The organism is Williamsia soli, from assembly GCF_017377795.1.
Lineage (GTDB): Bacteria > Actinomycetota > Actinomycetes > Mycobacteriales > Mycobacteriaceae > Williamsia > Williamsia soli.
Map to the genome: position 1 here is coordinate 228,008 of NZ_JAFRDR010000007.1, position 56,999 is coordinate 285,006.

The 56,999-nt window shown below is 65.0% G+C and carries 53 protein-coding genes and 1 tRNA gene (2 of these 54 running past the window's edge); 35 read left to right on the top strand and 19 right to left on the bottom strand.

Annotated features, from left to right (window positions below):
- Positions 1-137: the final stretch of a L,D-transpeptidase gene (locus J3S28_RS19390; RefSeq protein ID WP_237341792.1), read on the top strand. It extends 1,177 nt beyond the left edge of the window; 137 of the gene's 1,314 nt are visible here — the last part of the coding sequence; the start codon falls outside the window, past its left edge; its stop codon occupies positions 135-137.
- A 121-nt stretch (positions 138-258) separates the two neighbouring features.
- On the opposite strand, the gene J3S28_RS19395 is transcribed toward J3S28_RS19390, so the two are convergent.
- Both J3S28_RS19395 and J3S28_RS19400 read right to left on the bottom strand, forming a co-directional pair.
- Entirely contained in the window at positions 259-1,875 is a 1,617-nt protein-coding gene (locus J3S28_RS19395) for a DUF6777 domain-containing protein (protein WP_207842366.1), read from the bottom strand.
- A 177-nt stretch (positions 1,876-2,052) separates the two neighbouring features.
- Positions 2,053-2,820 (bottom strand): SDR family NAD(P)-dependent oxidoreductase, encoded by a 768-nt coding sequence (locus tag J3S28_RS19400; RefSeq protein ID WP_207842367.1) that lies wholly within the window; start codon positions 2,818-2,820, stop codon positions 2,053-2,055.
- 43 nt (positions 2,821-2,863) lie between these two features.
- Here J3S28_RS19400 and J3S28_RS19405 point away from each other — a divergent pair, with 43 nt between their 5' ends.
- Positions 2,864-4,021, top strand: coding sequence for an ROK family protein (locus J3S28_RS19405; protein WP_207842368.1), 1,158 nt, complete (start codon positions 2,864-2,866; stop codon positions 4,019-4,021).
- 37 nt (positions 4,022-4,058) lie between these two features.
- Entirely contained in the window at positions 4,059-4,886 is an 828-nt protein-coding gene (locus J3S28_RS19410) for a transglutaminase-like domain-containing protein (protein WP_207842369.1), read from the top strand.
- A gap of 4 nt (positions 4,887-4,890) precedes the next feature.
- On the opposite strand, the gene J3S28_RS19415 is transcribed toward J3S28_RS19410, so the two are convergent.
- From J3S28_RS19415 to J3S28_RS19435, 5 genes are all read right to left on the bottom strand, one after another.
- Positions 4,891-5,403, bottom strand: coding sequence for a hypothetical protein (locus J3S28_RS19415; RefSeq protein ID WP_207842370.1), 513 nt, complete (start codon positions 5,401-5,403; stop codon positions 4,891-4,893).
- A gap of 94 nt (positions 5,404-5,497) precedes the next feature.
- A complete protein-coding gene (gene otsB / locus J3S28_RS19420; protein WP_207842371.1) occupies positions 5,498-8,056 on the bottom strand; it encodes a trehalose-phosphatase in 2,559 nt (852 codons plus the stop codon).
- A gap of 125 nt (positions 8,057-8,181) precedes the next feature.
- Positions 8,182-9,663, bottom strand: a complete 1,482-nt coding sequence (locus tag J3S28_RS19425) for an alpha,alpha-trehalose-phosphate synthase (UDP-forming) (RefSeq protein ID WP_207842372.1) — start codon at positions 9,661-9,663, stop codon at positions 8,182-8,184.
- A gap of 3 nt (positions 9,664-9,666) precedes the next feature.
- Positions 9,667-9,837: a hypothetical protein gene (locus J3S28_RS19430; protein ID WP_207842373.1), complete on the bottom strand. Its 171-nt coding sequence runs from the start codon at positions 9,835-9,837 to the stop codon at positions 9,667-9,669.
- Positions 9,838-9,862: 25 nt separating this feature from the next.
- Positions 9,863-11,374: a threonine/serine exporter family protein gene (locus tag J3S28_RS19435; protein WP_207842374.1), complete on the bottom strand. Its 1,512-nt coding sequence runs from the start codon at positions 11,372-11,374 to the stop codon at positions 9,863-9,865.
- A gap of 7 nt (positions 11,375-11,381) precedes the next feature.
- Between J3S28_RS19435 and J3S28_RS19440 the strand changes: the two genes are divergently transcribed.
- Positions 11,382-11,453: transfer RNA gene (locus J3S28_RS19440), tRNA-Thr, on the top strand.
- A gap of 162 nt (positions 11,454-11,615) precedes the next feature.
- A complete protein-coding gene (locus J3S28_RS19445) occupies positions 11,616-12,854 on the top strand; it encodes a glutaminase (RefSeq protein ID WP_207842375.1) in 1,239 nt (412 codons plus the stop codon).
- Positions 12,855-12,872: 18 nt separating this feature from the next.
- Here J3S28_RS19445 and J3S28_RS19450 read toward each other — a convergent pair whose 3' ends face one another.
- Complete coding sequence (locus J3S28_RS19450; RefSeq protein WP_207842376.1) at positions 12,873-13,364, bottom strand: hypothetical protein; 492 nt, start codon at positions 13,362-13,364, stop codon at positions 12,873-12,875.
- An 87-nt stretch (positions 13,365-13,451) separates the two neighbouring features.
- Between J3S28_RS19450 and J3S28_RS19455 the strand changes: the two genes are divergently transcribed.
- The 4 genes from J3S28_RS19455 (at position 13,452) to J3S28_RS19470 (ending at position 17,244) form a co-directional block, all read left to right on the top strand.
- The gene (locus J3S28_RS19455; RefSeq protein ID WP_207842377.1) at positions 13,452-13,838 is read left to right on the top strand and encodes a RidA family protein; all 387 of its coding nucleotides are present in this window, start codon (positions 13,452-13,454) and stop codon (positions 13,836-13,838) included.
- Entirely contained in the window at positions 13,838-15,019 is a 1,182-nt protein-coding gene (locus J3S28_RS19460) for a winged helix DNA-binding domain-containing protein (RefSeq protein WP_207842378.1), read from the top strand. The genes J3S28_RS19455 and J3S28_RS19460 overlap by 1 nt, the downstream gene beginning before the upstream one ends.
- Positions 15,020-15,088: 69 nt before the next feature.
- Positions 15,089-15,787 carry a response regulator transcription factor gene (locus J3S28_RS19465; protein ID WP_207842379.1) on the top strand — a complete coding sequence of 233 codons (699 nt, stop codon included), beginning with the start codon at positions 15,089-15,091 and terminating at the stop codon, positions 15,785-15,787.
- Complete coding sequence (locus tag J3S28_RS19470) at positions 15,784-17,244, top strand: sensor histidine kinase (RefSeq protein ID WP_207842380.1); 1,461 nt, start codon at positions 15,784-15,786, stop codon at positions 17,242-17,244. Before J3S28_RS19465 ends, J3S28_RS19470 begins: the two co-directional genes overlap by 4 nt.
- Here J3S28_RS19470 and J3S28_RS19475 read toward each other — a convergent pair.
- On the bottom strand, positions 17,234-17,659 hold the full coding sequence (locus J3S28_RS19475) for an HIT family protein (protein WP_207842381.1): 426 nt from the start codon (positions 17,657-17,659) through the stop codon (positions 17,234-17,236). The two genes, J3S28_RS19470 and J3S28_RS19475, sit on opposite strands and share 11 nt — an antisense overlap.
- Positions 17,660-17,825: 166 nt before the next feature.
- On the opposite strand from J3S28_RS19475, the gene J3S28_RS19480 reads away from it, so the two are divergent.
- From J3S28_RS19480 to purD, 6 genes are all read left to right on the top strand, one after another.
- The gene (locus tag J3S28_RS19480) at positions 17,826-21,143 is read left to right on the top strand and encodes an NACHT domain-containing protein (RefSeq protein WP_207842382.1); all 3,318 of its coding nucleotides are present in this window, start codon (positions 17,826-17,828) and stop codon (positions 21,141-21,143) included.
- Between the two features lie 176 nt (positions 21,144-21,319).
- Entirely contained in the window at positions 21,320-22,594 is a 1,275-nt protein-coding gene (locus J3S28_RS19485; protein ID WP_207842383.1) for a bifunctional glycosyltransferase family 2/GtrA family protein, read from the top strand.
- Positions 22,591-24,723, top strand: a complete 2,133-nt coding sequence (locus tag J3S28_RS19490; RefSeq protein ID WP_207842384.1) for a glycosyltransferase family 39 protein — start codon at positions 22,591-22,593, stop codon at positions 24,721-24,723. Before J3S28_RS19485 ends, J3S28_RS19490 begins: the two co-directional genes overlap by 4 nt.
- 106 nt (positions 24,724-24,829) lie before the next feature.
- Positions 24,830-25,150, top strand: a complete 321-nt coding sequence (locus J3S28_RS19495) for a nuclear transport factor 2 family protein (protein WP_207842385.1) — start codon at positions 24,830-24,832, stop codon at positions 25,148-25,150.
- On the top strand, positions 25,147-26,469 hold the full coding sequence (locus tag J3S28_RS19500; protein ID WP_307797266.1) for a low temperature requirement protein A: 1,323 nt from the start codon (positions 25,147-25,149) through the stop codon (positions 26,467-26,469). Before J3S28_RS19495 ends, J3S28_RS19500 begins: the two co-directional genes overlap by 4 nt.
- A gap of 10 nt (positions 26,470-26,479) precedes the next feature.
- Positions 26,480-27,730, top strand: coding sequence for a phosphoribosylamine--glycine ligase (gene purD, locus J3S28_RS19505; protein ID WP_207842386.1), 1,251 nt, complete (start codon positions 26,480-26,482; stop codon positions 27,728-27,730).
- Between the two features lie 12 nt (positions 27,731-27,742).
- Here the strand turns inward: purD and J3S28_RS19510 are convergent, their stop codons facing one another.
- Positions 27,743-28,699: an alpha/beta hydrolase gene (locus tag J3S28_RS19510; RefSeq protein ID WP_237341793.1), complete on the bottom strand. Its 957-nt coding sequence runs from the start codon at positions 28,697-28,699 to the stop codon at positions 27,743-27,745.
- Positions 28,700-28,796: 97 nt separating this feature from the next.
- On the opposite strand from J3S28_RS19510, the gene J3S28_RS19515 reads away from it, so the two are divergent.
- The 6 genes from J3S28_RS19515 (at position 28,797) to J3S28_RS19540 (ending at position 33,728) form a co-directional block, all read left to right on the top strand.
- Positions 28,797-29,948, top strand: a complete 1,152-nt coding sequence (locus tag J3S28_RS19515) for a pyridoxal phosphate-dependent aminotransferase (protein WP_207842387.1) — start codon at positions 28,797-28,799, stop codon at positions 29,946-29,948.
- Between the two features lie 97 nt (positions 29,949-30,045).
- Positions 30,046-30,645 (top strand): TetR/AcrR family transcriptional regulator, encoded by a 600-nt coding sequence (locus J3S28_RS19520; protein WP_207842388.1) that lies wholly within the window; start codon positions 30,046-30,048, stop codon positions 30,643-30,645.
- A 73-nt stretch (positions 30,646-30,718) separates the two neighbouring features.
- On the top strand, positions 30,719-32,146 hold the full coding sequence (gene purB / locus J3S28_RS19525; RefSeq protein ID WP_207842477.1) for an adenylosuccinate lyase: 1,428 nt from the start codon (positions 30,719-30,721) through the stop codon (positions 32,144-32,146).
- 294 nt (positions 32,147-32,440) lie between these two features.
- Positions 32,441-32,788: an ArsR/SmtB family transcription factor gene (locus tag J3S28_RS19530; RefSeq protein ID WP_207842389.1), complete on the top strand. Its 348-nt coding sequence runs from the start codon at positions 32,441-32,443 to the stop codon at positions 32,786-32,788.
- Entirely contained in the window at positions 32,785-33,237 is a 453-nt protein-coding gene (locus tag J3S28_RS19535; RefSeq protein ID WP_207842390.1) for an SRPBCC family protein, read from the top strand. The genes J3S28_RS19530 and J3S28_RS19535 overlap by 4 nt, the downstream gene beginning before the upstream one ends.
- On the top strand, positions 33,234-33,728 hold the full coding sequence (locus J3S28_RS19540; protein ID WP_237341795.1) for a pyridoxamine 5'-phosphate oxidase family protein: 495 nt from the start codon (positions 33,234-33,236) through the stop codon (positions 33,726-33,728). The genes J3S28_RS19535 and J3S28_RS19540 overlap by 4 nt, the downstream gene beginning before the upstream one ends.
- Here J3S28_RS19540 and J3S28_RS19545 read toward each other — a convergent pair.
- Positions 33,725-34,039, bottom strand: a complete 315-nt coding sequence (locus tag J3S28_RS19545; RefSeq protein ID WP_307797267.1) for an Rdx family protein — start codon at positions 34,037-34,039, stop codon at positions 33,725-33,727. The genes J3S28_RS19540 and J3S28_RS19545 overlap by 4 nt on opposite strands.
- Before the next feature lie 86 nt (positions 34,040-34,125).
- Here J3S28_RS19545 and J3S28_RS19550 point away from each other — a divergent pair, with 86 nt between their 5' ends.
- Both J3S28_RS19550 and J3S28_RS19555 read left to right on the top strand, forming a co-directional pair.
- On the top strand, positions 34,126-35,019 hold the full coding sequence (locus J3S28_RS19550; protein WP_207842391.1) for a phosphoribosylaminoimidazolesuccinocarboxamide synthase: 894 nt from the start codon (positions 34,126-34,128) through the stop codon (positions 35,017-35,019).
- The gene (locus J3S28_RS19555) at positions 35,016-37,130 is read left to right on the top strand and encodes a S9 family peptidase (protein WP_207842392.1); all 2,115 of its coding nucleotides are present in this window, start codon (positions 35,016-35,018) and stop codon (positions 37,128-37,130) included. The genes J3S28_RS19550 and J3S28_RS19555 overlap by 4 nt, the downstream gene beginning before the upstream one ends.
- Positions 37,131-37,202: 72 nt before the next feature.
- Here J3S28_RS19555 and J3S28_RS19560 read toward each other — a convergent pair whose 3' ends face one another.
- Positions 37,203-38,663, bottom strand: a complete 1,461-nt coding sequence (locus tag J3S28_RS19560; RefSeq protein ID WP_207842393.1) for a DHA2 family efflux MFS transporter permease subunit — start codon at positions 38,661-38,663, stop codon at positions 37,203-37,205.
- Positions 38,664-38,695: 32 nt separating this feature from the next.
- Positions 38,696-39,211 (bottom strand): MarR family winged helix-turn-helix transcriptional regulator, encoded by a 516-nt coding sequence (locus J3S28_RS19565; protein WP_307797268.1) that lies wholly within the window; start codon positions 39,209-39,211, stop codon positions 38,696-38,698.
- Positions 39,212-39,311: 100 nt separating this feature from the next.
- Here J3S28_RS19565 and J3S28_RS19570 point away from each other — a divergent pair, with 100 nt between their 5' ends.
- The 5 genes from J3S28_RS19570 (at position 39,312) to J3S28_RS19590 (ending at position 42,927) form a co-directional block, all read left to right on the top strand.
- A complete protein-coding gene (locus J3S28_RS19570) occupies positions 39,312-39,797 on the top strand; it encodes a glutathione peroxidase (RefSeq protein WP_207842394.1) in 486 nt (161 codons plus the stop codon).
- Positions 39,798-39,903: 106 nt separating this feature from the next.
- Positions 39,904-40,623, top strand: coding sequence for a DUF2334 domain-containing protein (locus J3S28_RS19575; RefSeq protein WP_207842395.1), 720 nt, complete (start codon positions 39,904-39,906; stop codon positions 40,621-40,623).
- 96 nt (positions 40,624-40,719) lie between these two features.
- Entirely contained in the window at positions 40,720-40,968 is a 249-nt protein-coding gene (gene purS / locus J3S28_RS19580) for a phosphoribosylformylglycinamidine synthase subunit PurS (protein WP_084834577.1), read from the top strand.
- Positions 40,965-41,648, top strand: a complete 684-nt coding sequence (gene purQ, locus J3S28_RS19585) for a phosphoribosylformylglycinamidine synthase subunit PurQ (RefSeq protein ID WP_207842396.1) — start codon at positions 40,965-40,967, stop codon at positions 41,646-41,648. The genes purS and purQ overlap by 4 nt, the downstream gene beginning before the upstream one ends.
- Positions 41,649-41,655: 7 nt before the next feature.
- Positions 41,656-42,927 carry a M18 family aminopeptidase gene (locus J3S28_RS19590; RefSeq protein ID WP_207842397.1) on the top strand — a complete coding sequence of 424 codons (1,272 nt, stop codon included), beginning with the start codon at positions 41,656-41,658 and terminating at the stop codon, positions 42,925-42,927.
- A gap of 73 nt (positions 42,928-43,000) precedes the next feature.
- Here the strand turns inward: J3S28_RS19590 and J3S28_RS19595 are convergent, their stop codons facing one another.
- Genes J3S28_RS19595 through J3S28_RS19605 form a run of 3 tightly spaced genes read right to left on the bottom strand, consistent with a single transcriptional unit; the run spans position 43,001 to position 46,170 of the window.
- The gene (locus J3S28_RS19595) at positions 43,001-44,278 is read right to left on the bottom strand and encodes a VOC family protein (RefSeq protein ID WP_207842398.1); all 1,278 of its coding nucleotides are present in this window, start codon (positions 44,276-44,278) and stop codon (positions 43,001-43,003) included.
- A complete protein-coding gene (locus J3S28_RS19600) occupies positions 44,275-44,856 on the bottom strand; it encodes an RNA polymerase sigma factor (RefSeq protein ID WP_207842399.1) in 582 nt (193 codons plus the stop codon). The genes J3S28_RS19595 and J3S28_RS19600 overlap by 4 nt, the downstream gene beginning before the upstream one ends.
- A gap of 27 nt (positions 44,857-44,883) precedes the next feature.
- Positions 44,884-46,170 carry an outer membrane protein assembly factor BamB family protein gene (locus J3S28_RS19605; RefSeq protein WP_207842400.1) on the bottom strand — a complete coding sequence of 429 codons (1,287 nt, stop codon included), beginning with the start codon at positions 46,168-46,170 and terminating at the stop codon, positions 44,884-44,886.
- Positions 46,171-46,262: 92 nt separating this feature from the next.
- Here J3S28_RS19605 and J3S28_RS19610 point away from each other — a divergent pair, with 92 nt between their 5' ends.
- Together J3S28_RS19610 and J3S28_RS19615 are read left to right on the top strand one after the other, a co-directional pair.
- Positions 46,263-47,282, top strand: coding sequence for an esterase/lipase family protein (locus J3S28_RS19610; protein ID WP_307797270.1), 1,020 nt, complete (start codon positions 46,263-46,265; stop codon positions 47,280-47,282).
- Entirely contained in the window at positions 47,249-48,190 is a 942-nt protein-coding gene (locus tag J3S28_RS19615) for an esterase/lipase family protein (RefSeq protein WP_207842401.1), read from the top strand. The genes J3S28_RS19610 and J3S28_RS19615 overlap by 34 nt, the downstream gene beginning before the upstream one ends.
- A 3-nt stretch (positions 48,191-48,193) precedes the next feature.
- On the opposite strand, the gene J3S28_RS19620 is transcribed toward J3S28_RS19615, so the two are convergent.
- Complete coding sequence (locus J3S28_RS19620) at positions 48,194-49,120, bottom strand: AraC family transcriptional regulator (protein WP_207842402.1); 927 nt, start codon at positions 49,118-49,120, stop codon at positions 48,194-48,196.
- A gap of 72 nt (positions 49,121-49,192) precedes the next feature.
- Between J3S28_RS19620 and J3S28_RS19625 the strand changes: the two genes are divergently transcribed.
- Positions 49,193-50,032: an NAD(P)H-binding protein gene (locus tag J3S28_RS19625; RefSeq protein ID WP_207842403.1), complete on the top strand. Its 840-nt coding sequence runs from the start codon at positions 49,193-49,195 to the stop codon at positions 50,030-50,032.
- Complete coding sequence (locus J3S28_RS19630) at positions 50,029-50,505, top strand: anthrone oxygenase family protein (RefSeq protein ID WP_207842404.1); 477 nt, start codon at positions 50,029-50,031, stop codon at positions 50,503-50,505. The genes J3S28_RS19625 and J3S28_RS19630 overlap by 4 nt, the downstream gene beginning before the upstream one ends.
- Before the next feature lie 187 nt (positions 50,506-50,692).
- Here J3S28_RS19630 and J3S28_RS19635 read toward each other — a convergent pair whose 3' ends face one another.
- A complete protein-coding gene (locus J3S28_RS19635) occupies positions 50,693-51,547 on the bottom strand; it encodes an alpha/beta fold hydrolase (protein ID WP_207842405.1) in 855 nt (284 codons plus the stop codon).
- Positions 51,548-51,607: 60 nt separating this feature from the next.
- Between J3S28_RS19635 and J3S28_RS19640 the strand changes: the two genes are divergently transcribed.
- Entirely contained in the window at positions 51,608-52,216 is a 609-nt protein-coding gene (locus tag J3S28_RS19640; protein ID WP_207842406.1) for a TetR/AcrR family transcriptional regulator, read from the top strand.
- A 293-nt stretch (positions 52,217-52,509) separates the two neighbouring features.
- Positions 52,510-55,044 carry an ATP-dependent Clp protease ATP-binding subunit gene (locus J3S28_RS19645; RefSeq protein WP_207842407.1) on the top strand — a complete coding sequence of 845 codons (2,535 nt, stop codon included), beginning with the start codon at positions 52,510-52,512 and terminating at the stop codon, positions 55,042-55,044.
- Between the two features lie 67 nt (positions 55,045-55,111).
- Here the strand turns inward: J3S28_RS19645 and kstR are convergent, their stop codons facing one another.
- Complete coding sequence (kstR, locus tag J3S28_RS19650; RefSeq protein ID WP_207842408.1) at positions 55,112-55,765, bottom strand: cholesterol catabolism transcriptional regulator KstR; 654 nt, start codon at positions 55,763-55,765, stop codon at positions 55,112-55,114.
- Positions 55,766-55,971: 206 nt separating this feature from the next.
- Between kstR and J3S28_RS19655 the strand changes: the two genes are divergently transcribed.
- A protein-coding gene (locus tag J3S28_RS19655) for an acyl-CoA dehydrogenase family protein (protein ID WP_207842409.1) crosses the window boundary here: on the top strand, positions 55,972-56,999 show its start. 1,177 nt of this gene lie beyond the right edge of the window; the window shows 1,028 of its 2,205 coding nt (coding positions 1-1,028); its start codon is at positions 55,972-55,974; the stop codon falls past the right edge of the window.

Here is a 56,999-nt window from a genome sequence, read left to right on the forward strand (position 1 = left end):
CGTGGAAGTCGATGTCGGCGCTGGCCGGCGAGCCTGATGTGAAGTCGGCCCCGGCGACACCGAAGGACGCTCCGGATGTCTCGGGCATCCCGACGACGCCGCAGAACTCGGGGTCGCGGCAGACTCCGGTCGGCTGAGGCGACACGCTTCACCACATTCGGCCCCGTATCGAGTGAGCGAGGGATATCTTCCCTCGGACACCCGCTACGGGGCCGAATTCGGTGCTGTCTCGCCGCGAGCGGCGCCGACCTCAGACGATCAAGGAACTGCAGGCGCCGACGTATCGGACGTGGGAGCAGTTGTCTCCGTTGTCGTCTCGGTGGCAGTTGTCGCCGTCTCGGTCGGGGCCGTCTCCGTGGCAGGAGCTGGGGCAGGAGCGGGCGCTTGCACCGTCGGCGTCGGGATGAGGGTCCACGTGGCCGAGAGCACGGTCACCCGCTCGACGCCGGCGCTGCTGGTCAGCGGAACCGTCCAGACGCCCACCGGGTCCGTGGCCGAGGTGACCGAACCCGTCTGCAGGTAGCTACTGGACACCGTGCGGGCAATGCCGTCGGTGCAGATGAGTTCGGCCGTCGGCGCGGTCACGTCGGGCACCGAACAGCTCACCTGCGTTCCCTCCACGGTGAATGTCAGACTCGAGATGATGTCTCCAGTGCCGGTGAACACGGTCGGTGTCGGTGCGGCGCTGGTCGGGGCTGCAGGCGCAGCCGGGGCCGGTGGTGCCTGTGCAGCGCTGCTTTCTCCCGGCGCAGCGGGGACGCTCGGGTCGACCGGGGCTTGAGCACTCGCGCCGACACTCGGCGAACCCTCCTGCGGGGCAGCGGATTCAGCTGCCGCCACGGACGACGATTCGGAGTCCGTCGCTTCAGCGGCCTGGCGCAGGACATTCTCGGCAGGCTGCCCGTCGGCCTGGACACCGTTCGCGGTCTGCACCTCGGGGTCTGGACTGACGAACGGGGTGTTCAACGACGCGGGTGTCGGCAGGGTGCCCCGCAGTGGCGGTAGCCCGGCCAGGTTCAGGATCCCGCCGACCGTGCGTAGCACCGGTTGCAGTGTGTTCAGGTCGAGAAGGGTCAGCGAGGCGGGCGCTGGAGCCGGATTCGGCGCGGCCACAACGGTTGTCGTGTTGTTGATGATCGTCGTGTGCTCATTGTGGTAGTTCACGTAGACGACCTGGCGAGGTGCGTAGTAGTCCCAGGGGGAGCCCACAGTGCGGTACCCGGACAGCGGGGTGCCCGCTGGCGGTGACAGCGGGTTGCCGCAGGCGCATCGCACCCGTGGTATGCCGTAGCTGTCGACGAGCACAGCGGTACCGGCCTGCAGCACCGACTGGAAGGGCGTGGCGACACCGTTCTCGTAGCTGTAGTTGGTGACCCAGGTGTCGTGGGTGAGCACGACGGGCGTCAGAGTGTCGAGGTAGTACGGAATCTGGTCGACGCCTATTCCGAACACGCTCGCCCACGCCGCGGCCTTGCCCGGGTTGCCGGCCAGGAAATTGGCCAACGCTGCGGTGTCGCAGCTGGCTTCGCCGGTTCCGCCGTACAGGCCGGCAGTCGTGCCTTCGACGGCCTGGACGCCACGCGCGGTGACCGGACCCTGGGGTGCCAGGTTGCGCGTATTGGCGTCGAGGGGGCGGTTGCTCACGGCAACCGACGGCGCGAAGGGATCGAGACCGTTGCTGTCCACCGCTTCCAAGACGAGTTCCGGCGCCGGCGACGCCTTCACCTTGCTCGAACCGGAGGACAGGTACACCGCACCGATCCCGAGGAGGGTCACCAGTAGTGCGGCAACCACCGCGAGCACGATGATGATCTGCTTGCGGTCGTTCGGTGGACTGGTGACAGGACCAGCGGGCGCGCCATAGGGGTAGTTCACTCGACATCTCCAAGTCCGGTGTGGGCGCTGGTCCACATGCTGGCGAACCGGACTTCCCAATGGTGGATTATGTCTGGTTCTCGGCCGGCGTGGGTGAGTCGTTACAGCTGATCGCGAGGTTCATCTGATCGTACGAGGGAACCCACCCGGCTCGAGCATCTCCGGTGCCCCGGCCCGTCAGCCGGTTTTGATGTTCCGGCGGGCCGAGGCCTGGTCGCGCGGCATCAGCAGGATGGTGTCGAGGTTGACGTGCGGTGGCCTGCTCGCGACGAAGCCGATGACCTCGGCGACGTCGTCGGCGGTCAGCGGGGTCAACCCCTCGTACACCTTGTCGGCCTTCTCCGAGTCGCCCTCGAACCGTACGAGCGAGAACTCGGTTTCGACCATTCCCGGCTGGATCTCGGTCAGGCGCACCGGCTTACCCAGCAGCTCGGGACGCAACGTCCGGTGCAGCACGGCCTGGGCGTGTTTGGCCGTCGTATAACCGGCTCCGTTGTCGTAGGCCTCGATCGCGGCGATCGAACTGATGGTGACGATCAGGCCGTCGCCGGAGTCGATGAGCTTGGGTAGTAGAGCTTTGGTGATGCGCAAGGTGCCGATGACGTTGGTTTCCCACATCCACCGCCAGTCGTTGAGGTCGGCGTCGGCGACCGTTGCCAGTCCTTTCGCACCTCCGGCGTTGTTCACCAGCACGTCGACCGCAGGGATCTGCTCGACGAACGCGTCCACGGACTGCTCGTCGGTGACGTCGAGGACGATGGCCGTTCCGTCGATCTCGGCTGCCAGCTTCTCGATCCGGTCGACCCGCCGTGCGCCGATGATCACGTGATATCCCTGCGCTGCAAGCACCCTCGCGGTGGCGGCGCCGATTCCCGAACTCGCTCCCGTTACTACGGCGACCTTGCGATCACCAGATTTGGACGCGTCGGTGGTTGCAACTGTCATGGGTTCCATCCTAGAGCCGCCCCGACCGGTAGGTTTTGACCCCATGGGAGCGCGCGCGGTGGTCGGACGGGAAGGAAACTCCCCTCTCACGCACTCCACGCCCTCGATCAGGACCGTCTCGTTCGAGCGCGGCGACGGGGCTGCCGCTGCCGTCTTGCGAGCGGTGCGTACCCAGGGGCCGGTGACGCGCGACCTGTTGCCGCAGGCCACCGGGCTGTCGGCGGCGACGGTGAACCGCCAGCTCCAGGCCCTCGATCGACTCGGTCTCGTCCGTGAACGCCCCGACCTCATCGCCCCCGGAGCGATCGGGCGTCCGAAGATTCCGCTGATGCTGGATCGAGATCGATTCTGTGTGATCGCAATCCACATCGGCGCCAGATCCACCCTGCTGATGGTCGCGGATCTCGGAGGCAGACCGCTGCAGACCGCTGCCATGTCGACCCCGTCGGGTCCCGCCGGCCCCGCGCTCGCCCTCATCGCCCGGCGCGCGGCCCTCGTCGCGGATTCGTTCACCCAGCGCACCGCGCTCTGGGCCGGGGCCGCGGTGGGCGGACAGGTGTATCCGGACGGCAGCGTCGACCACGCGCAGCTCGATTGGTGCCGCGCGCCGGTCGGTCAGGCTCTCGAGGATGAACTCGGGTTGCCGGTCTCGGTCAGTCCGCACGTGCAGGCGATGGCGGCCGCGGAACTGTTGCTCGCCGGCGATCCGAACACCTCCGGCGTCGACCTGCTGTTCTATGTCAGGGAGACGGTCGGGTTGGCGACCACCATCGACGGCCGGGTGCGCGATCGGCCAGGGAACATCGGGCATCTGCCCGTGTCGGCGCCGCTGCTGACGGGTGCGCTGCAGTCGACGCTGCAGGATGTCGTCGGCCGGAAGGTGTTCGACGATGCGGTGGCCGCAGGCGCGGACGCCGGGGAGTTGCTCGACGAGCGGGCGCGGGTCCTGGGCGAGATGGTGGCGTTGGTGCGGGACCTGATCAACCCTGATCGGGTTGTTCTTGCGGGCCAGGTGTTCGCCGAGCACCCGCACGGGCTGGCGCCGGTGCAGTCGGCGTTCGACGGGGCGAGTTCGTTGCCGACCATCGAACTGTCGCCACCACGATTCGGCGCCCGGGTACAGGAGGGCGCTGCGGTGGTGGTATCACTCGGCGCGCTCTACGCTGATCCCATCGGTGCCTTGCAGAACCACACAGACTGACTCGGCAGCTCATCTCGGAAGGATTGGTCGCCCAACAATGTCGGTCGAGTTCGCTCAGAGTGCCCAGCGTGACGTGTCGGTCTATCTCGATGTGGCGGTCAACGCGGCGACGGAGATCGAGCTGCAGATCGCGGTGGCAAAGCTCCCCGGTATCGACCTGTACGAAGAGTTGTCGATCACGTTGAACGGCAACACAATTGTTCCGGAAGAGATCGTCACCGCCAGCGGCAGCCGCATCCACTGGCTGCACGCCGAGCCCGGGAATCTGTATGTCACCTACAACGCCAACGTCTACACCCCGGCCGATCCGGTCGAGGTGGTGCAGTTCGATCGCTCGCTCTACCTGCGGCCGAGCCGGTATGCCGAGGCCGACAAGTTCTTCGGGTTCGCCGCCGGTGAGTTCGACACCACGGCGAGCCCCGGCGACCAGCTCATTGCGGTCACCGACTTTGTGCGACAACGACTTTCCTACATCTTTGGTGCCAGCGACCCGATTGACGGCGCAGTCGACACGTTGTTGTCGGGGGCCGGTGTCTGCCGTGATTTCGCTCATCTCGTCGTCGCGCTGTTGCGCGGATTGGGGATACCCGCCCGTCTCGTCGCCGTATACGCGCCGGGCCTGTTCCCGATGGACTTCCACGCCGTGGCCGAGGCGATGATCGACGATCGCTGGGTTGTGGTCGACGCCACCGGGCTCGCGCCCCGTCAGTCGTTGGTGCGCATCGCCACCGGTCGCGACGCCGCAGATACCGCGTTCCTCGACAATCACGGCGGCGACGTCATCTTGAACAGCTATCAGGTCAGCGCCGTCGTAGCGGGCTACCTGCCCATCGATGACCCGAGTCAACAGGTTCAGCTCCGCTGACGCCTCAGAGCTTCCCGAATGCCACGCCGCGGTAGGTCCAACCGGCGGCGGCGACGGCTTCTTGGATCGGCTTCTTCAGTTCGCCGCTGTTGAAGCGATAGTTGTAGACCTGACCGAACTCGAGTTGCTCGGTGAACGCGTAGGCGGTGCCGAATTGAACCGATGTCTTCTGGCCGCGGAATCCGGACGCCGCAGCGTGCAGCGACGGGACTCCTGCGCGCCACTCGACCTCCCACTCCTGATCGACGGCCCGGACCTCGCTGCGCTCTGGATCGAGCTGCAGGAGCACCCGAAAGGTCTTGCTCAGACCGGCTTTCGCGAAGATCTCATACCAGCGGGCATCGACGATGCGCCATTCTGCGATGAGGTCGACGCCGTCGCCGCGGCCATCACGGATCACAAATGGCGCGGTCGGACGATTGATCGCCAGGATGGAGTCGTACACCTCACCAGGGGCGCGGACGGGGGTGTCATCTGGCGGTCGTTTCGTGCCTGTGAAGACGTCGAACATCCCCATGGGTATCTCCTTGCGTGGCGGGGCGGGTGGCTCATGAGATCACTGTGCCGCGCCGTGCTTGGGATTCGCTTGGAGAGTGCTTGGTCTGGTGTGCTCAGCCGTTCAACAGACGCGCACATCGGAGCAGGCCGATGTGGCTGTAGGCCTGCGGGTGATTGCCCAGGGCCCGTTCGGCGACCGGATCGTACTCCTCTGACAGCAATCCGGTCGGCCCGGTGGCTTTCACCATCTGATCGAACAGGGCCTCGGCGTCGCCGCGACGATCGATCAACAGGTAGGACTCGATGAGCCAGGCCGCGCAGAGGTGGAAGCCGCCCTCGCCGCCGGGCAACCCGTCGTCGTGGTGGTAACGGTAGACCGTTGAACCGCTGCGCAATTCGGCCTCGGTGGCGTTGACCGTGGCGGTGAAGCGGGGGTCGGACGGGTCGATCAGTCCGGCCAGCCCGATGTGCAGGGTCGCAGCGTCGAGATCCACCCCCTCATAAGCTGCGGTGTAGGAGTTGGCCTTGTCGTTCCAGCCCTGCTTGAGGACCTGCCGCGCGATGGTGTCGCGCAGGACAGACCAGCCCAATTCGGTCTCGCGGTCGAACTCGGCACCGAGCTTGAGCGCGCGATCTACCGTCATCCAGCACATCACCTTGGAGTACACGTGATGCCGTGGGTTACCGCGGATCTCCCAGATGCCGTGGTCGGGCTCGGTCCAGCGGCGTTCGACGGCGTAGACCATGTCGCGCACCAGGTCCCAGTCCGCATCTGACAGTGGCGTCGGATCACCTGCCGCCTTGCGTGCATGCGAGAGCGTCGAGATGAGGTCGACGATCGGCCCGAACACGTCGAGCTGAACCTGCTGATTGGCGGCGTTGCCGACGCGCACCGGCCGGGAGCCCGCGTATCCGGGCAGGGAGTCGATCACGGCCTCAGGCGGAAGGCCGGTGCCGGCAAGGGTGTAGAGCGGGTGCAGCCATTCGGGTCCACTGAGCGTGCCCAGCACCTGATGGAGCCAGCTCAGGTAGCCTTCGGCCTCGCTGTAGGAACCGACCGAGACCAGCGCCGACGCGGTCAATGCGGCATCGCGCAACCAGCAGTAGCGGTAGTCCCAGTTGCGGACGCCGCCGATCTCCTCGGGCAGCGACGTCGTCGCGGCGGCCATGATCGATCCCGTGTCGGCGTGCACGAGACCGCGCAGCGTCAACGCCGACCGTTTCATCAGGTCGCGTTTGATACCGGGTAGATCCAGCGTCTTCGCCCAGTCACTCCAGTAGGCCTCGGCCTCGGCGCGACGTTCGTGTTCCGGTGGCTGATGGATGTCGAGATCCTCGGTGCCGCACCGCAGCTCGAGAATGATCTCACCGGCCGATGGATCGACGGTTGCGGTGGCGGTCTGGTGATGGCGGTCGCTCTCGATCTCCCAGGTGATGCCAGGGGCCCGCAGCACCAGCGGTTCGTTGGAGCCGTAGATCCGCAGTCCGTCGTCGAAGGTCTCGATGCGGACGGCAGCCTGCCCGAACTCCGGACGAGGCGCGAAGCGGATCTTCGCCGCCACCTCACCGCGGATGACGCGGGTCAGATCGGTGCGGCCCACCGGGACGTCGTGCGGTAGGTAGTCGGTGACCTCGAGTCCGGCCCAGCGGGTGCGGACGGTCATCGTGCTGTCGATGTATCGCTGGCTCAACGGCAGCGGGGTGGCCTTGCCCTCCTCGACCAGTGGGCCGATCGCGAACTCGCCGGCCTCGTCGGTACCGAGCAGACTGCCGAACAGTGCAGCGGAGTCGGGTTCGGGATGGCACATCCAGCAGACCTTGGCGTCGGGGGTGACCAACGCGACAGTGCGCGGGGAGGCGAGCATCGTCAGCCGCTCGATCGGGACCGCAGCGCCACCGCGCAGCCAATTGCGGCGTTCTTCGACCAGGAACGCGAGTGCGGTGGCGACCTGCTCGGTGTCGTCGACCCGGTAGGTCGCCAGGGTGTCGCCCTCGCCGACCTTGACGCCGAAATCGGGTCCGTGCAGTCGGCGGAACGCTTTTTCGTCGGTGACATCGTCGCCGAAGAAGATCGCGGCGCTGGCACCGGCCTCATGGCGCAGGATGTCGAGCGCCTGCCCTTTGTCGGTGACGATGACGGCGAGTTCGATGACCGATTTGCCTTCGGTGACCTGCACACCTTCCCAGGTGGCCGGCCCGATCCGGACGCGGTGCAGCGCGGCGTCGCCGTCGGTGGTCGACGCGTTCCGGAAGTGCAGCACGGTGCTCGCCGGCTTGGTCTCGACCATCACGTTTTCGTAGTCGGCGGCGATTGCGCGCAGTTCCACGACCAGGGTCTCGAGCAGTTCGGTGGCGGCCGGGGTGATCTCGTGGACGAACCCGACGTCGAACTCACTGCCGTGGCTGCCCACCAGGTGCACTTCGGCGGGCAGTCGGGACAGGGTGGCGAGGTCGCGCAACGCGCGGCCGGAGATGACGGCCGCGGTGGTGGAATCGAGTTCGGCGAGGGCGCGCATCGCCCGCACAGAATCGCCGTTGGGCCGGGCGTCTTCCGGGCGGGACACGATGGGCGCCATGCAGCCGTCGTAGTCCGAGGCGACCAACAGCCTGGGCATACGTGCGATTGCTTTGAGGGCGCGCCGCAGTTCCGGGACGAGGTCTTGTGCACTCACTACGCGAGTCTAAGACCGCCCACCCCAGCGGCGTCCAATCAGCGCCGCCCGGGGGGACGAATTGACGTGTTCGTCACAGTTGCTCGAGCAGATCTGGTGGATCTGCGATCGCCCGGGCCGCCGACTCAGATGACGTCGAGGCTGCGATTGCCGCTGGGCATGGTGTCGGTGTCTGCGCCGAGCGCTCCGAGAAAACTCTTCGCCCAGCGTTGCACGTCGTGCGTGAGCACCTGCCGCCGCAACGCGCGCATCCGCCGCTTGCCCTCTTCCGGATCTTGCTCGAGGGCAGCCAGGATGGCTTCTTTGACGCCATCGGTGTCATAGGGGTTCGCCTGGAAGGCCTGACGCAATTCAGCTGCGGCGCCGGTGAACTCGCTCAGCACCAGCGCACCGCCGAGATCGCTGCGACAGGCGACGTACTCCTTGGCGACCAGATTCATCCCGTCGCGCAGGGGCGTGACCAACATGACGTCCGCCGCGACGTAGAACGAGACGAGTTCGTCGCGGGGCACACCATGGTGCAGGTACTGGACGACCGGATGCCCGACCCGCCCGAAGTTGCCGTTGATGTTGCCCACGAGTTGCTCGATGTCTCCGCGCATCTTGATGTAGCTCTCGACGCGTTCGCGGCTCGGGGTCGCGAGCTGGATCATCGTGATCTCGTCGGGATTGATCCGGCCCTCTTCGAGGAGTTCGGAGAGGGCGTTCAGGCGGACGTCGATGCCCTTGGTGTAGTCGAGGCGGTCGACACCGAGCAGGATCTTCTTCGGGTTGCCGAGTTCTGCGCGCATGTCCGTCGCGCGCCTACGGATCTCCCTGGACTTCGCCCGGTTGTCGAGTTCGCCGGAGTCGATGGAGATGGGGAACGCGCCGACGCGGACGGTGCGGAACCCGACCTGCACGACACCGAACTTCGCGCGGACCCCGACCTGTCCTTTGGATGTGGCCTGGCCCGCGAGCCGCCGCGCGAGGTACAGGAAGTTCTGCGCGCCGCCGGGCAGGTGAAATCCGATGAGGTCGGCTCCGAGGAGGCCTTCGATGATCTCGGTGCGCCAGGGCATCTGCATGAAGAGTTCGACCGGCGGGAACGGTATGTGCAGGAAGAAGCCGATCTTCAGGTCTGGCCGCAGCATCCGGAGCATCTTGGGGACGAGCTGGAGCTGGTAATCCTGAATCCACACCACGGCGCCTTCGGCGGCGGCCTCCGATGCGGCTTCGGCGAAGCGGCGGTTGATCGCGACGTAGCTGTTCCACCAGGAACGGTTGTACTCGGGCTTGACGATCACGTCGTGATAGAGCGGCCACAGGGTCGCGTTCGAGAAGCCCTCGTAATAGTCCGCGATCTCCTGGGTGGACAACGACACCGCGAAGAGCTGTATGTCGTCGACTTCGGGATGCTCAGCGGCGTCGGGGACGCCTGACCATCCGACCCAGGCGCCGGTCTGCGATCGCAGCACCGGTTCGAGTGCGGTGACCAGGCCTCCGGGGCTGCGCTTCCAGCGAACAGAGCCGTCGGGGAGGGTCTCCTTGTCGACGGGGAGTCGGTTGGCGACGACGACGAAGTCGGCGCGGTTGTCTGACTTTTTCTTCGTTCGCGAGGGCGCCACGAATCAGGCTTCGTCCGGCGCGATACCCAGCATCGAGAACAACATGCGGCATTCGTCGGCGTCGACGGCGTACGCGGCGACGACGCGACGAGCCGACGTAGCGGTCTCGTCAGCCACGGGTTCCAGGTCTTCGTCGTCAGTGATGTCAGTTTTGTCGCTGGTCTTGGCAGGCATGGCGAACATGATACCTGCGCCGAGGTCACCCCTCGGAAAGACCGGGGCGCAGGTCCATCTCGCGGAACGGCTCGGTCACAGCGTCGGGATCGCCTTCGGGATCGGTCGTCATGCGACCGGGCCGGATGGCCGAGCGGGCGGTGAACAGAGCTCTGGTCGGACGGGTCGAGATACGCGGACGTCGCAGCGTACGGGCGATGAACTCACCGAGGGTCACCCCGGCGGCCAGGGAGCAGCCGACACCGATCGCCGATCCGATCGCGGTCAGGCCCTCGATCGTCTGCTGACTGAGGAGTCCGTAGAGGCCGCGATAGATCGCCAGACCGGGCAGAAGCGGTGTGATCCCTGCGACGGCCACGACCAGCGGCGGCGTCAGCGCGCGGCGGGCGAGTAGACCACCGACGAGGCCGACCATCGCGGCGGCGATGCCTGCGGAGATGACGGGTCCGACGGTGAAGTGGTTGGCCACGGAGACGATCGCCGCACCCATCGCGCCGCCGAAGAAGGCGGTCGGGAGCGCTCGGGTCTCGGCGTAACTCGCCAGCGCGAACGCGGCGGCGGCCAGACCGCCGGCGATCACCCGGGCCGGTGTGGTCGCGAGATCGAACGACGTCGTCGAGGTGATGGTGGGCAGGAAGATGCCGGTGGCCTCCATCAACGTGATGGCGATACCGACACCACTGATGATGCCGCCGGTCATGATCAGTAGCTCGAAGAACCGCGCGCACCCGGTGATGGGTGCTCCGGTGATGGCGTCCTGCACCGAGCCGACCAACGAGAGCCCGGACAGCAGCACCACGACACCGGCGGCGATGACCTGGGACGGCATCAGGTCGAGCCCGAGGGATTCCTGGTTCTGATAGACCACCGCAGCCGGGATGACGGCGATGAAACCGCCCGTCATCTGCTGGAAGAACAGTGGGGTACCGATTTTGTTGAGCAGGCGGTTGGTGCGGTCGATCACCGCGGTTGTGAGAAACGCGACGACCGCGACGAGCCAGCCACCACCGAGCAACACCGAGAGCGCGGCGGCCATCGACGACCACGCCAGTGTCGCGACCCAGCGGCGGTACGGGTGGGGTGCGGCGATGATGGCGTCGATCACCTGATGGCCTTCATCGGGGTCGATGGCCAGGTTGCGGATCTTGCGCACAAGGCGGTCCACCGCGGCGAGCCGGGTGAAGTCGAGCGAGCGGTAGTGGACGGATTTCATCGCGGTGACCGGCGGCATCGCGCCGCCGCGGGTGGCACTGACCCAGATCGTGTTGTAGGTGACGTCCACCTCACAGTTCTCGACGCCGTAGATGCTCGCCACGAATCTGACCTGTGTCTGCGTGTCGATGGCACCGGTTCCGGAGTCGAGAAGAACCGCCCCGACCTTGATCGCGAGGTCGAGGACCTCGGTGACTGCCGCGTCGTTGGTGAGGTCGACGGGCTGCCTTGGCGACACCGCCGGCTCGAACGGCTCGATCGTGTCGATCGTCGCTCGGCGACTGCCGGCGAGGCGCTTACCGAGACTCGCGATATACTCGCGCACGCAGTTTGCCTCCTTAGCTCAGTGGTAGAGCACTCGCCTTGTAAGCGAGCGGTCGTCAGTTCAATCCTGACAGGGGGCTCCGAGATTTCGACCGTCCGCAGATGCACCCCGTGTGCAGCGTAGGAGTCATTGTTGGGGGTTTCAACGTGCCTCCCGACACGCCTGAGTTCACCGCCGATTGCTAGGTTGACCGGTGCGGTCGCCGGTCGGCGCCGCACCCCGCTCCTCGGAGGTCTCTCGCGTGAAATCGCCGGTCCCTGATTACCTGCGTGAGGTCCTCGACGGCCTCGTCGACGACCGTGACGGTGCAGTCGCCGATTACATACCGGATCTCGCGAACGCGAACCCCGACGTCTTCGGTGTCGCGATGACGACGGTGGACGGCCGGACCCACGCGGCGGGCGACGACGAGGTGGAGTTCTCCATCCAGTCCATCTCGAAACCGTTCGCCTACGCCGCAGCACTCACCGACCGCGGCTTCGACACCGTGCTGAACACCGTCGGCGTCGAACCGTCGGGGGAGGCGTTCAACGAGTTGTCCCTCGAGGGCGATTCGTGTCGGCCGAAGAACCCGATGATCAACGCAGGCGCCATCGCGACCCATTTCCTGCTGCTGAAGTCTGGTGCGAGTGTGACGGACCGCGTCGATCGCGCCCTGGAGTTCTTCTCCGAGCTGGCCGATCGCACGCTGTCGATCGACGAGTCGGTGTGCCGCTCCGAACTCGACACCGCCGACCGTAATCTCTCGATCGCCCACATGCTCCGCAACTACGGCGTCATCGACGTCGACGCCCATGACGTGGTCGAGGGGTACACCAGGCAGTGCTCCATCAAGGTGACCGTCCGGGACCTCGCGGTCATGGGCGCGACCCTGGCCAACGCCGGGGTCCACCCGGTGACCGGACGCCGGGTGGTGGCCACCGATGTGGCCCGCCAGACGCTGGCGGTGATGACCGGCTGCGGTATGTACGACGCCGCGGGCCACTGGCTCACCACGGTCGGTATCCCGGCGAAAAGTGGTGTGGCAGGTGGTCTTCTGGGGGCTCTGCCCGGCCAACTCGGTATCGGGGTCGTCTCCCCGCGGCTCGACGCGCACGGCAACAGCGTGCGCGGGGTGAAAATGTTTCAGCGGATGTCGGCTGACATGGGCATGCATCTGATGGACGCCGAACCCTACGGATCCACCGTGCTGCGCAGTGTCCGCCGCGATTCCGACGAGCTCGTGTTCGAACTGCAGGGCGTCGTCCAGTTCACCGGCGCCGAGACAGTGCTCGATGCCTTGGAGCTCGACGAATCAGACGCGAATACAGTTGTTTTCGACCTGAACCGGGTCGACCGGCTCAGCGATGTCGGCAGGCGGATGGTGCTGGAGGGTATGCGCCGCGTCCGCCTCGACGGCCGCGAGGTGGTTCTCATCGACCGCGACGGTGTTTTGCCCGATGCGGACCTCGGCGACGGGACCTATCCACAGACCCGGTGAGGGCCGGGTGTGCGTCGATCAGGTCGCGGTCGGAAAAACCCTCTGCGACATGACCGGGGCGAACCAGAGCCGCGACATGTCCATCGAGTCGGTCCGTTTGGCGTCGGTCGGTACGAGGCCGTGGTCCACACCGCCGGGTGACCAGTGGTCGTGAAGGTCCTCTGCGGCGAAGATGAACGGCAGCCAGTCGGTCATCTCGTCAGCCCGGGTGAATCCGCCTGCGATCGCCCACTCGACGTTCTCGGTGCTGTAGGTGAAGAAGTGGTCGCCGTAGGTGGGGCTCACACCGTCGCCGATGAGCGCGGTCAGCACGAACCACTCCGTTGCCTCGAGCACTTCCGGGGTGGCCAGGTGCTGGGCCAGGGCGTAGTGGCTGTCGATGGAGGCCACCGCGAGTTTTTCGTCGTAGTAGACCTCTGAGTGGCTGATCTCGGGTCCCGTCCCGACGCGGGCGTGATCGGGCATGCCGAGAACGAAGTACGCGCTGCGCGGTGTCACTGCGGGTCCCATGGACGCATTGTGCACCCGAAGTGGTCTGCGCGTCGGCGGGCCGCGCGGGTCGTCGGCGGGGAGATCGCGGAACGATACGATGACGCCATGTCATCTGTGCAGATCAATGGGGATCAGGGCGGCCACACGCGGAGCGCTACAGTCCCGCCGGGAACGCTCATCTTCACCGCGGGAGCCGCGCCGATCGACGCCGACGGGCAGACGGTCTACCCGGGTGACGTGAGCAGACAGGCCGCTCAGTGCATGGCCAATCTGTCCGCAGCCGTCGAAGAGGCCGGGGCGTCGCTCGACGATGTCGTGAAGGTGACGGTGTTCGTCGCCGAGAATCTCCAGGCAGATCTGAGCGTCGCGTGGGACGTGGTGACCGAGGCGTTCGGTGCGCACAAACCGGCAGGGTCACTGCTCGGTGTGACGGTGCTGGCCTATGACGATCAGCTCGTGGAGATCGAGGCCGTGGCGGTCGTTCCCGCCTGATGGGCCGCCTGGCGATCAGTACCGAGCAGCGGCGCGCGCGTTTGCTGCGCCGTCATGGATTGGTCCCCGAGACGTATGCCCAGACGGCTGAGGGGGTCGCCGACGCGGTCGTCGGCCTGCACGCCACCACCGCCTCGACGGTGTACCTGTCGACCTGGGCCCGGATGGGATCGTTCGACATCCCCGAGCTCGATCGCGCGCTCTATGTCGACCGCACTCTCGTCAAGCAACTCGCGATGCGTCGCACCCTCTTCGTCTTCGGCAGGCCTGCCCTCGCCGACGCCGTCAGCGCGGTGGGTACGAGGGTGGCCGCCAGTGAACGCACCAACATGCTGCGCGATCTGCGGCGCAGTGACGACTTCCCCGATCCGGAAGGCTGGATCGAGACCGCGCGCGAGGCCGTCACCGGGGCTCTGACCGGCGGCAGGACCGCGTCGTCGACAGAGCTGCGCAAGGAACTGCCCGCCCTGGAGGGCGTCATCCGGCACGGTGAGGGCAAAGCCTGGTCGGGCGTCGCGGGGATGGGTCCGCGGGTCCTCAGTCACATGTGCGCCGGCGGGACCATCGTGCGGGGTCCCAACGACGGGAACTGGCTGCGGTCGCGGCCCAAGTGGTCGTCGATGACCGATTGGCTCGGTGAGCCGCTCCGGATCGACGATCCCGAGACCGGACACAGAAACCTGATCCGCCGGTACCTGCAGCGGTTCGGTCCTGCCACCGAAACCGATGTGGTGTGGTGGCTCGGGTCAACGAAAACAGCTGTGCGCACCGCCCTTTCGCAGCTCGAAGTGGTCGAGGTGGATCTCGAGGGTGGTCAGCTCGGGTACGTGCTGCCCGACGATCTCGAGCCGGTCGATGCGGTGGAACCGGCAGCGCTGGTACTTCCGGAACTGGATCCGACAGTGATGGGCTGGAAGCAGCGCGACTGGTACCTGGGGTCGCACGCTCCGCACCTGTTCGACAGAAACGGTAACGGTGGGCAGACACTCTGGTGGGACGGACGCATCGTCGGTGGCTGGTATCAGCGGGCCGACGGCTCCATCGGGACGCACTTGCTGGAGAAGGTGAACCGGGCGGCCACGAAGGCGGTGAAGGTTCGTGCGGAGGAATTGTCGGCGTGGCTGGGAGATCATCGGCCGAAACCCGGGTATCCGGCGCCGTTCCTCAAAGACTTCACTTAGTTCAGGTTCACAGGAACCTCCCAGCTTGTCGGCAGAATGTGGAGAAGTAGGTCAGGCAAGGTGGGTGGCATGAGTGATCAGGGTGCCCGCGTGCTGGTTGTCGACGACGAACCGAACATCCGCGAATTGTTGTCGGTGTCGCTGAAGTTCCAGGGCTTCGAGATCCAGACCGCTGCCGACGGGCCCGCAGCGCTTGATCGCGCACGCACCTTCCGGCCCGACGCGCTCATCCTCGACGTGATGATGCCGGGTATGGACGGGTTCGGGCTCCTGCGCCGACTGCGTGCAGACGGCGTCGAGGCGCCCGCACTGTTTCTCACCGCCCGGGATTCGTTGGAAGACAAGGTGACCGGCCTGACCATCGGCGGCGATGACTACGTCACGAAGCCGTTCAGCCTGGAAGAAGTCGTTGCACGACTGCGGGTGCTGTTGCGACGCGGTGGTTATGGTGACAAGCCGGAGCAGAGCCCACGGATCTCGTTTGCCGACATCGAACTCGACGACGACACCCATGAGGTCTGGAAGGACGGCGAACTGGTGTCGCTGTCGCCCACAGAATTCACGCTCCTGCGTTACTTCATGATCAACGCGGGCACGGTGCTGTCGAAGCCGAGGATCCTCGACCACGTGTGGAACTACGACTTCGGCGGTGAGGTCAATGTCGTCGAGTCGTACGTATCCTACCTGCGGCGCAAGGTCGACACCGGAGACAAACGCCTCATCCACACCCTGCGCGGTGTCGGCTACGTGATGCGCGAGCCCCGATGACCCAGCTTGCCGCGCCGACGCCCACATCGCCTCGGCGCGGTGTGCCACTGCGGTTTTCGCTGGTGGCCCTGACCCTCGTCCTCGTGATTCTGGGCCTGCTGGTGTCAGGGGTTGCCGTCACCTCTGCGATGAAGAACAACCTGATGGACCGCACCGACAAGTCGCTGCGAGAGGCATCGGAGAGCTTCGCACGACCGCGGGATCTGCCGCCTCAAGACATCGGATCCCCGGATGATCAGAACGGTCGTCCGCCGTCGCCGTTCTTCGTGCAGATTCACCGTGCCGACGGCACCGTCATGACGATCAACGACGTCGGAGGCGAGCCGGACCTGCGCGACCTCAGTGGTGCGGGCAGCGATCCGGTCACCGTGAACTCGGCGGATGGCGGTGAACCGAGCTGGCGGGTCATCGAGACGACCTCGCCGTTCGGCACATCGGTCGTCGCGGTGAAACTGACCGACGTCGACGACACCGTCACCCGGCTGATCTGGCTACAGGTCGGTATCGGTGCCGGAGTGATCCTGTTGGTCGGTGCGCTGGGATATCTGTTGGTACGCACCAGCTTACGGCCGCTGCAGCGGGTCGAGAACACCGCGCAGGAGATCGCGGCGGGGAATCTCGACCAGCGAGTTCCGCCTGCCGCGGCCAACACCGAGGTCGGCCATCTCGCGGCGTCGCTCAACACGATGTTGCACCAGATCCAGGGGGCGTTCGCCGCCACCGCCGCATCCGAAGAGCAGGCCCGCCGTTCCGAGGACAACATGCGCCGCTTCGTCGCCGACGCCAGCCACGAACTCCGGACCCCGCTGACCTCGATCAAGGGCTTCTCCGAGCTCTACCGCCAAGGCGCGATGACCGACGCGAACCAGGTGATGTCGCGAATCGAGACCGAAGCCGGCCGCATGGGACTGCTGGTCGAGGATCTGCTGATGCTGGCCCGACTCGACGCCCGAAGACCCCTCGAACTGGCGCCGGTCGACCTGCTCGCGCTGGCATCCGAGGTGGCGCACGGCGCCAAGGCCGCAGCGCCCGAGCGGACCGTGACGATCGATGTCTTCGACGGCCCGGGCATCCCCGAGGTGATGGGCGATGCCGGCCGTCTCGCCCAGGTGCTGAGCAACCTGATTGGCAACGCCATCCGGCACACCCCCGACGACGCCACGATCACGGTCCGGATCGGCACGGTCGATTCGGATGCGGTGATGTCGGTGACCGACACCGGCCCGGGACTGAGCGAACAGGACAGGGCCCGGGTGTTCGAACGGTTCTACCGCGCAGACGCATCGCGGCAACGCACAGAAAGTTCAGCTGGAAGCGGACTCGGGCTGTCGATCGTCGCGGCACTGGTTGCAGCTCACGGCGGCACGGTCGGGGTCGATTCCGAACCTGGCCAAGGTGCGACCTTCTGGGTGCGGCTACCGCGTGAGGCGGGTCCGCAAGATCAGGTCAGTCGCTGACGTACTGCTCGTGGCCCTGCTCGCGTAGCTTCGTGCGGATCTTGTCGGCGACCGCATCAAGCGCCGCCGGATCGGGATCCTGATCCGCGGTCGCCAGGTCGAAGGTCTCGATCTGCCACGCCGGGAACACGTGAACATGCAGGTGAGGTACTTCGAGTCCCGCGATCAGCAAACCCATCCGCGGTGCGTCGAACGCGCTCTTCACAGCCTGACCGACGGTCTGCGCGACGGTGTTGATCTTCGCGAACAACGCGGGTTCGACGCTCTCCCAGTGATCGATCTCCTGGCGCGGCACCACGAGCAGGTGCCCATCGGTGACCGGATTGATCGTCAGGAACGAGACGACGTCGTCGTCCTTCCACACAAACCGTCCGGGGATGTCTCCGTTGATTATCTTTGAGAAAACAGATGCCATAAGGCGAATCATACGGGTCAGCCTGGAAAACTATACCTCATGGCACTCTGAAACGAACATCCGATCTCCACCGAGACGAGTGTATCTGCCAGCGCAGCCAGTGTGATGAGAGATTGAGAACTCGAAGGTAACCTCATAACCTCATAGTTGTCGGGAGGGAACGCATATGGAGCCAATCGCACTGGCGTTGGGGTCAACAGCGACTAAGTGGGTCTTTCGAATGTGGATGAAGGATGAACTTCTCGCTGACTTATCAGGCGACCTTGTCGATGTCGTTCGCGGCCGAATCGGAGACGTGATGGAGGGTCGACGTGCTAGCAGGCAATTTGAACAACTCGCCGAACTTATGGCCCAACGACTTCAGCCCTTCATCGATAGCGAGTTCCAGAGCGCAGATCGTGGTGAACGAAGTGCCGCCGCGATAGCGGTCGATAAAACTCTCGAAATTAGTCTATTGGCCAATCTCGATCCAATTAGTGTCGATCTGGATGCGACTCTTCTCGAACAAGTAATCCGTTCTAACCACCCACGTGGTGCGAGCGAGGCCCTGCTCGGAGATAGTGGAACAGCGCTTTACGATCTTTTGCTCACGGAGTGCTGCAGTTACATAGTCGCCGCCTGGGGGCGGCTGCCCGACTTTGGCTCAAGGGCTGCTCGAGAAATGCTGGCGCGTAGCACGCGTCTTCTTGAGATCGGTGAGGCAGTGTTGGACCGGTTGCCGAAGACCCTCCCAGACTCCTGGGGTCGGGGGTCTGTTGACGAAATATTCGCCAGTAGATACTTAAAAGCTGTGGTTCAGAAGAATGACAAACTCCAGATCTATGGGGTTCGCGACAGCGACTATCAGGCTGCGTATTCATTGTCGGTTGCCTATATTAGTCTGTCAGCGACCATGCCCATGAAACCTAGCCAGAGTAGAATGGCAAGCAAGGCTGTATCAGGGCCAAATCCTGATGATGATTCGAGTCAACAGCGCGATTCCTCCCGTCACGACGAGGACGGCTTGCGTGTCGAGTCGGCCTTAACGGGCCACCCTCGATTAATCTTAGGTGGAAACGCAGGATCCGGCAAGACGACTCTCCTTCAATGGATCGCAGTAACGGCCAGTCAAAGTCGATTCAGCGACGAACTCGCCGGCTGGAATTCAAGCATTCCATTCCTCTTGCCGTTACGGCGGTTCGCCTTGGGGGAGCTTCCGAGGCCCGAAGAATTCGTGGGAGTAAATCATTCACCCCTTGCAGGAGTGATGCCAGAAGGATGGGTGCATCGGGTCTTGGCAGACGGCCGAGCATTAATACTAATCGATGGTCTCGACGAATTGCCTGAGAGCCAGCGCTCGAAGGCGCGTGTATGGCTGCTCGATCTAATTGACGCATATCCGGGGTCTCGATACATTGTGACTTCGAGACCGCTTGCGATCTCGCGCGACTGGGCGGCAGTTAAAGATTTCAAGTATTCTGAGCTTTTGTCGATGCAGCGAGTGGATATACGGGCGTTCGTCTCTCATTGGCATGCGGCCGCTGCGGGTTCTGTTGATTCGGACGAGGAGAAAGCTCTCGTGCGTATCGCCGAAAATAAAATGCTCGCTGCTGTGGACGATATTCAAATGGTGCGCACCCTTTGTACCTCACCACTGCTATGTGCGCTAATTTGCGCCATTCATCGGCAGAATGTGAACAAACTGCCGGAGAATCGAATGGATCTCTACGACACTGCTCTGCAAATGTTGGTTAACAATCGCGACGAAGAACGAGACATCAAGGTCCAAAGCATTTCGACACTGAGTTACATGGAGAAAAGGGCTCTGCTTTCAGACTTCGCTCTCTGGCTACACGAAAATGGTGCTGCGGACGCGGAGCTGGAACTCTACCGGCACCGGGTGGCAGGAAAGACCCGACAACTCGCGCGGCAGTCCGAACTGGAAGGTGGGCAGGTTGCGGACCTGATGCTCGCGCGAAGTGGGGTATTGAGAAGTCCGGTAGAGGGGCGCGTTGACTTCGTGCACCGGACCTTTCTCGAGTACTTGGCTGCTGCTGAGCTGGTGGATGACGAGGCCCTTGGAAAGATCGTCGAACACGCTCATCTTGACCATTGGCGTGAAGTAGTAATCATGTCGGCGGGCCACTTCAGTTCTAAGAAGCGTGAGGAACTGTTGAACAATCTTGTGCAGCGAGGGAAGCGGGAGCCGATCCACCGTCACCGCCTGTTCCTGCTCGCCGTGGCATGCCTGGAGACCTCCGCGGTCTTAAGCGAAAAGGTCCAAGAGCTGCTGGGCACTTGCTTGGACGAAGTTGTGCCTCCGGCCAACATGACCGATGCTGCCTCTGTGGCGTCAGCTGGCGCCCTCGCAGTTCCGAGGTTAAAGATTGAAAATGGTCGAGCGACGACGGTAGCCGCATGCATACGGGCGTTGTCGCTCATCGGCACAGACGATGCACTTGAGGTGCTGAAGACCTACCGCAGGGATAGACGAGTGACTGTCACCCGACAGTTGATCCGCGCTTGGGGTCAGTTCAACAGTGAGACATACGCGCGGGAAGTACTTGCCGACTCGACTCTCGATAGAGGCTTTATTAGGTTGACTGACCCAGATACCGTGCAATTTTTGTCTAGTATGCAGCACGCCAAGGCCGTTATGTTGGACTTTCCAGGTAAGTTTGACGACCTCGCGTCGATACCTGCCTCTGATGCCGCGTGGGGTCTTGATGTGTCTTGGGCTACGAAGTTGGATGACTTGGTCGATATCAAAAAGTTCCCGAATCTCGCAAGATTGTGGATGTCAAACTCGTCAGTTCGCTCCTTGTCCGGGCTCTCGGCTTGCGAGAAACTGGAGATCCTGTATCTCAGTCAATGTTCGGCGCTGTCCAATATTGACGACCTCGCTGATTTTGAACGCTTCGAGCTTATAAATTTGTACAACACCGCAATCCGCGATCTGGGGCCCCTTGGGGGAGTTGAAGTTAAGTCGTTAACGGTAGGCGGCCCTCACCTCGAGCACGTCGGCGCAGACCTAAAGGTTCAGGAGCTATCGTTGACTGTTAGTCCCAAGCTTGTTGACTTGACTAGGCTATCTGGTGTCGCTGACATGCGCACTCTTAGGATCGTAGTTCTTGGTGACAATGACGATAGCGGCGAATTATCTCTAGGCCTGCCGACAGGTCTTGAACGCCTGTCGATTTCGTCTTACATTTCCGCGGGTCGATCGGTCCGATTGTCGGGTGGCGATAATGTTGAGTCTTTATTCATATCGGCTCCAGTAAAATCTCTACCCGTAATGCCGAAACTGAGAACGCTCGCCCTGTCGACTTCCGGTAATCCATCCTGGCCGGATCTGAGCGCAACTGATTGGGGCCTATTTCCAGAACTTGTACGCGTCGATATCGCGGGGCCAGGGGCCAGTTCTTGCGTCATTCCAGGATTCTCGCGAAAGGAGGACCTGAGGTTTTCGGAGTTCAGCGCTTCGTTTACTCGGACTGAAGCTTAGGTGATACTGACGATTCGCGAATCAAGCCATTGGTAACTGGTCGGGCGGTCGAAGTGATTCTTTGATGTGTGGAATAAGTATGTTGAGTAAAGCTGGTGCCCGACTTATTTGGATTCACAGCTTCTTGACAGCCTCGTCGGAGGTGGGTGGCAGGCGCTGATTCAAGAGTGAGTGCCATGACAGCAGACACTCTCGACGATGCCCCGGCCGAGGCCCCGGCCATCATCATCGACGACACCCCCGCAGCGCCGGTGCTAGACATCGTCGTCCCGGTATTCAACGAGGAACTCGATCTCGCGCGATGCGTACGGCAACTCGCCGACTTCGTCGCTTCCTCGATGCCCTACTCGGCGCGGATCACCATCGCCGACAACGCCAGTACCGACACCACGCTTCAACTCGCCTGCACTCTCGCGGCGTCGATAGGCGAGGGTACCCGCGTCCGGGTTGCGCACCTCGACGCCAAAGGCCGCGGCCGGGCACTGAAGGCGATCTGGCAGCACAGCGACGCCCAGGTGGTCGCCTACATGGATGTCGATCTGTCGACCGACCTCAACGCGTTGCTACCCCTGGTTGCGCCGCTGGTGTCCGGACACTCCGATCTCGCCATCGGGACGCGCCTGACGCGGTCGTCGCGGGTGGTGCGCGGTCCCAAACGCGAACTCATCTCGCGGGGCTACAACCTGATGCTGCGCACCGCCATGGGCGCGAGCTTCTCCGACGCCCAATGCGGTTTCAAAGCCATCCGCGCCGACGTCGCACGGCGTCTGCTGCCGATGGTCGACGACACCGGATGGTTCTTCGACACCGAGATGCTCGTCCTCGCGCAGCGGGCCGGCCTGCGGATCGCGGAGATCCCCGTGGACTGGACAGATGATCCGGCCAGCAAGGTCGACATCGTCAAGACCGCGACCGAAGACGTCAAAGGCTGCTGGCGGGTCGGACGGGCATTGGCGACCGGACGACTACCGGTGGCGGATCTGCGGGACAGTCTCGGCCGCGGCGACACGGGGCCGCAGGTCACGGGTGTGCCACGCGGTCTGGCAGGTCAACTGGTCCGATTCTGTGTGGTCGGTGTCGCCTCGACGACCGCGTACGCGGTGCTCTACCTGGCATTGCACTCTGTCGCCGGTGCGCAGGCCGCCAATTTCCTCGCTTTGTTGATCACGGCCGTGTTCAACACCACGGCCAACCGGGCCTTCACCTTCCGGGTCCGCGGCCGGGACGACGTCGCGAAACACCAATTGCAGGGCTTCGCGATCTTCATCTTCGGGTGGGCGCTGACCGCGGGATCGCTGTTGTTGCTGCACATGTGGGCCCCGGACGCCTCCAAGCACATCGAACTCCTCGTGCTGGTGGTGGCGAACCTGATCGCCACGGTGCTGCGTTTCGTCGGATTCCGCTGGGTGTTCCGCGCCTCGCACCGTTCCGCCGCGGAGGTGCCCGCATGAGCCTCCTCATCGACAGCCCGCCAGCAAATCCGGCTCCGGGACAGCCTGATCCCGATCCGCAGTCCACCGCCCGGCCACGATGGGAGTTACCGTCGTTCGCCGCGCTCGTCGTGGCCACCGGGGTGCTCTACCTGTGGAACCTGAGCGCCAACGGTTGGGCGAACTCCTTCTATTCCGCAGCGATACAGGCGGGTTCGCAATCGTGGGAGGCGTGGTTCTTCGGATCCTCCGACGCCGCGAACTCGATCACCGTCGACAAGCCGCCGATGTCGCTGTGGATACCGGGCGTCGCAGTCCGCATCTTCGGCCTCAACTCGTGGTCGATCATCGTGCCGCAGGCACTGATGGGTGTCGCCTCCGTGGCGCTGCTCTACTGGATCGTCCGGAAACGTTTCGGCCCGGCGGCCGGTCTCATCTCGGGTGCCGCATTGGCGCTGACCCCGGTGGCCGCGCTGATGTTCCGCTTCAACAACCCCGACGCGCTGCTCGTCCTGCTGATGATCGCGGCGGTCTGGGCAACCCTGAAAGCCATTGACGACGGCCGTATCCGGTGGATGATCTTGACCGGCGTGTTCGTCGGCTTCGGTTTTCTCACCAAACAGATGCAGGTCTTCCTCGTCATCCCGCCGCTGGCGCTGACGTATATCGCCTTCGGCCCGAAGACCTGGATCAGGCGCCTCGGGCACCTCTTCGCCTCGCTCGGTGCGATGATCGTCTCGGCCGGGTGGTGGGTGCTCGCTGTCGAGCTGTGGCCCAAGGACTCGCGTCCCTACATCGGCGGTTCGCAGGAGAACTCGATCCTCGAATTGACGCTCGGATACAACGGATTCGGACGCCTCAGCGGCAACGAGACGGGCAGCGTGACACCCGGCGGTGGTGGCGGCACTGCCATGCCCGAGCAGCTGGGCGGTACCGGAACCGGTGGTTTCGCAGGCGGGCCCGGCGGCGGTATGTGGGGACAGACCGGGTGGACTCGGATGTTCGACTCCGCGCAAGGCGGTCAGATCGCCTGGCTCATCCCGGCTGCGTTCATTCTCGGTATCGCGGCAATCGGGCTGTGCGGCAGAGCAGTGCGGACCGACAGTCGACGCGCACTGCTCGTCGTGTGGGGGCTGTGGCTCGTCACGACCATGGCCGTGTTCAGCTTCATGGCAGGCATCTTCCACGCGTACTACACCGTTGCGCTCGCGCCGGCGATCGCCGGACTCGTGGGCGCCGGCGGGGTGATGTGCTGGCGGCACCGAGACCAGACTCGGGTGCGGTTCGTGCTGGCCGGCGCGACCCTTGCCACCGGCGTCATGTCGTACGTGCTGCTCGACCGGTCCGCGGACTTCCTCCCGTGGCTGCGGTACGTCGTGCTGATCGGCTCGATCGTGGCCGCTGCCGGTCTCGTGTTCTCCGGAGTGAAAAAGGCTGCGCTGCAGCGCTCCGCGGTGGTCGCTGCGCTGGCCGCCGTGGTCCTGGGCCTGGCAGGCCCGGCGGCGTACGCCATCGACACCGTGTCGTCGGCCAGGGCCGGTTCCATCCCGAGTGCGGGCCCGGCAAGTGCCGGTGGATTCGGGCCAGGGGGCGGCATGCGTATGGGAGGTCGGGGCATGACCCCTCCGGGTATGACCGGACTGCAGGGAACACCACCCGGTATGACCGGACAACAGGCAGTACCGCCCGGTATGACCGGGCAGCAAGGTATGCCGAATCAGACCGGTGCGCAGACGAATCCGACCCCGGGCTCGACCGGTCGAGGCGGTGCCCCGGACGGCCGCGGCATGGGTGGTGGGGGACTGCTGGAGGGATCCAAGCCGACCGATGAGCTGGTTGCGGTCCTGAACCAGAACGCCGACGACTTCACCTGGGTGGCGGCAGCCATCGGCTCCAACAGCGCATCGGGGTATCAATTGGCCACCGAGCGATCGGTTATGCCGATCGGCGGCTTCAATGGCAGTGACCCGTCGCCGACCCTGGCGCAGTTCCAGCAGTACGTCGCGGGCGGCGAGATCCACTATTTCATCGCCGGTGGCGGGGGGATGATGGGCGGCGGCAGCGGCACCGCGTCGGAGATCACCGCGTGGGTCGAGGCGAACTTCACCAGCACCACGGTTGGTTCGGTGACGCTCTACGATCTCAGCTGAGGAGATTGCTGATCGAAATATATCGGCGAGCCATCTCGTATGAGCACCGGTAGGTGGCGCCTTTCTTCTATCCTTCGCGAGACGAACACAGGAGAAAGGTGCCACCATGACCGAGATCCCAGTCCCCGTACAGCGCTTGATCGACGCGGCGAACGCCGGCGACACGTCGGCGTTCCTCGCCGGCTTCACCGAGGACGGTGCGGTCGACGACTGGGGCCGCACCTTCCGCGGCAGTGACGCGATCAGAGACTGGTCGGACGCGGAGTTCATCGGCAAGCAGGTCACCCTCGACATCACGACCGCCGATGTGTCGGGGCACGTGACCACGATCGTCGCGCAGGTCGGCGGCAATGGCTTCAACGGTCCGAGCACGTTCGGCTTCACCACGGCAGGCGATCGCGTCTCGCTGATGACCATCACCGGATGAGCGAGACCGAACCCGGCGGTGCGCACTCGGTGGACGGTCGGCCGGGCAGCGGGCTGGACCTCAAACACCGGCTCACGCGGATGGCCGGCCGCGACCCGCACGAGGACGGGCGGGCGGCGACAAATCTAGAACTGTTCTTCGACCTCACCTTTGTCGTCGCGTTCTCGTTTGCAGGCGTCGAGGTCGCGCATTTTGTCGCCGAAGGCCACTTCGAAACCGCGGTGCTCGGATTCATCTTCTGCACGTTCGCGGCAATCTGGGCCTGGATCAACTTCTCGTGGTTCGCCTCCGCCTTCGACACCGACGACTGGGTCTACCGGCTCACGACGATGGTGCAGATGGTCGGCGTGCTGATCTTGGCCCTGGGGATCGCGCCGGTGTTCGAATCGCTGGACCACCACGGCGGTGTCGTCGACAACCGGGTGCTGGTCCTCGGGTACGTGGTGATGCGCCTGGCCATGGTTGTGCAGTGGGTGCGGGCGGCGTCGAGCAGTCCGGACTATCGCCGCACCTGCCTGATCTATGCGGGCGGCATCACCATTGTGCAGATCGCCTGGGTGGCAGTGATTTTCCTCGACACCACCCTGTACCAGACATTGATCGTCGTCGGTCTGCTGGTGCTGTCGGAGATGGCGGTGCCCGCGATTGCCGAGACGTTCGGCAGAGAGGGAACCACTCCCTGGCACGCCCATCACATCGCCGAGCGGTACGGACTGCTCGCGATCATCACGCTCGGTGAGGGCATCGTCGGCACCGCCGCGGCGCTGCAGGCGGTGGTCCACTCGCAGGGTTGGACCGTGGAGACCGCGGTCCTCGGTCTGGCGGGCGTGGGCATCACGTTCGGCATGTGGTGGATCTACTTCGTGGTGCCCTCCGGGCAGGCTCTGCATCTGCGCCGAGGTCGATCGTTCACGTTCGGGTACTTCCACATCGTCATCTTCATGGCGATCGCGATGATGGGCGCCGGGCTGCACGTCGCCGCGCTGTACATCGAACACGAGGCGACGATCGGTGAGACCGCCGCCGTCGCGGCGGTGGTCATCCCGGTCGGGATCTATCTGGCGTGCATCTTCCTGCTCTATGGTTTCTTGCTGGGCTTTCACCGGGTGCATGTGGCCGAGGTGATCGGGATGGCCGCGATTCTCGTGGTCGCGATGGTCTGTGCTTCTGCCGGTGTCTCGGTGGTGATCTGTCTGCTCGTGGTCGCATCGGCACCCGCCCTCGGCGTCATCGTCGACGAACTCGTCGGTGCTTCTCGCCGGGCGCAGGCACTCGAAGCGCTGGAGGCGTCGGTTCGCAGTGGCGCAGTCGGGCGGTAGGGTCAGGCACGTGCGAGTACTCGTCATCGGATCGGGCGGCCGCGAACACGCCCTAGTTCTGGGCCTGCAGCGCGACCCGTCGGTCACCGACCTACATGTGGCGCCCGGCAATCCGGGTACCGCGGCGCTGGCCACCAACCACGACGTCGACATCGTCTCGTCCGATTCGGTGGTGTCGCTGGCAAAATCCGTGGCCGCCGATCTGGTGGTCATCGGGCCCGAGGTGCCGCTGGTGCTCGGGGTTGCCGATGCCCTGCGTGCCGCGGGATTCGCCACGTTCGGTCCGGGTGCCGAGGCGGCAAAGATCGAGGGATCCAAGGCGTTTGCGAAAGATGTGATGGCCGCTGCCGGTGTCCGCACCGCGCACAGTGAGATCGTCGACAACCCCGCCCACCTCGATGCCGCGCTCGATCGCTTCGGGCCGACCTGGGTGGTCAAAGACGACGGCCTGGCCGCGGGCAAAGGAGTCGTGGTCACCACCGACCGGAACGCCGCCCGCATCCACGCTGCCGATCTGCTGGAAAGCGGACACCCGGTCCTGCTCGAGTCGTTCCTCGACGGCCCGGAGGTGTCGCTCTTCTGCCTCGTCGACGGTGCGACTGTCGTCCCACTGTTGCCCGCGCAGGACCACAAGCGCGTGGGGGACGGCGACGCCGGCCCGAACACCGGCGGCATGGGTGCCTACACGCCGCTGCCGTGGCTGCCCGATGAGATGACGCAGCGGATCGTCGACGAGGTCGTCAAGCCCGTCGCCGCGGAGCTGCTTGCGCGGGAGATCCCGTTCTCGGGTCTGTTGTATGCGGGTCTGGCGATCGGGGCCGACGGCCCCGCCGTCGTCGAATTCAATTGCCGCTTCGGTGATCCCGAGACCCAGGCCGTCTTGGCCCTGCTGAGGTCGCCGCTCGGGGTCGCACTCAATGCGACGGCGTCGGGCGTGCTGGACCAGTTGCCGCCCCTGGAATGGGAAGACGGCGCAGCCGTGACCGTGGTGCTCGCCGCGGAGAACTACCCCGGTAGGCCGCGGACGGGTGACGCCATCACCGGATCCGACGCTGAGGGCGTTCTGCACGCCGGCACCGCACTCGCCGACGGTGCCGTGGTCTCCAGCGGTGGCCGCGTGCTGAGCGTCGTCGGGGTCGGTGCCGACCTTGCTGCGGCGCGCGCCCAGGCCTACGAACGGCTGGCCGGGGTCAAGCTCGCCGGATCACACTTTCGGAGCGACATCGGCCTTGCAGCGGAAGAAGGCCGGATCAGCCTGTGATTTCCTCCGACTTCAGCCCGCGAGGTTGCGGCCGAGGAACGTGATCTGCCCGGGCAGCACGCCGCGCCAGTACCGGTTTGTGTGGCCGCCCGGCGAGGTCCCGAATGCGGGGGGTGGACGTAGCCCCGCCATCCACTGCCGCGTGTACGTGAAGAACTGGTCGCTCGACCCGCATTCGATCAGCAGTGGGATCTTGGAGAACGAATCCTGTTGCCCGAACAACGAGTTGGCCTGGTAGTCGGCAGCATTGTCGAATGCCCTCGCCGGAAAGGTGGCGGGGTCGGCCCACAGGGCGGGGGAGCTGACCGCGATCGCCGCGACGCGAGGGGCGCCCAGCATCGCCCCGAGGCGCAACGCGCCGTAACCACCCATCGACCAACCGAAGAACCCGACCCGGTCGGTGCGCAACCCGAGTTCGGGGGTGCCCTCGAGCAGTGGCAGGAACTCCTCGAGCACCATCGCGCCGCCGTCGGTGCCGTCTGCGCGGGGGTGGTAATAGCTGCGGGCGGCGTCCACCGACGCCAGAGCGAACGGAGCGTTGCCGTCGGTGGCCCATTGCTGCATCAGGTTCTGCATCTCCAGCCCACCCTGGAAAGCTGCGCGCTGGTCGGTGTTCAGGGCATGGAGGACGACGACAACGGGCAGGTCGCCGGTGACGCCCGCAGGTCGGGCGACGGTCCAGTTGGTCTGGCGACCAAGCATTTTCGCCGACACGAAACTTCCGGTGAACATCTCGGCAGCACCGGTGACCGCCGGTGGGGGAGAGACGGTCTGCGACCCGGGGTCATTGGCGCGCGCAGGCTGGGGTGCGACCCGCTCCGGTTCGTCTTTGCCGCAGGCCGCCAGGATCCCGAGCGCTCCCAGGCCCAGTCCGGCACCCAGGACAGCGCGACGGCCGGTGACGGCACCTGGTGTCCGGGATTCGCCGCTGCCCCCGATGTCGGGCCCGCGGCTGCCAAAAGTACTCATTGCGGAATACACGGTACCTGCGAGCGCGCCGGCGGTCGGTGGTGCACGCGAGCGACACACCTGACGTCATCCGATCGAGGAGGCTAACTTCGAACCCATGCGGTCGCAATCAGACAGATCCGAAGTACAGATGTTCCATGTGATGGACGTGTTGGCGGCGATCGCGCAGCGCAGGGCCCGGGGGCTGGACGTCATCTCTCTGGCCGCCGGACAGCCGTCGACGCCCGCGCCCGCTCCCGTCCTGGCCGCGACGAAGTCGGCGCTCGACGCCTCTCCGCTGGGCTACACAGAATCACTCGGCATCATGCCGCTGCGCGAGGTGGTCGCTCAGCACTACACCGACACCTACGGTGTCCAGGCCGAGGCTGCCGACGTGGTCATCACGACCGGTTCGTCGGGAGCCTTCACGCTCATCTTCCTGGCGGCCTTCGATGCCGGTGACACCGTCGCGATGGCCCGGCCCGGGTACCCCGCGTACCGCAACAGCCTTGCCGCGCTCGGCTGTGAGGTCGTGGAACTCGACTGTGGCCCCCAGACGCGTTATCAACCGACCACGGCGATGCTCGACGCGCTTGATCGTCCCCCGGCCGGACTCATTGTCGCCAGTCCGGCGAACCCCACGGGCACCATCCTGGATCCGGCTGAACTCGCCGACCTCGCTCGCTGGTGCGACGCCCACGGCACCCTGCTGATCTCCGACGAGATATATCACGGGATCAGCTACGGCAGGTCCACGTCCTGCGCCTGGGAGACCTCTCGGCAGTCGGTGGTGATGGGATCGGTGTCGAAGTACTACTGCATGACCGGCTGGCGGCTGGGATGGATGCTGGTGCCGGCGCCGCTGCGGCGTGCCGTCGAGCGGCTGACGGCCAATCTCACGATCTGCCCGCCCACGATCAGCCAGCACGCCGCGGTCGCGGCGTTCAGCGCTGAATCCAAGGTCGAACTCGACGGCCACGTCCGTAGGTACGCCCGCAACCGCGAACTGCTCGTCGACGGGCTGGCGGCGCTGGGGGTCACCGATGTGGCGCCGCCCGACGGGGCCTTCTATGTGTACGCCGACCTGTCCGCGATCACCGACGACTCCCTCGGCTGGTGTGAAGGCGTGCTGGAACAGACCGGGGTCGCGATGGCGCCCGGACTAGATTTCGACACCCGTCGCGGCAACCAGACCGTGCGGATGAGCTTCGCCGGCGCGACCGACGACATCGGTGAGGCACTGAGCCGACTCGAACCGGTCTTGCGCTGAGATGTCGTCCGGATCGCCCAATAGCTGAAATCGTTTCCCAGGGTCAGATTTTCGCGGAAATGGACCCACCGCTGCGCGGCTTTGGCACCATGGCGGGGTGAGAGCAGCAACAACCCCCAAAGGAACGCGTCGGCGCGCGCGACTGATCGCCGCCGCGGGGGAACTACTGCTCGAAGGTGGATTCGACGCCGTGCGTCACCGCGCGGTCGCGGACCGCGCCCAACTGCCCCTGGCGTCGACCACGTATTACTTTGCCTCCCTTGAGGATCTGGTCGTCGAGGCGGTTGCGTTCAACTGTCGCGGCGACCATGACGCCATCGCAGAACGAGCGCACGCGCTACCCAGGCGCCGCCGGGGCGGTGAGACCACCGCCGAGGCGTTGGCCGAGGTGTTCGTGGGCGAACGGACCACCCGCGAGCGACTGACCTGCCGGTACGAGGCGATAGTCCTGTGCGCGCGTGTGCCGCGCCTGCATCAGGTACTGGTCGATCACCGTAACTCGCTACGCAACATACATTTTGAGGTTCTGGAGAAGTCCGGTCGCAGCACCGATCCGACCGGCATAGAACAGCTCATGGCGGTCGAGGACGGCGTCGTGATCGGCGCCCTTGCCGACTCCGTCGACGACCTGGTCAAGGTCACCCAGGTGGCGCTGTGCGAGGTCATCGATCAGTTGGCCCCGGTCGCCTCGGCCTGAGGTCGCGAACGACGAATTTCTCGCCCCTGTCGGCGTATCGCATAATGGGCCGGTGCCTGAATCAGAATTGCCAGTGACCAAACCGCGGGTGGCCAACGTCCTGGCCGGACGTTACGCCTCTGCTGACCTGGTGCGTCTGTGGTCCGCCGACCACAAGATCGTGCTGGAGCGGCAGCTGTGGATCGCTGTCCTCAAGGCGCAACGCGATCTGGGCGTCGACGTCCCGGACGGCGCCATCGCCGACTACGAGCGAGTCCTCGACCAGATCGATCTCGACTCGATCGCCGATCGTGAGCGAGTGACCCGACACGACGTGAAAGCCAGGATCGAGGAGTTCAACGCACTCGCCGGGCACGAGCAGATCCACAAGGGCATGACCAGTCGAGACCTGACCGAGAACGTCGAACAGCTGCAGATCCTGCGCTCCCTCGAGCACGTCCACGCGCATGGTGTCGCGACCGCAGCCCGCCTTGCCGAGCGCGCCGCACAATATTCGTCGGTGGTGATGGCAGGCCGCAGTCACAACGTCGCGGCGCAGGCGACCACCCTCGGCAAGCGATTCGCATCAGCGGCCGACGAGTTGCTCATCTCGCTCACCCGGCTGCGCGAACTCATCGCCCGGTACCCGCTGCGCGGCATCAAGGGCCCGATGGGCACCAGTCAGGACATGCTCGACCTGCTCGACGGCGACGTGGAGAAGCTGTCCGAGTTGGAAGCGAAAGTAGCTGAGCATCTCGGCTTTTCGAAGTCACTCACCTCGGTCGGGCAGGTCTACCCGCGGTCGCTCGACCACGACGTCGTCTCCGCCCTCGTGCAGGTCGCGGCAGGTCCGTCGTCGCTGGCACACACCATCCGGCTGATGGCCGGCCACGAGCTGGTGACCGAGGGCTTCCAGCCGGGTCAGGTCGGCAGCTCGGCGATGCCACACAAGATGAACACCCGCAGCTGCGAGCGCGTGAACGGGCTCCAGGTCATCCTGCGCGGATACGGATCGATGGCCGCCGAACTCGCAGGTGCACAGTGGAACGAAGGCGACGTGTTCTGCTCGGTGATCCGCCGGGTTGCCCTCCCCGACGCGTTTTTTGCCATCGACGGCTTGATGGAGACCTTCCTGACCGTCCTCGCCGAGTTCGGTGCCTACCCCGCGGTCATCGCGAAAGAACTCGATCGGTACCTGCCGTTCCTCGCGACGACAAAGGTGCTGATCGCGGCAGTTCGCGCCGGGGTCGGACGAGAAGTGGCCCACGAGGCCATCAAGGAGAACGCCGTGGCAGTGGCGCTCGCGATGCGCGAAGACGGTCGCGAACCGGACCTGCTGGACCGGCTCGCCGCAGACGACCGGCTGCCGCTGGACCGGGCCGCGCTCGACGCCGCACTGGCCGACAAATCCGCATTCATCGGTGCCGCAGAACACCAGGTCGCCGACGTTGTCGCCCAGGTCGGAGAACTGGTCAAGGCCTACCCCGACGCCGCTGGGTATGGTCCTGCCCCGATTCTGTGACTGTGTTGAATTTGCTCGCCCGCTCGCTGGGTCGTCGCGGCCCTGATCGCGTCGTCTTCCTTCCTCCTCGCATCGCTTCGCTCGCTCCTCGTCTGTCCAGACAACGCGGGGCCGCGAGACCGTGGGCGGTTCCGTCGAGCGTGCCTTTGTGACTGCCGAGCGGGCCTTTGTGACCGTTGATCGTGCCTTTGTGGCTGTCGAGCGTGCCGATCAGGGTTGACAACAGCCCAGGCGGGGCTAGTATTCAACTCATTAGTTAATAACTGATTGGTTGAATACATAGGGGACGTTGTCGTGGGTGAAGATCAGCTCAGTGCCGTGTTCGGGGCTCTCGCCGATCCCACGAGACGGGCCCTGCTGGCTCGGCTGTCCGAGGGTGAGGCGACCGTGTCGGCTCTGGCGGAGCCGTTCGACATGAGCCTGGCCGCGATCTCGAAGCATCTCAAAGTCCTCGAGCGGGCCGGCCTCATCTCGCGGGGGCGGGACGCGCAATGGCGGCCCTGCTCGCTCGAGGCCGGCCCTCTTGCCGAGGCCAGCGCATGGCTTGGCGATTACCGCCGGTTCTGGGAAAGCAGCTTCGACCGCCTCGAACAACACATCAATCGGATCACGGCATCCGGCAGCCGAGAGGAAGAACCATGACAGACACAGCAACTCGCGAGTTCACCATCGTGCGGGAGTTCTCTGCCAGGCCCGAGGTCGTGTTCGACGCCTGGGTCGACAGCGATCAGGCGTCGCAATGGATGGGTCCTGAAGGCTTCACGATGCCGCGGGACCGGATGTATGGCGAAGCTCGGCCCGGCGGTGAGTACGGGGGTGTGATGGTGGGTCCGAATGGTGAGGAGTTCGCCTCGAGGGGTGTCTATCGGGAAGTGTCCCGGCCGGACCGGCTGGTGTTCTCCTGGGGCGATCCGACCGACGCAGAATCCGTGTCGGTCTGCACGGTGACCTTCGTCGAATCCTCGCCGGGCACGACCACCATGACCTTCCACCTGCTGGCACCGGGACCGCTGAGCTCCGACGACGGCGCCAAGGGAGGCTGGGGAAGTTCGTTCGACAAGCTCCACAGGTTCGTGGAGGCGGCATCATGACGATCGACACGCTGCCGCAAGGCGACCTCGGCCTGTTGCAGTCGGCTGTCGCACAGGAACTGCTGCAGATGGACATTCCGGCTCGCCTGGCCTACACGGCGTCCGACGGAACTCCGCGGGTGCTCCCCATCAATCATTGGTGGACCGGTACCGAATTGGTGATGGCGACGTTCACCGGCGCCGCGAAGGTGCGGGCGCTGCGCAACAAACCCGCAGTGGCGATCACGATCGACACCGTGGATGCGCCGCCACACGTCTTGCTGTTGCGCGGCGACGCGGTGGTCACAGACGTCGAGGGCATCGTGCCCGAATACGAGCTCACTATGCGCCGCGGTATGCCCGCCGGTGACGCCGACGAGTACTTCGCGGGATTGCGTGCCGACGGTGCGACGATGCACCGCATCGCAGTGCAGCCCACCTGGGTGGGTGTGCTCGACTTCGAAACCCGGTTTCCGGGCGCAGCACCGTCGGCGATCAGTGGCAGCGACTAGGCCTGCTCGGCATCGGTCTTGTCTGCGTGGCCGAGGTCCCACTCCGGCGCCGCTACATTGCGTACCAGCTTCTTCAGCGTGACGATGTCAGGAAAACCTTTGTCACGCTTTCGTTCCCAGATGAGCTCGCCGTCGACGTCGATCGAGAAGACGCCCCCGGTGCCCGGGACGAGCGTGACCGACCCCAACTCGGTGCCGAAGGTGTTCAGCAATTCGGTGGCCATCCACGATGCCCGCAGAACCCAGTTGCACTGTGTGCAGTAGGTGATGGTCACGGCGGCATTGGTCTCAGCAGCGTTGGTCTCGGTCACCGGATCATTGTCGCAGTGACCCGTCCCGGTCCGGCCGTCGTAGGGCAGATCATGGCCCCGCGCGCGGTCCGACTAGCCTGAAATACATGCGTCCGAGCCTGGAATCCTACGAACACCTCGCGGCCGGCAAGGTTCGTGATCTCTATTCGATCGACGACACGACGATGCTGATGGTGGCGTCGGACCGGATCTCCGCGTTCGACCACATCCTCTCCACGCCGATACCCGACAAGGGGCGCGTGCTCACGGCGATGAGCGTCTTCTACTTCGGAGAGCTCGGGGTCCCTCATCATCTTGCGGGCGACGAGTTGGACCCGCGGATCCCCGCCGACCTCGTGGGCCGCGCGCTGGTGGTCAAGAAGCTCGACATGTTGCCCGTCGAATGTGTCGCACGCGGCTACCTCACCGGTTCGGGTCTGCTCGACTACGTCGCGACCGGATCGGTCTGCGGTATCGAACTGCCGGCCGGACTCGAGGAGTCGAGCAGACTTCCAGAGCCGATCTTCACCCCGGCCACGAAGGCGGACCTCGGATCGCACGATGAGAACGTCAGCTTCGAGGCGGTGGTGGCGACGGTCGGCGAAACGCTGGCGACCAGACTTCGGGAGCTGACCCTCGACATCTACTCTCGCGGCTCCGACCTCGCGGCGGGCAGAGGAATCATCCTCGCCGACACGAAGTTCGAGTTCGGATTGGACGACGACGGCACGGTGGTCCTCGCCGACGAGGTACTCACCCCGGACAGCTCGAGGTACTGGGACATCGACACCTACCGTCCGGGACTGGTGCAACCGAGCTTCGACAAGCAGATCGTCCGGAATTGGCTGACCAGTCCGGAGTCGGGCTGGGATCGCGCCGCCGACAATGCGCCCCCTCCGCTGCCCGACGACATCGCGCAGCGCACCCGTGATCGATACATCGAAGCGTATGAACGTATTTCAGGCCTGTCATTCGATGACTGGCCGAAGGGAGAACAGTGACAGACACCTCGCAGGCCCCCGGCGCCACGCCGCCCGCCGCGAAGAAGATCCCGTTCGAACGCACCCATCACGGTGAGACGGTGATCGACCACTACGAGTGGTTGCGGGACAAGGACGATCCCGAGGTCATCGCATTCCTCGAGCAGCAGAACGACCACACCGCGGCGCACACCGCGGACCTCGCCGGCCTGCGTGATGACATCTTCGGCGAGATCAAAAGTCGCACACAGGAAACCGACATGTCGGTGCCCACCCGCCGCGGACAGTTCTGGTACTACGCCCGGACCGAAGAGGGCAAGCAGTATCCGCTCCACGCCCGCTGCCCGATCGCCGACCCGGATGACTGGACCCCGCCGAAGGTCGAGCCGGGTCAGGAGGTCCCCGGCGAAGAAATCCTGCTCGACTCCAATGCCGAGGCAGAGGGCACCGATTTCTTCAGTCTCGGTGCGCTGTCGGTCAGTGAGGACGGCACGCTGCTGGCCTACAGCGTCGACGCGACCGGCAACGAGCGATACACCATGCGGTTCAAGAACCTCGGGACCGGCGAGCTGCTGGCCGACGAGATCGCGGACACCGCTCCGGGCGCACTCTGGTCGCTGGACGGTAACCATGTGTTCTATCAAACGGTGGACGAGGCATGGCGTCCTGATACCGTCTGGCGCCACGACCTCGGCGCCGGCACCCCCGATGTCAAGGTGTTCCACGAACCCGACGAGCAGTACTGGGTCGGTATCGGTGGCACCCGCAGCGACAAGTATCTGATGATCTCCTTGGGGTCGAAGATCACCTCCGAGGTCCGGGTACTCGACGCGGCGAACCCCACCGGTGAGTTCGAGATCGTCTGGCCGCGTGAGGAAGGTGTCGAGTACGGCGTCGAACACGCGGTCATCGACGGCCAGGACCGATTCCTGATCCTGCACAACAAGAACGCCGAGAACTTCGAGCTGCTCGACGCCCCGGTGACCGACCCGACCGACACGCGCGTGCTGGTCCCGCACGACAGCGCCGTGCGTATCGAGGACGTCGACGCGTTCGCAGGCCAGCTCGTCCTGAGCTATCGCCGCGAGGCGCTACCGCGCCTGTCGATCGCTCGGCTCGGCGAGGGTGACGTCGAGTTCGTGGAGGTCGCCTTCGACGAAGAGCTCTACTCCGCCGGCCTGGGTGCCAATCCGGAATGGGCGGCGCCGCGCCTGCGGGTCGGCTACACCAGCTTCATCAACCCGACGGAGGTCTTCGACCTGGACGTCGCGACTGACGAGCGCATCCTGCTCAAGCGTCAGACGGTCCTCGGTGACTACGACCCGTCCCACTATGAGCAGCACCGTGATTGGGCCACTGCCGCCGACGGGACCAGGATTCCGCTATCGGTGATTCGCAGGCGCGGGGAGTCCGCGGGCCCGGCTCCGACACTCCTCTACGGCTACGGCTCCTATGAGTCGAGCAACGATCCCGGGTTCTCGATCTCACGATTGTCGCTCCTCGATCGCGGTGTGGTGTTCGTGATCGCCCACATCCGCGGCGGCGGTGAGATGGGCAGGCACTGGTACGACACCGGCAAGACGTTGACGAAGAAGAACACCTTCACCGACTTCGTCTCGGCGGCTCGTCATCTGATCGATACGGGGGTCACCGATCCGGAGCACCTGGTGGGCGAGGGTGGCAGTGCGGGCGGACTGCTGATCGGCGCGGTCGCGAACCTGGCGCCCGAGTTGTTCAACGGAATCCTCGCCGTCGTGCCGTTCGTGGACCCGCTGACCTCGATCCTCGACCCCTCGTTGCCCCTCACCGTCATCGAATGGGACGAGTGGGGCAACCCGTTGGCGGACAAAGAGGTCTACGACTACATGCGGTCGTATTCGCCGTACGAGAACGTCGACAAGAAGGCCTACCCGGAGATCCTGGCGATCACATCGCTCAACGACACCCGCGTGATGTACACCGAGGCCGCGAAGTGGGTGGCTCGGTTGCAGGACAACACCACCGGCGATGCGCCCATCCTGCTCAAGACCGAGATGAAGGCCGGCCACGGCGGTGTCAGCGGCCGGTACAAACAGTGGGAGGAAGTCGCCTTCGAGTACGCCTGGGTGCTGCGGCAAACCCGCGCCATCTGAGCCCAGCGGCAAACCCAGCAGCGCCCGTCCGGAACGAACCGGGCGGGCGCTGCTGTTTGCGGCTGGGTGTTGCTAGTGCATCATCACCGGTGCGGCGGGCTTGCCGTCGGCGTCGGTGGTGCTGCGGGCAATCGCCCTGCGGGGCAAGAAGAACGCCGGGACAATGCAGAGCGCGATCAGCACAGTGGTGACGATGAAGGTCTTGCCGAACCCGTCGGCCATCGCGGTGACGTTGTCCGCTCCTCGCAGGTTGTTCACGAGGATCACAGAGATGATGGCGGTGCCCACCGAGCCGGCGGCCTGCTGGACGACGTTCATCAGGGTCGAGCCGTCAGGAACCTGCTTGTCGGACAAGGTGGCGAGCGCGGCCGACATGATCGGCATCATCGTCATACCCATGCCGAGGCCCTGGATGAAGAGCGCCACGCTGAGCAACCAGAAGGACGTGTCCGGTCCGACGAAGATGAAGAAGCTGAGTCCGGCCACGATCAGCACGATTCCGGCCATCACCAGCTTCCCGGGTCCCTGACGGTCGGTGAGCTTGCCCGACATCGGCATCGTCAGCATGGCGCCGATGCCCTGCGGGGCCAGCAGCAGACCGGTCATCAGAGTGGTTTCGCCGCGGACACCGATGTAGTACTGCGGGAACAACAGTGCCGCGCCGAGGAATGCGGCCATGAAGAACGTCATCGTCACCACTGCCCAGGAAAGCTTGCTGTTACGGAAGAGCCGCAGGTCGAGCAACGGATTCTTGGCGCGAAGGGCGTGGAACACGAAGCCGATCATCAGCAGGAGGCCGATTCCGGCCGTGATGAGGACGGACGAGTCGGCGAAGCTGCCGTGTTCGGTGCTCAGGGTGATCCCGTAGAGGAACAGCGCCAGGCCCGGGGATAGCAGCAGGAGTCCGATGAAGTCGAACGTCGGTCGGGCTGATTCGTTTTCACCGGGCAGGATGATGATCGCGTAGATGAAGGCCGCGACGCCGATCGGCACGTTGATCAGGAAGATCCAGTGCCAGCTGACGTACTCGATCAGTGCGCCACCGATGATCGGCCCCAGGATGGGTCCGAGCAGCATGGGTATACCGAGGACAGCCATCACCGAGCCGACGCGCGCGGGGCCCGCGGCCTTGGTCAGGATCATCATGCCGACGGGCATGAGCATGCCGCCACCGAGACCCTGCAACACCCGGAAGACGGTCAAAGAGGTGATGTCCCAGGCGAGTGCGCACAATACGGAACCCAGCACGAACAGCACCAGAGAGGTCAGGTAGACGTTCTTGGTGCCGAAACGGGCTGCGGCCCAGCTGGAGAGCGGGATGACGGCGGCGAGCGCCAGGGTGTAGCCGGTGATCGTCCAGGCGGCACCTGCCTGGTCGGTGTCGAAGTCGGCCTGGAAGGTGTTCTGCGCCACCGACACCACAGTGGTGTCGAGGATTGCCATGATCGCGCCGAGGACGACGACGATGGCGATCTTGATCACGGCGGGATCGAGCTTGTCGCTCGCGTCCTTCGTGGTTTCGGGAGAAGTCATCAAGCTACTTTCTGCAATCGTTTAGAGAGCGTCTACTGTGCAGCCGGCGTGGCCGTCTCGAGTTCTTGTGTGAACAAAGCGCCTTCGGAACATGTCGGTGTGCTCAGGTAGTCGCCGGCCAGTATCGGCAGGAGTGCGTCGCGCAGGTTCGTGCGAAGGTCTCCGGGCAGTTGTGCGATCACTTCACGGATCAGATCTTCTCGCCGGTCGACGTTTACCGCAACTGCTTTGATGCCGGCCTCGGCGAGCGAAACCCGCTTGATCCGGCGGTCGTGGCTGTCTTCGCGTCGCAACACCAGGTCCAGATGAACCAGTTTGTCGACGGCGCGCCCGGCCGCCGCGAGCGACAGGTGGAGTTCATCGGCCAGTTCGTTGACTGACAACGCCCGCCCGTGCCTGCTGAGAATCAGCAGCGCCTTGAAGTGGGTGAAGCCGAGTTCGGTGTCGATGATGTCATTCATGGCGTCGACATCGATGGCGCACGAGAGCCTCAGCAGGAACTCGTGAACGGTGTGGAAGGTCTGCTCGACCTCGACATCTGATGACACTGTGCAACAGTAACGGCAGCGCAACTATTGATTGCACCGCAAGTAATGTGTTTTCTGTTACATCACGGGATGGGCGGCGCGATCTCAGTAGCCTGAGCAGATGACCGATACCAAGAACATCCCGCTCCGAACCCTCTCAGGCGAATCGACGAGCCTCGCAGCGTTCGCCGGACCCGTGCTGGTGGTCAACGTCGCCAGCAAGTGCGGCTTGACCCCGCAATATGCCGGTCTCGAGAAGCTTGCCAAGGACTACCGCGAACGCGGGCTGACCGTTGTGGGGGTGCCGTGTAACCAGTTCATGGGTCAGGAGCCCGGCACCGCCGAGGAGATCGAGACGTTCTGCTCCACCACGTACGGCGTCACCTTCCCGCTACTGGAGAAGACCGACGTCAACGGCGCCGATCGCCACCCGCTCTACGCCGAGCTGACCCAGGCCGAGGACGCCGAGGGAACGGCGGGGGACATCCAGTGGAACTTCGAAAAGTTCCTGCTCGACGCCGACGGTGCTGTGGTGGGCCGGTTCCGCCCACGGACGGAACCGGATTCGGCCGAGGTCGTCGGTGCCATCGAGAAGGTACTGGGCTAGAACAGGTTGCCCGGGGGCCGCAGCGCGGGCGATCGACCGCGTGATTTCGGGTGTTGTCCACTCGGACGCAACCGAATGACCATCTGACGTCGCGACACTGGGTGCCATGGCAGGTCAACTGGTCGTATCGGTGTCAGGGATCCGCGCAGAAACGCTCCCCCAGGTGCAGGCCTTCGCAACGCGACTGTCGGAGCGTTCGGTGCCGCTGTCCTATCTGGTCGCGCCGCGGCTCAAGGGCGGCTACCGCCTGGCCGAGGACGACGCGACGTGTGACTGGCTGCGCGAGCGACGGGCAGGCGACGACGCCATCGTCCTGCACGGGTACAACCAGGTCCCGAGCCGCAAGCGACGCGCTGAGTTCGCCGAACTCGGTGCGCACGAGGCCGGACTCCGTCTGCTCGCGGCCGATCGCGTTCTCGAGCACAGTGGTCTGCGGACCCGTATCTTCGCTGCTCCTCGGTGGAATGCGTCACCCGGGGCGAAGGCGGCGATGCCGATCCGTGGGTTCCGGACGAACTTGGGTTCGACGAGCATCGACAACGTGGTCACCGGCACCCAGGTCAGGGCTCGGGTTGTCGGCGTAGGCGATGGTTTCCCGGCCGAGCCGTGGTGGTGTCGTCTGCTGGTCGCGAACACTGTCCGCATCGCCCGCCGCGGTGGAGTGGTGCGACTGTCGGTGGCAGCGAAGCACCTCGATGGGTCCATCGCAGGCAAGGCAGTTCTCGACTGCATCGATCTGGCGCTGCTCCACGGCGCGGAGCCCCTGACCTATCGTGCGCTGACCCAACGGGGTCCGGCGTCGATGTCGCTGCACAGAGCCGCCTGAGGGCTCTGTGGCGGCCGGCGCCGGTCGCGAACGGGCGACCCGGGGTTTGCCGGTAGAGTGACGGCTGCAAACCGCAGCTGAATGAGGAGCGCCGAAGTGGCTCGAGTGGTAGTGGACGTCATGCCCAAAGCAGAGATCCTGGATCCGCAGGGGCAAGCCATCAGTGGTGCGCTGGGCCGGCTGGGATTCGGGGGCATCGCCGATGTACGTCAGGGCAAGCGCTTCGAACTCGAGGTAGATGACTCGGTGAGCGACGAGGCCCTCGATCGCATCGCGGCCGAGCTCCTCGCGAACACCGTGATCGAGGAGTACTCGGTCACCCGCGTCGAGAGTCCCGCATCGTGAGCAAGGCCCGTATCGGTGTCATCACCTTTCCCGGCACGCTCGACGACGTCGATGCCTCACGGGCCGTCCGGCTCGCCGGGGCCGAGGCGGTAGAACTCTGGCACGGCGATGGCGACCTCAGAGGGGTCGACGCCGTGGTGGTACCCGGTGGATTCTCCTACGGTGATTACCTTCGGGCCGGCGCCATCGCCCGATTCGCGCCCGTGATGGGTGCGCTCGTCGACGCCGCAGGGAAGGGGATGCCGATCCTCGGTATCTGCAACGGCTTTCAGGTGCTCTGCGAAGCGGGATTGCTTCCCGGTGCGCTCACCCGAAACGAGGGCCTGCACTTCCTGTGCCGTGATCAGTGGCTGCGGGTCGACTCGACCACCTCGTCGTGGAGCAGTCGCTTCGAGCCCGGTGCCGAGATTCTCATTCCCCTGAAGTCAGGCGAAGGTCGGTTCGTCGCCTCTGAAGACGTTCTCGACGAACTCGAGGGTGAAGGTCGGGTGGTGTTCCGCTACGCGGGTGACAACCCGAACGGATCGATGCGTTCCATCGCCGGAATCTCCAGCCCCAACGGCAAAGTCGTCGGATTGATGCCGCACCCAGAACACGCGACCGAAGCCTTGACCGGCCCGAGCGACGACGGCCTCGGCCTGTTCTACTCGGCCCTCGACGCGGTTCTGGCCTCGGCCTGAGAACTCCATGTTGACCACCACGGCCACCGCAGCCGGGCTCTGCTCCTTCGTCGACGCCTCGCCGTCTCCCTTCCATGTGTGCGAGAGCGTCGCGAAGCTGTTGGAGGCGGCGGGCTTTCGTGAACTGAGCGAAGGCCACCAGTGGCCGTCGACCCCGGGTCGGCACTATGTGATCCGCGGAGGGTCCATCGTCGCCTGGGACAGCAGCGGGCACGGCCGGAGTTTCCGCATCATCGGCGGTCACACCGACAGCCCCAATCTGCGGGTCAAGCAACATCCTGAATTGCGCTCGGCGGGCCTGGCGATGGTCGGACTCGAGAAGTACGGCGGCGCATGGCTCAATTCATGGCTCGACCGCGACCTGGGCATCTCCGGACGGATCGCCATCCGTGAGCCGGATGGACTGCGTCAGGAGCTGATTCGCATCGACGAGCCGGTCCTGCGGGTACCACAGCTCGCGATCCATCTGTCCGACGATCGCGGTGGGGTCTCCCTCGATCCGCAGCGGCATGTCAATGCCATCTGGGGTGTCGGTGACAAGGGCCCGAAGTTCCTGGAATGGATTGCCGCGCAGGCAGAAGTCTCTGTCGACCAGGTGCTCGGCTGGGAACTGATGACCCACGACCTGGCGCCGAGTCGCGTCGTCGGGGTCGAAGGTGACCTGATCAGCGCGCCGCGACTGGACAACCAGGGCACCTGCTACGCGGGCACCCGGGCGCTGCTCGACGCGGTCGAGGCAGGACTCGGGCCAGCGATCCCTGTACTGGCACTGTTCGACCACGAAGAGGTGGGCAGCGGTTCGGATCGCGGCGCCGCCTCCGATCTGCTCGCCACGGTTCTCGAGCGAATCGTGTTGGCAGCAGGTGGAACTCGCGAAGACTACTTCCGCTCGATGTCCATGAGTGCGTGTGCATCGGGGGATATGGCCCACGCGACGCACCCGAACTACCCAGAGCGGCACGAACCCGCGCACCAGATTGCGATCAACGGTGGCCCGGTGCTCAAGGTGAACCAGAATCTGCGGTACGCCAGCGATGCCGTGGGGGAAGCGTTGTTCGCCGACGCCGCAGACAAGGCCGGGGTTCCGCTACAGCGCTACGTCCATCGGGCGGATCTGCCGTGTGGTTCCACCATCGGACCCATCACCGCGACCCGCACCGGACTGAGCACGGTCGACGTCGGGGCCCCACAACTCGCGATGCACAGTGCTCGCGAGCTCATGGGAAGCCATGACGTCGGCATGTACGCAGCAGCCCTCGCCGCATTCCTCGCCCCGTAACCTCCGATGATGGGGCCTTTTGGCGGTCCCCACCTGGGGAAATGCTCACCAAAAGGCCCCATCATCGGGGTTGCTAGTACTGGCCGAGGTAGAAGCGTGCTCCCTGGTCGTCGAGGCATTCGGCGGAGATCGCGTAGGACTGCCGCTCGGGGCCGGTGAGAACGGTGCCGCCGCCGTCGCGGACGCGCTGCACCGCTACCTCGATGTCGTCGACGACCCACATCGGTACGGCCTTCGACGAGTCCTGACCGCCGGCCACACCGGTCATCGGATGAGTGCCCTCGACCTCCCAGCCGTCGTCGATTCGCCCGCCGCTGAACGTCCAGCCCAGCACCCGGCCGTAGAACTCGCGGAATGCCTCGCTGCTTGGCGTGTAGTGGGTCATGTACGTGAGCTCGCCGTGGCCCGTGGCATTGAGGGAAGGACGAGGATCGTCCACGGTGGGCCGGTACACCGCGAAGGCGACGCCCTGATTGTCGATGGCATCCAGAAGTTCGCCGAAGGGCAACTGCTGCAGCTCATTCGGGGTGCCACCTGCAGTGATGATGTCCCTGCGGGCCTGGTCGATGTCGTCGACCGCGTAGGCGCAGAGCATTCCCTGGTCACCAGGGTCAGAGTAGATGCCCAGCCGGTGCGAGAGGTTGGTGACCTGCCCAGTGCCGGCGTCGAACTGCCAGCCGAGCACCGATCCGTAGAAGGTGGCCGCCCTGTCCACGTCCGCGGTCCACAGCGAGCAGTATCCGAGATCGCCTCGGTGGATCTGTTCGGGTGAACTCGACGCCACGACCGGTCCGGTGAGCATCCACCGATGGCCGAAGGGGTCGACGATCACGCCGGTGCGGGTGTCATGGGCGTCGTATGGCTCGCGCTGGACCTCCGCACCACCGTCGCGAGCGGCGCGCAGAGCGGAGTCGGCGTCAGGAACGGGGAGCATCAGCGAGACCGAGACAGACTGTGGGGCGGGTCCTTTGAGTCCCAACTCGGCGAACTCGCCCGCCAGGTAGATCACGCCACCGCCGATGAGCAGCTCGGCGTGCCCGATGCTGCCGTCATCCATGAGAATGGGCTCGCCGCGCAGTTCGGCACCGAGGTGGGCGACGTACCAGTCGATCGCGGCGGCCGGATCCGCGACGGTGAGGTAGGGCAGGGCGCCGGGGTGCTCGACCACCATCGAGAGTGCAGCAGTAGAGGTTTCAGTTAGCGCATCGGTGGTCATGGTGACTCCTTCGGGTAGGTCGAGGCCGCGTTCGAGGCGGGTGCGCAGTCGGCGCGCGAAGTCGGCGTCGGGGTCTACTGGGACGTCCCCGATGGTCAGCGTGGTGAACGGATCGAAGTCGTTGTGCGCGCTCATCGCCGGCCTCCCTTCGCTGCGGACGTGGCTGGATCGGAGGGATAGGACGCGCGGAAGGCCCGCTTTGCCCTCGTGAGCAGTGCCTCGGTCGCGGTGACCGTGCGGTCGAGCAGTTCGGCGCACTGGGCGACGGTGCAATCGTCGACGTAGCGCAGGGTCAATACTGCCCGGTGGATGTCGGACAACCGAAGCAGCGTGTACTCGGCGAGCATGCGATCGAGATGTACGTCCCACTGGTCGTCGGCGGGGCCGTCCGGTACTTCTTCGACCGGAATCGGCGTGCGCTGCATGCGGCGCCAGTGGTCGGCCAGTTTGTGTCGCGCGATTCCGATGAGCCAGGGGATCGACGGATCGTGCGGATCGGTGCCCCTGGCGTGATCCATCGCCGCCAGGAACGTCTCCGATGTGAGGTCTTCGGCGAGGCCCTTGTCCCTGGTCCGGCGGATCAGGTAGCCGTACACCGCAGGCAGCGCGTCGTCGTAGATCGCCAACAACGCCGGGCCACCAGGAGGCGAGGCGCCTCCCGAGGAGTTTTCTGCTGTGCCGCTCACATACCTATCGTCGTCGGAACAGGGCATTTTCCGACGCCCGAATCCGAAATGGTTCTACGACGGGGCCAGCATGGTGAGCGTGCTGCCTTCTTCGAGCACGAGATATCCGTCCACGACCTGGGCCTGACCACCGACGATCGACCGCTGCCAGGCAATGGAACCGTCGCGGACGTCGAACGCGGTGAGTTCGCCGCCGTTGCCGAAGACGGCGATGTCGCCGCCCTGACCGACGCACGACAAGTAGTCGATGTTGGCCGCCGGATTCATCAGGTCGGGGCGGGCGAACTTGCCGAGCTGTTCACCGGAACGCAGGTCGAAGGCCGTACGGGTGGCGTTCTTGAGAGCGAAGATCACCACCGACCCGCACGGCCGGGTGTTGACCTTGGACAGTTCTGGATCGGTGATCTGCCAGAGCCGCTGCGCATCGGAGGGATCGAAGATCGCGTAGGTGCCCTGCGTCTGCATGACCTGGGCCGGCCCGGTTCCGGTGGTCACCGGGAGCACCGAGGTACCGGAGACGAGTTGCTGTTTGTCGTTGACCGAGGTGCGGGTGCCGTCGGTGCGGTACAACTCGACGCGCTGTTCGTCGGTGCTCGTGTACTGCAGCGCGACACCGGAGGGGTAGATCTCCATGTCGCACGAGTCGCAACCGATCCGGTCGGCACCTGTTGCGGGGTCGATGATGTGCTTGGAACCGTCGGAGGCGCTGATGGCGACGACGTCGTCTCGGACCTCGACCTTGGCCGCGGCAGCGAACGTCCGAGCCCAGACCTGACGTCCGTCCGGTTCGTTGCGGCTGACCTGGTAGCCCGAATCGTTCACCCGTAAGAAGTCCGGACCGAATCCCGTCACCGCCCTGGTGTTCTTGATGTCGGATCGTTCGCGGAGTTCACCGGAGGTGAGATCGGTGAGATAGAAGCCATCGGGCCGATCGGTGAGGCTCAGTGCGCACCCCAGCTCTCCTTGCCCGTTGATCGAGCACGAGCCCAGCCCGGCGTCGATGGGTACATCCCACAGGCGTTCGCCGCTTCGGCGATCGATGGCGAGATACGTCGTACCGAGACCCGACGGATACGCGATCAACCAGATGTCACCATGAGTTCCGGCGACGACGGGGGTCGCGCCTTCGCCGTACGTGCGCATGTCGGTGAGGTCCAGGCTCCACTGTTCGGCGGGCTCGCCCTGATAGGAGCGGAGTTGGCCGTTCGCGAAGTCGCCGGATGTCGTCGCGGAGGTTCCCATCGAGAGAACGAGTCCGACACTGATCACCATCGCGATCGAGAGGGTCAGTACTACGATCCCTATCCCGGGTCCGGACCGGCCTTTGAGCATGCCGTCCATCCAACCACGGGGGACACGCCCCGAACTCGGCCGGCACGGTCGGTCAGAGCAGACGTTCGAGGAGAAACTGGACGACCGTTTAGTCTGACCATGTGTCAAGCAATGTTGTGGGGCGTCTGCTCGGAGACGCCATGACCGTCCCGCTTCGGGTGGGAGGCATGCTGGGCGTGCGTGCCAAGCCGGGCCCACGGGCCCTTCGGGTCGATCCCGGCGTCGAGAACCCTGCGCCCGCGCTCACCGAGCACGACCGGCGCAAGGTGGCGTACAACTTCTTCTCCGGCATACCGTTCGAACTCCGCAATCCCGGCGGCGATCTGCCCGGCGCGAATGAGTGGCATCGCGAACCGTCGGCTGACCATCCACATCCTGTGATCCTGGTACACGGCACCGGCGGTGGCGCCCAGACGAATTGGGGCACCTACGTGCCACTGCTCGCCAATGAGGGCTTCTCGGTGTTCTCGTTGACCTACGGTGCGATCGCCGGGGTGCCGTGGCCGTTGTCGGCCATCGGCGGAATGGCCAAGATCGAAGACAGTGCCAAAGAGTTCGGCGTGTTCGTGGAGCGGGTGCTCGAGGCGACGGGGGCATCTCAGGTCGACGTGGTGGGGCACTCGCAGGGGACGTTGATGCCGAACTACTGGGCGAAGTTTCTCGGTGGAGCGAACCTGATCCGCAAGTACGTGTCGTTGGCGCCGATGTGGCAGGGCACCTCGGCGTTTTCCGGGGTGATGCACCGCATCAATCTGCCGCTCGGCCTCGACCCCACCCGCATCCTGCCGTGCTACTCGGCCGCCCAGATGATGTCGGGATCGGAGTTCATCGCCGAGATGCATGCCGACGGGGGTCCGTACGTTCCCGGCATCGAGTACATCAACATCTCCACCCGGTACGACGAGTTCGTGGCGCCGTACACCAGCGGGCAACTGCCCGGTGGCTCCGATGTCGCCGTCACCAACATTGTTGTGCAGGAGAATTGTTCACATGATTACAGTGATCACCTGGCCATCTGTGGATCGCAGCGGGCCGCGCTGCATGTGCTGAACGCACTCGATGACCGAGCAGATCCGAGGGATGTCCCATGCATGTTCGTTCCGCCGTTCTTCGGCTCCTGACCCTGCCGACGCTCGCGCTGCTGACGCTGACCGCGCTGCCGGCCGTCGCGGGTGCGCAGCCGGTGAGCCATGACTTCTTCGACGGTGCCCGAGCTGAGGTGACGAACCCCGGAGGCTCGTTTCCCGGGTCCAACGACTTCGGCTGCAGCCCATCGGCGGACCACCCCAATCCTGTTGTGCTGGTGCACGGTACCGGCGGAAATCGTCAGACCAACTGGGCGACGATGATCCCGGCGTTGCGGAACGAGGGATACTGCGTGTTCGCGCTGACGTACGGCACGTTGCCCGGAACCGTCTGGCCGGTCAGCGGTTTCGGGGGCTTGACCCGGATGGAGGACAGCGCGGACCAGCTCGGCTCATTCATCGCGCGGGTACGCCAGGAGACAGGAGCTGCGCAGGTCGATCTGATCGGTCATTCGGAGGGCACCCTGATGCCGACCTACTACCTCAAATATCTCGGGGGAGCGCAGTACGTCGATCGCTACATCTCCCTGGCCCCCTATTGGAAGGGCCAGGATCAGGCCGCATACCTGCAGCTGGAGGCGATGGCCGAGGCGCTCGGATTCGACCCGGATCAGGTCTTGCCGTGTCCGGAATGCGGGCAGGAGAACTATGGCAGTCCGTTCATGCAGAAGATCAATTCCGGTGGCTCGCCCTATGTTCCGGGTATCGCCTACACCAATGTGATGACGAGGTACGACGGCATCGTCGAGCCGTGGACCGACGGGTTCGTGCCCGGCCCCGACACGATCAACATCGTGCTGCAGGACACCTGCGCGGCAGACCGGTCAGATCATCTGTCGATCGTGTCCTCGCCGCGATCGGTGGCCGTTGTGCTGGGTGCCCTGGATCCGGCACACCCGCCGCCGGTGCCCTGCGTTCCGGTGGCTCCTGGGCTCGGGTTGTAGGGGTTACCCGGCCAGGGAGCGCCGGTAGTCGCGGGGGCTGACCCCACGCACGCGTTTGAAGGCGGCGCTCAATGCGAATGCGCTGCTGTATCCCACCTGCCGCGCAACGGTTTCCAACGTGACATTGCCGGTTGCGAGAAGATCCGCCGCCATCGACAGCCGCCAGTTGGTGAGATAGGCCATCGGGGGTTCGCCGACCAGGTCGGTGAACCGGCGGGCCAATCCGGCGCGCGACACCGCGCACTGCGCCGCCAGTCCGGCGACCGTCCACGGTTGCCCGGGATTGTGATGGATCAGCGACAACGCGTGACCCACAACCGGATCTGACTCGGCGGCAATCCATTTCGGGCCCACGGAGTCAGGTCGGGAGAACCAGTTGCGGAGTGTGTCGATCAGGACGAGGTCGAGAATCCGGTCGAGCATCACCTCCTGTCCGGGTGCGTCGCGGTCGATCTCGGCCGACAGCAGCGATATCAGGGGATTGTTGTTGTTCGGCAATGTGATCAGTCGAGGAAGTGCTGCGAGCAGGCGTGCAGACACTTCGCCGGCCGCGCCGTAGGTTCCCACGAGCGACACGGACTCGCCGTCTTTGCTGTTGCCCCAACTGCGCACACCGAGGCTCAGCTCCTCGACGAGGTCCACACCGTCGAGACTGGTGCAGTTCTGGTCGCGATCGATGATCGCCGTCGGCGCGCATTCGTCTCCGACCGCGTACGGCTCCGGCCCGCGCACGACGGCGACATCGCCGGGCCGCACGGTCACCTGCTCACCGTCGTCGAAACGAATGGTGTTCGTCCCGTTGACCGTGACCACGACCGTCAACGGCGCCTCGTCCTCGATACGCAGCGACCAGGGCGAAGCCATCACCAAGCGCAGGAGGAACGCATCCTTCGCACGAGGGCCGTTCAGCACGCTTCCCAGGACATCCATGTAGACGATTGAACATGAAAGTGAGCGGAGAAGCTATGGATAAGCTCAAAGCGGGCCGCTGTACTGGGAACCATGACGAACACAGCAACTCGCCAGCAACGTCCCATCACCGTCATCGGCGCGACCGGCAAGACCGGTCGACGCGTAGTCGATCGTCTGCGGCAACTCGATCTGCCGGTCCGATCGGCGAGTAGGTCGTCCGAGGTCGTCTTCGATTGGAGCGACGCCGCGACCTGGTCTCCCGCTCTTCACGGCTCCGGCGCGGTCTACGTGACCTACCAGCCTGATCTGATCGTGCCTCGGTCCGCCGCCGACATGACCGCCTTCGTCGAAACAGCTCGCGAAGCCGGTGTCGACCGCCTGGTGCTGCTGTCCGGGCGGGGCGAACCCGAGGCGCAGGCCTGCGAGGACATCGTGTTGGGATCGGGCATCCCGTCAACCGCGCTGCGCTGCAGCTGGTTCGCGCAGAACTTCAGCGAAGCCTTCCTCGCCGATGGTGTCAACGAAGGCGCCGTGGTGCTCCCGGTCGGGGCAGTGGGGGAGCCGTTCCTCGATGCCGACGACATCGCCGACGCCGCGGTGGAGGCGTTGACCGGTGACGGGCATGGCGGCCGGGTCTACGAGCTGACCGGGCCGCGACTTCTGACGTTCGCGGAGGCGACGGCGGAGGTCGGTCGCGAACTCGGCCGCGACATCGCGTTCGTCGAGGTGGGCCTCGCCGAGTATCGGGCCGGCATGGCTGAGGCCGGTGTGCCCGACGAACACGCCGAGATGGTGATCGCCCTATTCGGTACCCTGTTCGATGGTCGGAACTCGCAGATCACATCGGGAGTGCGGGAACTGCTCGGACGGGAGCCGACCGATTTCGTCACCGTCATCAAAAAGGCGGCGTCGCAGGGCGTCTGGTCATGACCGGACTACGAGAGTTGGCCCTGGTGCTCGGCATCGTCTCGGTCGGCCTGATCGCCGGACTGTTCGCCTCATTCGCCTATGCCGTCATGCCGGGGCTCGGCCAGACCGATGACAAGAGCTTAATCGCCTCGATGCAACGCATCAACGTCGTCATCGTGAACCCGGTGTTCCTGCTGCTGTTCTTCGGCGGGCTGGGTTTCACCGTCGCGGCCGCGGTTCTCTACCGCGATCACCGAATGTTCTGGTGGATCGTGGCGGGTGCTGTTCTCTACGGGCTGGGTCTGGTGATCACGATGGCGTTCAACATCCCGTTGAACAACAGGCTCGAGGCGGCGGGGGAACCTGACCGGATCGGCGACCTCCGCGCTGTACGTGACGTTTTCGAGGCCTCCTGGGTCCGATGGAACATCGTGCGAGCGGTGGTCCACGCCGCGGCCTTCGCCGTCCTGGTGGTCGGGGCCGTGACCCGCTGATCTCCTCCACCCGTTTTTGCGCCACCCACCGGAAATAAACGGTGGGCGGCGCAAATTTGGGTGGGTGCGTGGGCTGGCCCGCTCACTCGCTCGCTGGGTGGGCTGGCTCGCCCGCTCGCTGGGTCGGCTGTCACGCCCCACCCGTTTTTGTATGGGCCACCGGAAATAGCCGGTGGACGGAACGAATTCAGGTGGAGGATGACGCCGGCGCGGAGATCTGGACGACCGCGTCCGCCACCGCATCCGGGTTATCCAGGGACACAAAGGTTCTGGCCCCCGGAACCTCGGTGAACGTCGCGTTCGGGAACTGCGCCGCCAGCCGCCGGCCGAGCTCGGGCTTGAAGCTCTTGTCGGCCATGCCCCAGACCAGTGTCACCGGCTTGTCGAACGAGCCCAGCCGACGGGTGACAGCGTCGAGCTCGGCGGGCTTGATGTTCGCGAACAGTCGCGTGATGTCGCGTCGGATCTCGGCCGACTCCTGGGCGGGGGCGACCCACGACGCGGTGGGGTCGGGGTCGGGGTCGTTAGCCAGGAGCCCGAACCCCAGCGGCGAGTGACGCAGGGCCTGGAATTTCATGAGCTTCATCGACGGCTTCAGGACTCCGGGCAGCTTGAGGAGCTTGAAGATGACGTCGAAGGGGAACGGCGGGAAGGTGTCGAAGGCGTCGCAGTTCGTGAGAACCAGCCGGCCTACGTGCTCGGGGTGGGCGTCGATCGTGAACTGACACAAGGCGCCGCCGGTGTCGTTGCCGACCAGGGTCGCGTCATGCAGATCGAGGCCAACGATGAGCTCGCGGATCAGGCCGGCAATCGTGGTCGGACTGAGTTCTGCGTCCGGCTTCATCGGGATGCGATGTGAGCCGAGCGGCAGTGTCGGGAGGTAGCACCGGTAGCCCTGTGCCGCCAGCAGCTCGGCGGGCTTTCGCCACAACTCGGCGTCGACGAGTGCGCCGTGGATGAACAGGACGGGTGGTTTCTCGGAGTGGTCGGGTCCGGCGGTGCGGTACTCGATCGTCCCCAGCGTTGTCTCGATCGTGGCCATGACGGGTAACCTCCGTGAGTCACTTACGTACACCTAGCATGGAAGTTACATACAGCCTGCATGGAAGTCAATCGTCGAACCCAGGCCGACCGCACCGCCGCCACGCGTGGGGCGTTGATCAAGGCCGCCCGCACCCTGTTCGCCGATCAGGGCTTCAGTGCCGTCGGAACCCAGGCGATCGCTGGGGAGGCCGGCGTGACCAGGGGGGCGCTCTACCATCAGTTCGCCGACAAGGCCCAGCTCTTCATGGCGGTCTTCGAGGAGATCGAGGAGGAGCTGCTGGGCCAGATCGGGTCGGCCATGACCGAGGCGGCCCTCACCGACCCGATTGCTGCGCTCGAGGTGGGCGCGAAGAGATGGCTCGAGCTCTGTGCGGATCCGCAGGTCCACCGGATCGTCCTGATCGAGGCGCCCGCGGTACTCGGCTGGGATCAGTGGCGTGAGATCGGGCAGCGATACGCCCTCGGAATGGTCGAGGCACTGATCGCGCAGGCCGTCGTCGCCGGCGCCGTACCCGACCAACCGGTGCGGCCGCTTGCCCACGTCATGATCGGTGCCATCGACGAGGCTGCGCTGTATGTGTCCCGGTCCGATGAACCGGAGAATGCGCGTGCGGAAATGCTCGATGTCATCCGGCGGCTGATTCGGGCCATCACGATCGAATTGTGAGCCCGCGTTCGCTGACGGCGTATCCGGAGGTGAAACACCCTTTCGAGCTGCGACGTTGACAGATTGTGGCCTGATGACCGCAGTGCTCTCACGCCGGCTCACCGGCACATCTGAGGTGCCGGTGACCTGGGCGCATTACAGTGGGAGCCAAGGCTGTCGCGGTGGCGAATCGGTTCACCGTCGACAAAGGCCAACCCTGGGAAAGATTGCAGCCCGTCGACCAGTCAGACTGGTGGACGAAGCCGTAGATCAACCCCAGAAAACGATCGACCCTAGAAACGTAAGGGAGAACAATGTTCGAACGGTTCACCGACCGCGCTCGTCGGGTTGTCGTCCTGGCCCAAGAAGAAGCGCGGATGCTCAATCACAACTACATCGGCACCGAGCACATCCTGCTCGGGCTGATCCACGAGGGTGAAGGCGTCGCCGCCAAGTCCCTCGAGTCGTTGGGAATTTCCCTCGAAGGTGTGCGCAGCCAGGTCGAAGAGATCATCGGCCAGGGCCAGCAGGCACCCTCGGGACACATCCCCTTCACCCCCCGGGCCAAGAAGGTACTCGAGCTCTCACTGCGCGAGGCCCTCCAGCTCGGCCACAACTACATCGGTACCGAGCACATCCTGCTCGGCCTCATCCGTGAGGGCGAGGGTGTTGCAGCCCAGGTGCTGGTCAAGCTCGGCGCCGACCTCAACCGGGTGCGCCAGCAGGTCATCCAGCTGCTGTCGGGTTACCAGGGCAAGGAGCCCCAGGAAGCCGGCACCGGCGGACGCAGCACGGAGGCCGGCACCCCGTCGACGTCGCTCGTGCTCGACCAGTTCGGTCGCAACCTCACCGCTGCGGCCGCCGACGGCAAGCTCGATCCGGTCATCGGCCGTGAGAAGGAAATCGAGCGCGTGATGCAGGTGCTCAGCCGGCGCACCAAGAACAACCCGGTGCTGATCGGTGAGCCCGGCGTCGGTAAGACCGCCGTCGTGGAGGGCCTGGCCCAGGCGATCGTGAACGGGAACGTTCCCGAGACCCTCAAGGACAAGCAGCTCTACACCCTCGACCTCGGTTCGCTGGTCGCAGGCAGCCGCTACCGCGGTGACTTCGAAGAGCGCCTCAAGAAGGTGCTCAAGGAGATCAACACCCGCGGCGACATCATCCTGTTCATCGACGAGCTGCACACACTCGTCGGTGCAGGTGCTGCCGAAGGTGCCATCGACGCCGCGAGCATCCTCAAGCCCAAGCTGGCCCGCGGTGAGCTCCAGACCATCGGTGCCACCACCCTCGACGAGTACCGCAAGTACATCGAGAAGGACGCCGCACTCGAGCGCCGCTTCCAGCCGGTCCAGGTCGGCGAGCCCAGCGTCGAGCACACGATCCAGATCCTCAAGGGTCTGCGCGATCGCTACGAGTCGCATCACCGCGTCTCGATCACCGACGGCGCGCTGACCGCGGCCGCCACCCTGGCCGACCGCTACATCAACGACCGGTTCCTGCCGGACAAGGCGATCGACCTGATCGACGAAGCCGGCGCCCGGATGCGTATCCGCCGGATGACCGCACCACCAGATCTGCGCGAGTTCGACGACAAGATCGCCGACGCCCGCAAAGAGAAGGAATCGGCGATCGACGCCCAGGACTTCGAGAAGGCCGCGAACCTGCGCGACAAGGAGAAGCAGCTCGTCACCGAGCGCGCCGAGCGTGAAAAGCAGTGGCGCAGTGGCGACATGGACATCGTCGCCGAGGTCGATGACAACGAGATCGCCGAGGTTCTGGGTAACTGGACCGGCATCCCCGTCTTCAAGCTCACCGAAGAGGAGACCACGCGTCTGCTCCGTATGGAGGAGGAGCTGCACAAGCGGATCATCGGGCAGACCGAGGCCGTCAAGGCAGTGTCGAAGGCGATCCGCCGTACCCGCGCCGGTCTGAAGGACCCCAAGCGCCCGTCCGGTTCGTTCATCTTCGCCGGCCCGTCCGGTGTCGGTAAGACCGAGCTCTCCAAGGCCCTTGCCAACTTCCTCTTCGGCGAGGACGACGCGCTCATCCAGATCGACATGGGTGAGTTCCACGACCGCTTCACCGCGTCGCGGCTCTTCGGTGCCCCTCCCGGCTACGTGGGTTACGAAGAGGGCGGCCAGCTCACCGAGAAGGTGCGCCGCAAGCCGTTCTCCGTAGTCCTGTTCGACGAGATCGAGAAGGCCCACCAGGAGATCTACAACACGCTCCTGCAGGTCCTCGAAGACGGCCGTCTCACCGACGGTCAGGGTCGTACGGTCGACTTCAAGAACACTGTGCTGATCTTCACCTCGAACCTCGGTACCGGTGACATCTCGAAGGCCGTGGGTCTGGGCTTCTCGCAGTCGAATGCGGAGGGCTCGAACTACGAGCGGATGAAGCAGAAGGTCAACGACGAGCTCAAGAAGCACTTCCGGCCCGAGTTCCTGAACCGTATCGACGACGTCATCGTGTTCCACCAGCTCACGAAGGACGAGATCATCAAGATGGTCGATCTCATGATCGCCCGCGTCGAGACACAGTTGCGGAACAAGGACATGGCTCTCGAGCTGACCGACAAGGCCAAGAGCCTGCTCGCGAAGCGCGGATTCGATCCGGTCCTGGGTGCGCGGCCACTGCGTCGCACCATCCAGCGCGAGATCGAAGATCAGCTGTCCGAGAAGATCCTGTTCAACGAGATCGGTGCCGGCGAGATCATCCTCGTCGACGTCGAGAACTGGGACGGCGAGGGCGAAGGCGAAGACGCCAAGTTCACCTTCAAGGGTTCGAAGAAGCCGATCGCGCTTCCCGACACCCCGGTGGAACTCGCCAAGACCGGTGACTCCGACTAGGAACAACTGAGACACAAGGGGCGCAACCACGAAAGTGGTTGCGCCCCTTGTGCTTGTATCGAGCGGGTCAGTCTTTGACGTCGGGATCCTGATCGCGGCCGGCGAGCAGCAGGGTGATCGTGAGCTCGAGCCGGTTGGTGACGTCGGTCGCGGACGCCCGGCGGGTCAGCCACTGCACGAGATTCGACATCCAGACGTCGGACACCACGCGCGCGATCTTCAGATCGAGCTCGGTGGGTTCGCCTTCGACCATGGCGTTGGCCAGGAGCCGGTCGATGATCAGCGCGACCTTGTCGACCTCGGCCGACGCGGAGGCATCGGCGAACATGAATGCCCGCGTCATCGCCTCGGTCAGCAGCGGATCACGTTGCATCGCAAGGGTGATCATGTCCAGCACGTGGCGCAGCCGTTCCAGGGCCGTGTTGCCGCGCAGCCTGGTCTTGTCCGCCCGGCTCTCGACCGCCTCGAACTCTCGGGCGAGCGCGGTGACGAGGAGATGAACCTTGGACGGGAAATACCGATAGAGGGTTCCCACTGCGACGTCGGCGCGGTCGGCCACGGCGCGCATCTGCACGGCGTCATAACCGCCCTTGGACGCCAGGGCGAGTGTCGCATCGAGTATGCGGCGGCGGCGTTCACGCTGGGCGCTGGACCCGAGGTCCACGTCGGACCCGACGGCCACGTCGCTGGCCGAGTTGCCGGCCGGAATCGGGCTAGCCATCGGGGCGTCCCCACTTTCTCATCTGTCGGTTTGTCGATCTCTCGTCGAGCAGGTCGCTCGTCCACCCCACGTTAATCGCTGGCAGCGAAAACGCGACTTTCTGGACTCTGCGACACGGTCCCCTTCATTCTGCCCCGGCAGACGTGCAATATTAGAACAGGTTCTACCACGCACCGACAACCTCGAGCAGGCAAGGAAAGACTTCCGTGACTCTTGCTACCACCCCAGAACATACCGCCGTCGCCGACGCAATTGGTCAGTGGTCAAAAAAGGTGTCTGTCATCACGACGGCGCGGGCCGGTGAGCCGGGATCGGACGTGGCCGCCGAACCCTGGCCTGCGCTGTTCCGGGAATTGGCAGAGCTGGGCGTGTTCGCGGCCGCAGTACCCGAACAGAAGGGCGGGATGGACGCGCAGTTCGTCGATCTCGCGGTGATGCTTGAGCAGACCGGTCACGACCTGGTTCCAGGCCCGGTGGCCGGCACCGCGCTGAGCGCCCTGCTCACGGCTGTCTCGGGCGCGCCGAACGAGAACGCGTTACTCGCTCAACTGATCGCGGGCGAGGTCGGTGCGGCGGTGGCGACCTCCGTCCTGGCCGGGGCCGTCGCGCCGGGCGCGGTGGAGGCCGGCCGCGGGGTCTTGTCGGCATCCGGCGACCTCGGTCTGGTGGCCGGATACTCACCCGACGTCGCGCTACTCGCGCCGATCGACATCGCCGGTGGTCATCGCTGGGTTCTGCTCGAGCCGGGAACCGCCGGGATCGAGTCCGAACCGGTCGATGCCCTCGACTTCTCGATGGCGCTGTCCCGGGTCCGGCTGGACGATGTGGTGATCCCGGCGCACGACGTCCTGCACGTCTCCGACGCGTTCGTCCGGGCCGCGATCATCGCCGTCATCGCAGCACAGGCGGCGGGCGTCGCGCGCTGGACCCTGGACACCGCTGTCGAGTACGCGAAGGTACGCGAGCAATTCGGGGCGCCCATCGGCAGCTTCCAGGCAGTCAAACACATCTGTGCGGAGATGCTCTGCCGGAGCGAGCAGGTCGGTGCCGCGGCCTGGGACCTCGCGTCCGCAGTCGACGACCTCACCGAGGCCGACGGGCCTGCCCGCACCGGCGCCGCCGACCAGGTCGAGATCAGCGCCGCAGTCGCGGCAGTGGCTGTCTCGGACATGGTGGTCGCGAACGCAAAAGACTGCATCCAGATCCTCGGCGGCATCGGGTTCACGTTCGAACA

Coding starts and splice junctions, on each gene's coding strand:
- J3S28_RS19400 (WP_207842367.1), bottom strand. CDS start 2,820: ATGACAGTTGCAACCACCGACGCGTCCAAATCTGGTGATCGCAAGGTC.
- J3S28_RS19405 (WP_207842368.1), top strand. CDS start 2,864: ATGGGAGCGCGCGCGGTGGTCGGACGGGAAGGAAACTCCCCTCTCACG.
- J3S28_RS19410 (WP_207842369.1), top strand. CDS start 4,059: ATGTCGGTCGAGTTCGCTCAGAGTGCCCAGCGTGACGTGTCGGTCTAT.
- J3S28_RS19415 (WP_207842370.1), bottom strand. CDS start 5,403: ATGGGGATGTTCGACGTCTTCACAGGCACGAAACGACCGCCAGATGAC.
- J3S28_RS19430 (WP_207842373.1), bottom strand. CDS start 9,837: ATGCCTGCCAAGACCAGCGACAAAACTGACATCACTGACGACGAAGAC.
- J3S28_RS19450 (WP_207842376.1), bottom strand. CDS start 13,364: ATGGGACCCGCAGTGACACCGCGCAGCGCGTACTTCGTTCTCGGCATG.
- J3S28_RS19455 (WP_207842377.1), top strand. CDS start 13,452: ATGTCATCTGTGCAGATCAATGGGGATCAGGGCGGCCACACGCGGAGC.
- J3S28_RS19460 (WP_207842378.1), top strand. CDS start 13,838: ATGGGCCGCCTGGCGATCAGTACCGAGCAGCGGCGCGCGCGTTTGCTG.
- J3S28_RS19465 (WP_207842379.1), top strand. CDS start 15,089: ATGAGTGATCAGGGTGCCCGCGTGCTGGTTGTCGACGACGAACCGAAC.
- J3S28_RS19470 (WP_207842380.1), top strand. CDS start 15,784: ATGACCCAGCTTGCCGCGCCGACGCCCACATCGCCTCGGCGCGGTGTG.
- J3S28_RS19475 (WP_207842381.1), bottom strand. CDS start 17,659: ATGGCATCTGTTTTCTCAAAGATAATCAACGGAGACATCCCCGGACGG.
- J3S28_RS19480 (WP_207842382.1), top strand. CDS start 17,826: ATGGAGCCAATCGCACTGGCGTTGGGGTCAACAGCGACTAAGTGGGTC.
- J3S28_RS19485 (WP_207842383.1), top strand. CDS start 21,320: ATGACAGCAGACACTCTCGACGATGCCCCGGCCGAGGCCCCGGCCATC.
- J3S28_RS19490 (WP_207842384.1), top strand. CDS start 22,591: ATGAGCCTCCTCATCGACAGCCCGCCAGCAAATCCGGCTCCGGGACAG.
- J3S28_RS19495 (WP_207842385.1), top strand. CDS start 24,830: ATGACCGAGATCCCAGTCCCCGTACAGCGCTTGATCGACGCGGCGAAC.
- J3S28_RS19500 (WP_307797266.1), top strand. CDS start 25,147: ATGAGCGAGACCGAACCCGGCGGTGCGCACTCGGTGGACGGTCGGCCG.
- J3S28_RS19510 (WP_237341793.1), bottom strand. CDS start 28,699: ATGAGTACTTTTGGCAGCCGCGGGCCCGACATCGGGGGCAGCGGCGAA.
- J3S28_RS19515 (WP_207842387.1), top strand. CDS start 28,797: ATGCGGTCGCAATCAGACAGATCCGAAGTACAGATGTTCCATGTGATG.
- J3S28_RS19535 (WP_207842390.1), top strand. CDS start 32,785: ATGACAGACACAGCAACTCGCGAGTTCACCATCGTGCGGGAGTTCTCT.
- J3S28_RS19540 (WP_237341795.1), top strand. CDS start 33,234: ATGACGATCGACACGCTGCCGCAAGGCGACCTCGGCCTGTTGCAGTCG.
- J3S28_RS19550 (WP_207842391.1), top strand. CDS start 34,126: ATGCGTCCGAGCCTGGAATCCTACGAACACCTCGCGGCCGGCAAGGTT.
- J3S28_RS19560 (WP_207842393.1), bottom strand. CDS start 38,663: ATGACTTCTCCCGAAACCACGAAGGACGCGAGCGACAAGCTCGATCCC.
- J3S28_RS19570 (WP_207842394.1), top strand. CDS start 39,312: ATGACCGATACCAAGAACATCCCGCTCCGAACCCTCTCAGGCGAATCG.
- J3S28_RS19575 (WP_207842395.1), top strand. CDS start 39,904: ATGGCAGGTCAACTGGTCGTATCGGTGTCAGGGATCCGCGCAGAAACG.
- J3S28_RS19590 (WP_207842397.1), top strand. CDS start 41,656: ATGTTGACCACCACGGCCACCGCAGCCGGGCTCTGCTCCTTCGTCGAC.
- J3S28_RS19595 (WP_207842398.1), bottom strand. CDS start 44,278: ATGAGCGCGCACAACGACTTCGATCCGTTCACCACGCTGACCATCGGG.
- J3S28_RS19600 (WP_207842399.1), bottom strand. CDS start 44,856: ATGCCCTGTTCCGACGACGATAGGTATGTGAGCGGCACAGCAGAAAAC.
- J3S28_RS19605 (WP_207842400.1), bottom strand. CDS start 46,170: ATGGACGGCATGCTCAAAGGCCGGTCCGGACCCGGGATAGGGATCGTA.
- J3S28_RS19615 (WP_207842401.1), top strand. CDS start 47,249: ATGCATGTTCGTTCCGCCGTTCTTCGGCTCCTGACCCTGCCGACGCTC.
- J3S28_RS19620 (WP_207842402.1), bottom strand. CDS start 49,120: ATGGATGTCCTGGGAAGCGTGCTGAACGGCCCTCGTGCGAAGGATGCG.
- J3S28_RS19625 (WP_207842403.1), top strand. CDS start 49,193: ATGACGAACACAGCAACTCGCCAGCAACGTCCCATCACCGTCATCGGC.
- J3S28_RS19630 (WP_207842404.1), top strand. CDS start 50,029: ATGACCGGACTACGAGAGTTGGCCCTGGTGCTCGGCATCGTCTCGGTC.
- J3S28_RS19635 (WP_207842405.1), bottom strand. CDS start 51,547: ATGGCCACGATCGAGACAACGCTGGGGACGATCGAGTACCGCACCGCC.
- J3S28_RS19640 (WP_207842406.1), top strand. CDS start 51,608: ATGGAAGTCAATCGTCGAACCCAGGCCGACCGCACCGCCGCCACGCGT.
- J3S28_RS19645 (WP_207842407.1), top strand. CDS start 52,510: ATGTTCGAACGGTTCACCGACCGCGCTCGTCGGGTTGTCGTCCTGGCC.
- kstR (WP_207842408.1), bottom strand. CDS start 55,765: ATGGCTAGCCCGATTCCGGCCGGCAACTCGGCCAGCGACGTGGCCGTC.